Source organism: Kribbella sp. NPDC050124 (genome assembly GCF_044460355.1).
GTDB lineage: Bacteria > Actinomycetota > Actinomycetes > Propionibacteriales > Kribbellaceae > Kribbella.
Genome location: NZ_JBITJU010000027.1, coordinates 1 through 55,902, shown reverse-complemented (window position 1 = coordinate 55,902; position 55,902 = coordinate 1). Strand labels below are relative to the sequence as shown.

Annotated in this window: 57 protein-coding genes and 1 pseudogene; 23 read left to right on the top strand and 35 right to left on the bottom strand. The window is 68.5% G+C overall.

Going from position 1 to position 55,902, the window contains the following annotated elements:
* Window positions 1–302 precede the first annotated feature (302 nt).
* Both ACIBL3_RS39620 and ACIBL3_RS39615 read left to right on the top strand, forming a co-directional pair.
* Window positions 303–428: a hypothetical protein gene (locus ACIBL3_RS39620; RefSeq protein ID WP_396359119.1), complete on the top strand. Its 126-nt coding sequence runs from the start codon at window positions 303–305 to the stop codon at window positions 426–428.
* Window positions 429–587: 159 nt separating this feature from the next.
* On the top strand, window positions 588–1,445 hold the full coding sequence (locus tag ACIBL3_RS39615; RefSeq protein WP_396359117.1) for an alpha/beta hydrolase: 858 nt from the start codon (window positions 588–590) through the stop codon (window positions 1,443–1,445).
* 153 nt (window positions 1,446–1,598) lie between these two features.
* Here ACIBL3_RS39615 and ACIBL3_RS39610 read toward each other — a convergent pair whose 3' ends face one another.
* The gene (locus ACIBL3_RS39610; RefSeq protein ID WP_396359116.1) at window positions 1,599–3,638 is read right to left on the bottom strand and encodes a glycoside hydrolase family 3 protein; all 2,040 of its coding nucleotides are present in this window, start codon (window positions 3,636–3,638) and stop codon (window positions 1,599–1,601) included.
* Window positions 3,639–3,933: 295 nt separating this feature from the next.
* Here ACIBL3_RS39610 and ACIBL3_RS39605 point away from each other — a divergent pair, with 295 nt between their 5' ends.
* A complete protein-coding gene (locus ACIBL3_RS39605; RefSeq protein ID WP_396359115.1) occupies window positions 3,934–4,911 on the top strand; it encodes a hypothetical protein in 978 nt (325 codons plus the stop codon).
* A gap of 51 nt (window positions 4,912–4,962) precedes the next feature.
* Here the strand turns inward: ACIBL3_RS39605 and ACIBL3_RS39600 are convergent, their stop codons facing one another.
* Together ACIBL3_RS39600 and ACIBL3_RS39595 are read right to left on the bottom strand one after the other, a co-directional pair.
* Complete coding sequence (locus ACIBL3_RS39600) at window positions 4,963–5,106, bottom strand: hypothetical protein (RefSeq protein ID WP_396359113.1); 144 nt, start codon at window positions 5,104–5,106, stop codon at window positions 4,963–4,965.
* A gap of 231 nt (window positions 5,107–5,337) precedes the next feature.
* Window positions 5,338–5,478: pseudogene (locus tag ACIBL3_RS39595) on the bottom strand (IS256 family transposase); the annotation flags it as partial.
* A 271-nt stretch (window positions 5,479–5,749) separates the two neighbouring features.
* On the opposite strand from ACIBL3_RS39595, the gene ACIBL3_RS39590 reads away from it, so the two are divergent.
* The 5 genes from ACIBL3_RS39590 to ACIBL3_RS39570 all read left to right on the top strand — a co-directional run bounded on the left by ACIBL3_RS39590 (window position 5,750) and on the right by ACIBL3_RS39570 (window position 9,290).
* Window positions 5,750–6,046: an antibiotic biosynthesis monooxygenase family protein gene (locus ACIBL3_RS39590; RefSeq protein ID WP_396359112.1), complete on the top strand. Its 297-nt coding sequence runs from the start codon at window positions 5,750–5,752 to the stop codon at window positions 6,044–6,046.
* Between the two features lie 85 nt (window positions 6,047–6,131).
* Entirely contained in the window at window positions 6,132–6,485 is a 354-nt protein-coding gene (locus tag ACIBL3_RS39585) for a hypothetical protein (protein WP_396359111.1), read from the top strand.
* 729 nt (window positions 6,486–7,214) lie between these two features.
* Complete coding sequence (locus ACIBL3_RS39580) at window positions 7,215–7,913, top strand: ABC transporter ATP-binding protein (protein WP_396359110.1); 699 nt, start codon at window positions 7,215–7,217, stop codon at window positions 7,911–7,913.
* Between the two features lie 11 nt (window positions 7,914–7,924).
* On the top strand, window positions 7,925–8,656 hold the full coding sequence (locus ACIBL3_RS39575) for an ABC transporter permease (RefSeq protein ID WP_396359109.1): 732 nt from the start codon (window positions 7,925–7,927) through the stop codon (window positions 8,654–8,656).
* Window positions 8,646–9,290 (top strand): TetR/AcrR family transcriptional regulator, encoded by a 645-nt coding sequence (locus ACIBL3_RS39570; RefSeq protein ID WP_396359108.1) that lies wholly within the window; start codon window positions 8,646–8,648, stop codon window positions 9,288–9,290. The genes ACIBL3_RS39575 and ACIBL3_RS39570 overlap by 11 nt, the downstream gene beginning before the upstream one ends.
* Here the strand turns inward: ACIBL3_RS39570 and ACIBL3_RS39565 are convergent.
* From ACIBL3_RS39565 to ACIBL3_RS39555, 3 genes are all read right to left on the bottom strand, one after another.
* Window positions 9,284–9,439 (bottom strand): hypothetical protein, encoded by a 156-nt coding sequence (locus ACIBL3_RS39565; RefSeq protein WP_396359107.1) that lies wholly within the window; start codon window positions 9,437–9,439, stop codon window positions 9,284–9,286. The genes ACIBL3_RS39570 and ACIBL3_RS39565 overlap by 7 nt on opposite strands.
* A 568-nt stretch (window positions 9,440–10,007) precedes the next feature.
* Complete coding sequence (locus ACIBL3_RS39560; protein WP_396359106.1) at window positions 10,008–12,551, bottom strand: ABC transporter permease; 2,544 nt, start codon at window positions 12,549–12,551, stop codon at window positions 10,008–10,010.
* 1 nt (window position 12,552) lies between these two features.
* Window positions 12,553–13,296, bottom strand: a complete 744-nt coding sequence (locus ACIBL3_RS39555) for an ABC transporter ATP-binding protein (RefSeq protein ID WP_396359105.1) — start codon at window positions 13,294–13,296, stop codon at window positions 12,553–12,555.
* A gap of 225 nt (window positions 13,297–13,521) precedes the next feature.
* Here ACIBL3_RS39555 and ACIBL3_RS39550 point away from each other — a divergent pair, with 225 nt between their 5' ends.
* Together ACIBL3_RS39550 and ACIBL3_RS39545 are read left to right on the top strand one after the other, a co-directional pair.
* Window positions 13,522–14,826, top strand: coding sequence for an ATP-binding protein (locus ACIBL3_RS39550; protein ID WP_396359104.1), 1,305 nt, complete (start codon window positions 13,522–13,524; stop codon window positions 14,824–14,826).
* 22 nt (window positions 14,827–14,848) lie between these two features.
* Window positions 14,849–16,876: a hypothetical protein gene (locus ACIBL3_RS39545; RefSeq protein WP_396359102.1), complete on the top strand. Its 2,028-nt coding sequence runs from the start codon at window positions 14,849–14,851 to the stop codon at window positions 16,874–16,876.
* Here the strand turns inward: ACIBL3_RS39545 and ACIBL3_RS39540 are convergent.
* The 6 genes from ACIBL3_RS39540 to ACIBL3_RS39515 form a co-directional block, all read right to left on the bottom strand.
* Window positions 16,866–17,231: a response regulator transcription factor gene (locus tag ACIBL3_RS39540; RefSeq protein ID WP_396359101.1), complete on the bottom strand. Its 366-nt coding sequence runs from the start codon at window positions 17,229–17,231 to the stop codon at window positions 16,866–16,868. The two genes, ACIBL3_RS39545 and ACIBL3_RS39540, sit on opposite strands and share 11 nt — an antisense overlap.
* A 107-nt stretch (window positions 17,232–17,338) precedes the next feature.
* Window positions 17,339–18,013 carry a response regulator gene (locus ACIBL3_RS39535; RefSeq protein WP_396359198.1) on the bottom strand — a complete coding sequence of 225 codons (675 nt, stop codon included), beginning with the start codon at window positions 18,011–18,013 and terminating at the stop codon, window positions 17,339–17,341.
* Window positions 18,014–18,215: 202 nt separating this feature from the next.
* Window positions 18,216–18,401, bottom strand: a complete 186-nt coding sequence (locus ACIBL3_RS39530; protein WP_396359100.1) for a hypothetical protein — start codon at window positions 18,399–18,401, stop codon at window positions 18,216–18,218.
* 84 nt (window positions 18,402–18,485) lie between these two features.
* Window positions 18,486–18,683, bottom strand: coding sequence for a hypothetical protein (locus tag ACIBL3_RS39525; protein ID WP_396359099.1), 198 nt, complete (start codon window positions 18,681–18,683; stop codon window positions 18,486–18,488).
* 286 nt (window positions 18,684–18,969) lie between these two features.
* Complete coding sequence (locus ACIBL3_RS39520) at window positions 18,970–19,647, bottom strand: antibiotic biosynthesis monooxygenase (protein WP_396359197.1); 678 nt, start codon at window positions 19,645–19,647, stop codon at window positions 18,970–18,972.
* A gap of 65 nt (window positions 19,648–19,712) precedes the next feature.
* Window positions 19,713–20,105, bottom strand: a complete 393-nt coding sequence (locus ACIBL3_RS39515) for a VOC family protein (protein WP_396359097.1) — start codon at window positions 20,103–20,105, stop codon at window positions 19,713–19,715.
* Between the two features lie 183 nt (window positions 20,106–20,288).
* Between ACIBL3_RS39515 and ACIBL3_RS39510 the strand changes: the two genes are divergently transcribed.
* The 3 genes from ACIBL3_RS39510 (at window position 20,289) to ACIBL3_RS39500 (ending at window position 22,555) form a co-directional block, all read left to right on the top strand.
* Complete coding sequence (locus ACIBL3_RS39510; protein WP_396359096.1) at window positions 20,289–20,936, top strand: hypothetical protein; 648 nt, start codon at window positions 20,289–20,291, stop codon at window positions 20,934–20,936.
* 132 nt (window positions 20,937–21,068) lie between these two features.
* Window positions 21,069–21,698, top strand: a complete 630-nt coding sequence (locus tag ACIBL3_RS39505; RefSeq protein ID WP_396359095.1) for a TMEM175 family protein — start codon at window positions 21,069–21,071, stop codon at window positions 21,696–21,698.
* 176 nt (window positions 21,699–21,874) lie between these two features.
* The gene (locus ACIBL3_RS39500) at window positions 21,875–22,555 is read left to right on the top strand and encodes an arginase family protein (RefSeq protein ID WP_396359094.1); all 681 of its coding nucleotides are present in this window, start codon (window positions 21,875–21,877) and stop codon (window positions 22,553–22,555) included.
* A gap of 173 nt (window positions 22,556–22,728) precedes the next feature.
* Here ACIBL3_RS39500 and ACIBL3_RS39495 read toward each other — a convergent pair whose 3' ends face one another.
* The 14 genes from ACIBL3_RS39495 to ACIBL3_RS39430 all read right to left on the bottom strand — a co-directional run bounded on the left by ACIBL3_RS39495 (window position 22,729) and on the right by ACIBL3_RS39430 (window position 37,014).
* Window positions 22,729–23,199, bottom strand: a complete 471-nt coding sequence (locus tag ACIBL3_RS39495) for a hypothetical protein (protein ID WP_396359093.1) — start codon at window positions 23,197–23,199, stop codon at window positions 22,729–22,731.
* Window positions 23,200–23,255: 56 nt separating this feature from the next.
* Entirely contained in the window at window positions 23,256–25,628 is a 2,373-nt protein-coding gene (locus ACIBL3_RS39490) for an ATP-binding protein (RefSeq protein WP_396359092.1), read from the bottom strand.
* Window positions 25,629–25,808: 180 nt separating this feature from the next.
* Complete coding sequence (locus ACIBL3_RS39485; protein ID WP_396359090.1) at window positions 25,809–27,101, bottom strand: acetyl-CoA carboxylase biotin carboxylase subunit family protein; 1,293 nt, start codon at window positions 27,099–27,101, stop codon at window positions 25,809–25,811.
* Between the two features lie 25 nt (window positions 27,102–27,126).
* A complete protein-coding gene (locus ACIBL3_RS39480; protein ID WP_396359089.1) occupies window positions 27,127–27,339 on the bottom strand; it encodes a ferredoxin in 213 nt (70 codons plus the stop codon).
* Window positions 27,340–27,385: 46 nt separating this feature from the next.
* Window positions 27,386–29,212 (bottom strand): asparagine synthase (glutamine-hydrolyzing), encoded by a 1,827-nt coding sequence (asnB, locus tag ACIBL3_RS39475; protein ID WP_396359088.1) that lies wholly within the window; start codon window positions 29,210–29,212, stop codon window positions 27,386–27,388.
* A gap of 25 nt (window positions 29,213–29,237) precedes the next feature.
* Window positions 29,238–30,044 (bottom strand): SDR family NAD(P)-dependent oxidoreductase, encoded by an 807-nt coding sequence (locus ACIBL3_RS39470; protein WP_396359087.1) that lies wholly within the window; start codon window positions 30,042–30,044, stop codon window positions 29,238–29,240.
* A complete protein-coding gene (locus ACIBL3_RS39465; RefSeq protein ID WP_396359085.1) occupies window positions 30,041–30,367 on the bottom strand; it encodes a holo-ACP synthase in 327 nt (108 codons plus the stop codon). Before ACIBL3_RS39465 ends, ACIBL3_RS39470 begins: the two co-directional genes overlap by 4 nt.
* Window positions 30,368–30,432: 65 nt before the next feature.
* On the bottom strand, window positions 30,433–32,865 hold the full coding sequence (locus ACIBL3_RS39460; protein ID WP_396359084.1) for a beta-ketoacyl-[acyl-carrier-protein] synthase family protein: 2,433 nt from the start codon (window positions 32,863–32,865) through the stop codon (window positions 30,433–30,435).
* A gap of 27 nt (window positions 32,866–32,892) precedes the next feature.
* Entirely contained in the window at window positions 32,893–33,915 is a 1,023-nt protein-coding gene (locus ACIBL3_RS39455) for a glycine cleavage T C-terminal barrel domain-containing protein (protein WP_396359083.1), read from the bottom strand.
* Window positions 33,916–33,926: 11 nt separating this feature from the next.
* Window positions 33,927–34,457: a 3-hydroxyacyl-ACP dehydratase FabZ gene (gene fabZ / locus ACIBL3_RS39450; protein WP_396359081.1), complete on the bottom strand. Its 531-nt coding sequence runs from the start codon at window positions 34,455–34,457 to the stop codon at window positions 33,927–33,929.
* Window positions 34,454–34,741, bottom strand: a complete 288-nt coding sequence (locus tag ACIBL3_RS39445; RefSeq protein WP_396359080.1) for a phosphopantetheine-binding protein — start codon at window positions 34,739–34,741, stop codon at window positions 34,454–34,456. Before ACIBL3_RS39445 ends, fabZ begins: the two co-directional genes overlap by 4 nt.
* 49 nt (window positions 34,742–34,790) lie before the next feature.
* A complete protein-coding gene (locus ACIBL3_RS39440) occupies window positions 34,791–35,534 on the bottom strand; it encodes a 3-oxoacyl-ACP reductase family protein (protein ID WP_396359079.1) in 744 nt (247 codons plus the stop codon).
* Window positions 35,531–36,478, bottom strand: a complete 948-nt coding sequence (locus tag ACIBL3_RS39435; RefSeq protein ID WP_396359196.1) for an ACP S-malonyltransferase — start codon at window positions 36,476–36,478, stop codon at window positions 35,531–35,533. The genes ACIBL3_RS39440 and ACIBL3_RS39435 overlap by 4 nt, the downstream gene beginning before the upstream one ends.
* Window positions 36,478–37,014, bottom strand: a complete 537-nt coding sequence (locus ACIBL3_RS39430; RefSeq protein WP_396359078.1) for a 4'-phosphopantetheinyl transferase superfamily protein — start codon at window positions 37,012–37,014, stop codon at window positions 36,478–36,480. Before ACIBL3_RS39430 ends, ACIBL3_RS39435 begins: the two co-directional genes overlap by 1 nt.
* Before the next feature lie 410 nt (window positions 37,015–37,424).
* Here ACIBL3_RS39430 and ACIBL3_RS39425 point away from each other — a divergent pair, with 410 nt between their 5' ends.
* The 8 genes from ACIBL3_RS39425 to ACIBL3_RS39390 are packed head-to-tail and all read left to right on the top strand — an operon-like array spanning window position 37,425 to window position 44,331.
* On the top strand, window positions 37,425–37,919 hold the full coding sequence (locus ACIBL3_RS39425) for an acyl-CoA thioesterase (protein WP_396359077.1): 495 nt from the start codon (window positions 37,425–37,427) through the stop codon (window positions 37,917–37,919).
* A 44-nt stretch (window positions 37,920–37,963) separates the two neighbouring features.
* Complete coding sequence (locus tag ACIBL3_RS39420) at window positions 37,964–39,340, top strand: TrpB-like pyridoxal phosphate-dependent enzyme (protein ID WP_396359076.1); 1,377 nt, start codon at window positions 37,964–37,966, stop codon at window positions 39,338–39,340.
* 28 nt (window positions 39,341–39,368) lie between these two features.
* On the top strand, window positions 39,369–40,772 hold the full coding sequence (locus ACIBL3_RS39415; RefSeq protein WP_396359075.1) for an FAD-binding oxidoreductase: 1,404 nt from the start codon (window positions 39,369–39,371) through the stop codon (window positions 40,770–40,772).
* Window positions 40,769–42,091: a cytochrome P450 gene (locus tag ACIBL3_RS39410; RefSeq protein ID WP_396359074.1), complete on the top strand. Its 1,323-nt coding sequence runs from the start codon at window positions 40,769–40,771 to the stop codon at window positions 42,089–42,091. The genes ACIBL3_RS39415 and ACIBL3_RS39410 overlap by 4 nt, the downstream gene beginning before the upstream one ends.
* Before the next feature lie 48 nt (window positions 42,092–42,139).
* Window positions 42,140–42,586, top strand: coding sequence for an SRPBCC family protein (locus ACIBL3_RS39405; protein WP_396359073.1), 447 nt, complete (start codon window positions 42,140–42,142; stop codon window positions 42,584–42,586).
* Entirely contained in the window at window positions 42,583–43,275 is a 693-nt protein-coding gene (locus tag ACIBL3_RS39400; RefSeq protein WP_396359072.1) for a type 1 glutamine amidotransferase domain-containing protein, read from the top strand. The genes ACIBL3_RS39405 and ACIBL3_RS39400 overlap by 4 nt, the downstream gene beginning before the upstream one ends.
* Before the next feature lie 32 nt (window positions 43,276–43,307).
* Window positions 43,308–43,760, top strand: coding sequence for a hypothetical protein (locus ACIBL3_RS39395; protein WP_396359071.1), 453 nt, complete (start codon window positions 43,308–43,310; stop codon window positions 43,758–43,760).
* A gap of 40 nt (window positions 43,761–43,800) precedes the next feature.
* On the top strand, window positions 43,801–44,331 hold the full coding sequence (locus tag ACIBL3_RS39390) for a PadR family transcriptional regulator (protein ID WP_396359070.1): 531 nt from the start codon (window positions 43,801–43,803) through the stop codon (window positions 44,329–44,331).
* Here ACIBL3_RS39390 and ACIBL3_RS39385 read toward each other — a convergent pair.
* The 8 genes from ACIBL3_RS39385 to ACIBL3_RS39350 all read right to left on the bottom strand — a co-directional run bounded on the left by ACIBL3_RS39385 (window position 44,328) and on the right by ACIBL3_RS39350 (window position 52,841).
* Complete coding sequence (locus ACIBL3_RS39385) at window positions 44,328–45,764, bottom strand: MFS transporter (protein ID WP_396359069.1); 1,437 nt, start codon at window positions 45,762–45,764, stop codon at window positions 44,328–44,330. The two genes, ACIBL3_RS39390 and ACIBL3_RS39385, sit on opposite strands and share 4 nt — an antisense overlap.
* The gene (locus tag ACIBL3_RS39380; protein ID WP_396359068.1) at window positions 45,761–46,570 is read right to left on the bottom strand and encodes an SGNH/GDSL hydrolase family protein; all 810 of its coding nucleotides are present in this window, start codon (window positions 46,568–46,570) and stop codon (window positions 45,761–45,763) included. Before ACIBL3_RS39380 ends, ACIBL3_RS39385 begins: the two co-directional genes overlap by 4 nt.
* Window positions 46,516–47,715, bottom strand: coding sequence for a cytochrome P450 (locus ACIBL3_RS39375; protein ID WP_396359066.1), 1,200 nt, complete (start codon window positions 47,713–47,715; stop codon window positions 46,516–46,518). Before ACIBL3_RS39375 ends, ACIBL3_RS39380 begins: the two co-directional genes overlap by 55 nt.
* Entirely contained in the window at window positions 47,712–49,859 is a 2,148-nt protein-coding gene (locus tag ACIBL3_RS39370; RefSeq protein ID WP_396359065.1) for an MMPL family transporter, read from the bottom strand. Before ACIBL3_RS39370 ends, ACIBL3_RS39375 begins: the two co-directional genes overlap by 4 nt.
* A gap of 109 nt (window positions 49,860–49,968) precedes the next feature.
* Window positions 49,969–50,727: an SRPBCC family protein gene (locus ACIBL3_RS39365; RefSeq protein WP_396359063.1), complete on the bottom strand. Its 759-nt coding sequence runs from the start codon at window positions 50,725–50,727 to the stop codon at window positions 49,969–49,971.
* The gene (locus tag ACIBL3_RS39360; RefSeq protein WP_396359062.1) at window positions 50,724–51,410 is read right to left on the bottom strand and encodes a CatB-related O-acetyltransferase; all 687 of its coding nucleotides are present in this window, start codon (window positions 51,408–51,410) and stop codon (window positions 50,724–50,726) included. Before ACIBL3_RS39360 ends, ACIBL3_RS39365 begins: the two co-directional genes overlap by 4 nt.
* Complete coding sequence (locus ACIBL3_RS39355; protein ID WP_396359061.1) at window positions 51,340–51,624, bottom strand: DUF6059 family protein; 285 nt, start codon at window positions 51,622–51,624, stop codon at window positions 51,340–51,342. The genes ACIBL3_RS39360 and ACIBL3_RS39355 overlap by 71 nt, the downstream gene beginning before the upstream one ends.
* 542 nt (window positions 51,625–52,166) lie before the next feature.
* Entirely contained in the window at window positions 52,167–52,841 is a 675-nt protein-coding gene (locus tag ACIBL3_RS39350; RefSeq protein ID WP_396359060.1) for a response regulator, read from the bottom strand.
* 263 nt (window positions 52,842–53,104) lie between these two features.
* Between ACIBL3_RS39350 and ACIBL3_RS39345 the strand changes: the two genes are divergently transcribed.
* Window positions 53,105–54,982, top strand: a complete 1,878-nt coding sequence (locus ACIBL3_RS39345) for a glycoside hydrolase family 15 protein (RefSeq protein ID WP_396359195.1) — start codon at window positions 53,105–53,107, stop codon at window positions 54,980–54,982.
* Window positions 54,983–55,106: 124 nt separating this feature from the next.
* On the opposite strand, the gene ACIBL3_RS39340 is transcribed toward ACIBL3_RS39345, so the two are convergent.
* The gene (locus tag ACIBL3_RS39340) at window positions 55,107–55,427 is read right to left on the bottom strand and encodes a hypothetical protein (protein WP_396359059.1); all 321 of its coding nucleotides are present in this window, start codon (window positions 55,425–55,427) and stop codon (window positions 55,107–55,109) included.
* Here ACIBL3_RS39340 and ACIBL3_RS39335 point away from each other — a divergent pair.
* Complete coding sequence (locus ACIBL3_RS39335) at window positions 55,426–55,605, top strand: hypothetical protein (protein ID WP_396359058.1); 180 nt, start codon at window positions 55,426–55,428, stop codon at window positions 55,603–55,605. The two genes, ACIBL3_RS39340 and ACIBL3_RS39335, sit on opposite strands and share 2 nt — an antisense overlap.
* The last annotated feature ends 297 nt before the right edge of the window (window positions 55,606–55,902 follow it).

Below are 55,902 nucleotides of genomic sequence, written 5' to 3'. Positions count from 1 at the left end.
CCCCCGATTCCGGACGCTCTGCGTCCGGTAGCCCACACTGCCAGGCGCCCATGCGGTCGCCCCGGCTCCTAGCTGTCGCGGATCAATTGGCGGACTTGTGTCGCGCATCCGTTGGCGGATCACAGCCTGCGGGGCCCTGCAGAGAGTTCGTGGTGCCGCTCGTGGTGCGCTGGAAGCCGGGCGACCACTGGGGCATCGGCCATCGCACGCACATGACGAGATGAGTGCGCGTTCGGATCACCTGGCATGCCCGGGCATCACCGCGGGGGCGCGGTGCAGGTCGCCGCGCCGACGGACCCGACGTGGCCGATTCGATCGCAGGGCTGCCGGATCGGTTCGACCCCGACAATGACGCGGATGCAGAGTTGCTGCGTCGTCTTGGCCTGGCCAGAGAGGGCCTCGTTGATGCGCTCGGTGGCGAACTATGAGGTGACCGCCGATGGGCGGCGACATTGGATCGCCTGCCTGAGGCGCGGACGTGCGGCGCGACTGGGGATCGCCGGAGCTGGCACTGCATGCTTAGGATGAGTTCGTCGTCGGCTCGCTGGGTCGGATGATCTTCCACTGCGACGGAGAGGGGGTTCGCCATGGTGTCCATTTCGGCGCGGGAGGACAGGGAGATCGAGGCGGCAAACGCCTCCGGTACCACGCCGGTCGTCTTCGTCCACGGTCTCTGGCTGCTGCCGAGCAGCTGGGCCAACTGGGCAGACTTGTTCCAGCAGGCCGGATACGCGCCGCTGACGCCGGACTGGCCCGACGATCCTGAGACGGTTGAGCAGGCGCGGGCGAACCCGGATGCCCTTGCCAAGAAGACACTGAAGCAGGTTGCCGACCACACCGCCGACGTGATCGGCAAGCTCGAGAAGAAGCCCGTCGTGATGGGCCACTCGACCGGCGGACTGGTCGCCCAGATGCTCGCCGGCCGTGGGCTGTCGGCAGCCACGGTTGCCATCGACCCGGGCGTGTTTCGCGGCGTCCTGCCGCTGCCCCTGTCCACGCTCAAGACGGCCGGACCCTTCCTGGTGAACCCCCGCTATCGGGGCAGAGCCATCACGCTCACCTTCGACCAGTTCAACTACGGCTGGGCGAACGCCCTCAATGACGACGAGGCGCACCGCCTGTACGACACCTACCACGTGGCCGGGTCGGGGATCGCGCTGGCGCAGATGGGCACTGCCAACCTGAACCCCTGGACCGAGTCGAAGGTCGACACGAAGAACCCCGACCGGGGCCCGCTGCTGATCCTCGACGGGGAGAAGGACCACACGGTTCCCTGGGCGATCGCGAACGCCGCCTACAAACGGCAACGGCGCAACCCGAGCGTCACCGAGATCAAGAAGATGCCCGACCGCGGCCACGCGCTGACCATCGACCACGGCTGGGAAGAAGTCGCCCAGACCGCGCTCGACTTCATCAGGCGGTTCGTCCCGGCCAAAGCGAGCTAGCCAGCCTCGATCTCCCGCCGGAGCTCCCGCCCGGCGGGACCTCGGCCAACTACCACCACGTGCTCGTCTACATCAGGTCATCGACATCGGCCGCGGACCGGTCATCCGTGCCCCGACCAGCGCGACTCACCGGACTCGATCCGTCGCGTCGGTCTAGCGGCTGACGGCGGTTCGGAGACCCCAACCGAAGCGATAGAGGGGGTCGTAATCGCGGTCGCCGATGTTGATCGGCTCCTGGTCGGCGCTGCGTGGCCAGGTGTGGGACAGCTTGCCGGTGAATGGGCGCTGGCCGAACAGTACGTCGGCCACGCCCTCGCCCTGCGACCCAGGGAGCCAGGACGCCACCAGTGCATCGATCGTGCTGAGCTGCGCCGGCGGGATCACCTGCGGTCGGCCGGACACGACCAGCACCACGCACTTGGCGATCGCACCGCATACCTTGTCGATGACAGTCTGGTCCACTGCTTGCAGGTCGAGGCTCTTCGCTTCGCGCGGTACTCCACCGTCCTCCGGGTCGAACGCCCACTCAGGACCACCGACGTCGCCGAAGCCCTCCGCATAAGGAGTTTCGCCGACGACCACGACCGCAATATCACTGCCCGCGGTCGGGGCCGAGCCGTCCTTGCTGTACGTCACCTGCGCATCCGGAGCGACCTGCCGGATGCCGTCGAGGATCGTGTTGCCCGGCAGCCGGTGCTGGCCCGAAGCGCCTTGCCAGCTGAGCGTCCAGCCGCCCGCCTGGTTGCCCATGTCGTCGGCGTTGCGGCCGGCGACGTACACCTTGGCGTCCTTCCTCAACGGCAGCAGACCGCCGGTGTTCTTCAGCAGCACCTGCGATTTCGCGACGGCCTCTCGCGCGAGCGCCCGATGCTCCGCAGACCCCACCTTGGCGAGGTGCGTGCGGTCGGTGTACGGCTTCTCGAAGAGGCCCAACTCGAACTTCTTCGCCAGGATCCGCCGTACGGCGTCGTCCAGGCGCGCCTGCGACACCCGGCCGGCCCGGACCTCGTCAAGCAGGGTGGTCTCGAACTGCAGCGCCGAGAACGGCTCCATGAACATGTCGATGCCGGCGTTCACCCCGGTCCGGACCTGCGTCGGCCAGTCGCCAGGGATCTGGTGGATCCCCTCCCAGTCGGAGATGACGAAGCCGTCGAACCCGAGCCTGCCCTTGAGGACGTCGGTCACGAGTTCACGGTTCGCGTGCATCTTGACCGGGTTCCCGATGCCGTCCTCGGTCCAGTCGACGCTGGAGAACGACGGCATCACGGTGCCGGCGTCGTGACGTCGTACGGCGGCCTGGTACGGCGCGAGGTCGATCCGCGCGAAGTCGTGCCGGTTCGTGACTGTCACACCTTGGTCGATGGTGTAGTCGCCGGCCGCGGTGTCGAATTCGGTGTCGCCGTCACCGGCGTAGTGCTTGGCGGTCGCCAGCACCCGGTCGACGTCCGTGAGACGGGTGCCCTGGAAGCCTTCGATGGCCGACGCGAACCGGGTGACCAGCCCCGGATCCTCGGCGAAGCTCTCGTAGGTCCTCCCCCAGCGCGTGTCCCGCGCGACGCACACGCAGGGTGCGAAGGCCCATTGCGGACCGGTCGCGCGGGTCTCCTCGGCGACGACATGCTCGATCCGCTCGACCAGCCGCGGATCCCGGGTCGAACCCAGGCCGATGTTATGCGGGAAGACCGTTGCCCCCAGCAAATTTCCGTGGCCGTGTACCGAGTCGACGCCATACAGGAGAGGAATCTGTAATCGGGTCCGCAACGCGGCGGCCTGGAACCGGTCGACCATGTCGGCCCATGCCTGCGGGGTGTTCGGTGTCGGCACCGAGCCGCCACCGGACAGCACCGAACCGAGCCGCCAGGCGGTGACAAGTGTCGGGTCGTCCGAGACGGCGCCGCGCTCTGCCTGCGTCATCTGGCCGACCTTCTCCTCCAGTGTCATCCTGCCCAGCAGATCCTGGACGCGGGACCGCACCGGCAGTCTCGGGTCGAGATAGGCCTGCCCGGTGTTACTGATCAGCGGACGGCCTAACGCATCGGTCGGGTACGACGTCAGGCCGGGGTCGGAAGGAAAGGCGGTTCTGCCTGCATCGGCGGACGGCGTGGTGGCAAGTGCTAGGACGAGTGCGCCTGCGATCGCTGCGTGGGTGGTCCGGCGTGCCCAGATGCTACGTGGTGATTCGCTCAAACGCATGACGAGCTCCTCGGGGCGAGTAGGCGGTGGAGCGCTTTCATTGCCACGCTCCGGCGACACGCACCCGAGGTCAAGACGTTGCGCCCGCCCATGCGCCGGACGGCGCCGATCGCGGCTGGTGCGGACGCCTGTCGGACCCGGAACGGCTGAGGCAGACTTGGTGATGGGACAGGGCTCGGCGTTGGCCGCAGCCAGGGCCGACTGTGCGGCCTGGATGTCGGGGCGATCTGCTGGGTCAGCGAAATGGACTCATTCGTGCTGGTGGAAGCCACGTGCTGGCAGATCGGGAGCGACCATGCCCGAGCGCAACCCCACTCCGGATCAAGCCTTGCACGCCATCGCCGGGCGCTGGCAGACGTCCGGCGAGGTCGTCGGCGAACCAGGCACCACCGTCGTCGGAACTGATACCTATGAGGTGCTCGTGGGCGGCCATTTCCTCGTCCACCACGTCGATGTGACCGTCGGGGACGGGCCGGTTCGAGCGATCGAGATCATCGGCGAGCCCGATCCGGCCGGCGGCTACCTCGCCCGAAGCTTCGACAGCGACGGCAACGCCGAGCTCATGCACCTCACGATCGACGAGCGCGGCGTCTTCCATTTCGCCGGTGGCGGCGACATCGCAACCGCGGCCCAGCCGGCCGGCACGTCCACTGCCCGCGTCCGCTCGACGCTGACCGTCGCCGAGGATCGTCGGTCGATGCGCGCGCTGTGGGAGCGGTCCGAGGACGGTATCGCCTGGGCGCCGTGGATGGACATCGCGTTCCGAAACGACAGCGCAGAATCATCGACGGACACAGTCCCGGCCCCGCACCCCGAGCTGCGGAGGCTCGAACCGCTCATCGGGACCTGGCGTTGCGACGACCGGACCGAGGACACCACCTTGTTCGGCTCCGGCGTTCCGGTGACGAGCGCCGACCGGTTCTCCTGGCTGGACGGCGGCTACTTCCTGGTTCAGAGCTACGAGACCGCGTTCGGGGACGAGCCGCCCCAGCAGGGAATCAACTACTGGTACTACGACGCCGGCACCGGAACGTTCCGCATCATCTTCTTCAGCAACAACGGCCCGTTCACCGAGAACGGCAATCGCTACCAGGGCAGGGTCGGTGACAGCACGCTCACCTTTGTGGGTCCCGCCCGATTCCAGTACGCCCTCGACGAAGACGGACTGGTCGCCGTCAACCCCGACGGGACGATCTCGGTTGTGTGGTCGATCCGCGCCGACGCGGGCGAGTGGGAGCCCTGGATGGTCAACACTTTCACCAGGGTCGACTGACCGCCGGCGCGGGCCGGGTCACCCCTTGGTGGCTGGATGTACAGGTTGCGGTCAGCTGTGGGGGTACAGCCAGCCGTGGAGCAGCCGGGTGACTCGCGGCATCACGACCCAGGTCATGATCGGGACCGTCACGGCCGTGGTGATGGCCAGCCGGACGACGAGGGGCAACCCTTCGAGCAGCGGACCGAGGATCACGACTACGAGCGTGATCGGCGGAAAAATGGTGATCCAGGTGAGCAAGTTGTGAACTTCATGATCTGCTCCTACTCGGCGTAGGGCTGGTCCTCGCCCTGAGCGCTGTAGCCGATGCTCCAGATGTAGGCGTCCAGGTCAGCGAACGTGCCGCCGTACCCGCCCCACGCCGCCGTAGTCCCTCGTGGCTGGCTCGGACACGAACGCCACTCCCCTGGCCCGGCGGCGCGCCATGGCGGGTACCACCGCGTCAGCATCGGCGGACAGCAACGCGTTGATGATCGACTGCAACAGGCTGCGCATCAGATCGGGCGACGCCCCGGCCACGGCTTCGCCAAGCAGGCCGGCAGGGTCGACAATGTGTGGTGCGGTCATCGTGATGGGTCCTCGAGGATTCTGTGGAAGGTTGACTCGAAGGATCAGGCGGTGGCCGCGTCCTCGTCCACGACGAGCTCGGCGACCGCGCTACACCACTATCAGGGATTCAACTGGGCCCGCTCGGGCCCGGGCACCGTGCACGTTCTGCGTCACCGAGAGATCCTAGGCAGTCAGCTTCGCGGTTCCCCGATCATCGGGCGGGTGCTTATGTCGTACGAGGGGCACACCTTGCCAGCCAGGAATATCCGAGACGCGAGGAGCCAAAGCCATGATGACCGTCGTCACGACCGTGACCCTGAAGGACGAGGCAGGAAGTCAGTGGGACCGGGCGATGCACAAGCGCGTCCGGGCCGCCGCCGAGATGGACGGATGGGTCGCTGTGCAGCTGCTCAGACAGGCCGACGACCCGCAGCGGCGGGCGATCATCGGCACGTGGCAGTCACGGGAGCACTGGGCCCGCTGGCACGACGACGAAGCGTTCAGGGCAACCCGCGCGGAACTGGCCGGGCTGGAGGACGGACCGTCCAATACCGTCTGGTACGACGTCGTGGAGGAGCAGGACTAGGACTTGAGGCGCCCGCATGGAAAGGTGGGTTTGTTGGAGTTCGCGTGCCGCTAGCGCGGCCATTGACGCTCCAGGAGGTCTCCGCATGGACGTGCGACTACTCAGGTTCGGCGCCATCGAGGTCGATGGGCGGGAGTACGAACACGACATCGTCATCGAAGGCGGTCGGGTTCGGAAGCGAAAGAAGAAGCCCTCGAAGCCATACCGAAACGAGTTCGGGCACACGCCAGTGTCGGCCGCCGAGGAGCTCCCGTGGGGCGGAAGCAGGCTGATCATCGGCACCGGCGTCCACGGCTCGCTGCCGATCATGCCCGACGTCACCGACGAAGCTGGCCGCCGAGGCGTGGAGCTCACCGCCATCCCAACAAAGGACGCTTGCCGCCTGATCACGAGCGTCGACAGGCGTGAGGTCCACGCAGTACTCCACGTCACCTGCTGACTGTGATCAGCGCCCACTCACCAGTTGCTTCGCCTTCGCGGGCGCGGTACCGAGGGCGGCGCTGAAGTGCGCCGAAGCTGAGCCGGCCATCGACCAGGATGACGAGTTCACCGTCTATCTTGAGCCGGAAACTTGGGTTGTGCTGTATTGCTTGGCCGTGGCCGTTGTGGACATGTCCACAACGGCGTGGCTGACCTGGTGGCCGCCGCACGCCCGATTCTCATCTGAGCTCGGGAGGGGGTGACACTGTGGCCACGGGCAACTTGTCGCCCGAGCTCACCGAGCCGGTCGAGCTCGCCGGGGCAGTCGAACGGCTGCTGCCTGGTGAGCACGGCAGGCCGGGCGGGTCACCTACCTGCTCGACGGGATCATGGAGCACCGGGACTCCCAGGCCGGGGGCGGTGTCATCTCCACGGCGACACCCAGTGAATGACGGCCGGCAGTGGGTTGCTCCATATCGAGGCCCAGCCGGAGCACCTGGTGCTGAGCAGCCGGCCTGTTCCACGGCATCCAGCTCTGGGTGAACCTGCCGAAGGCACGGAAGTGGGCCCCACCCCGCTACCAGGACATCCGCGGCGGCGATTCCGCGCTGCTGTCCACGCTGGACGGGGTTCGCTGATCCGGGTGACCGCGGCTCGCAAGAAAACTGCCCCTCGCGCTCGGAGCCATAATGAGCGTACGCTCATGAGCAAAGGTTCATGAACAACCGCTCATATCAAGGAGACGACCATGACACAGGTGTCGGTCCGAGGACTGACGAAGCATTTCGGCTCGGTGCGCGCAGTCGAGGACCTGACCTTCGAGGTGCCGTCCGGGCAGGTGACCGGCTTCCTCGGGCCGAACGGTGCGGGAAAGACGACGACGCTGCGGATGGCGCTGGGCCTGGTCCGCCCGACAGCCGGTGAGGCACTGATCGGAGGGCGCCGGTACGCCGAGCTCGCCGAGCCGCGGCGGGTCGTGGGTGCGCTGCTCGAGGCGACCAGCTTCCACCCCGGCCGCCGGGCCCGGGACCACCTCCGTGTACTCGCACAGCCGGTCGGCGTACCGGCCGGGCGGGTGGACGAGATGCTCGAGCTGGTCGGTCTCATCGAGGCGGCGGACCGCCGGGTGAGCGGTTACTCGCTGGGCATGCGGCAGCGGCTCGGCCTGGCTTCGGCACTGCTCGGGGATCCGGACGTGCTCATCCTCGACGAGCCGGCCAACGGGCTCGACCCCGCCGGTATCGCCTGGCTGCGCGACCTGCTCCGGAAGGAGGCGAAGAACGGGCGCGCCATCCTCGTGTCCAGTCACGTACTCAGCGAGGTGGCCCAGACCGTCGATCAGGTCGTGATCGTGCACGAGGGACGGCTCCGGTTCGCGGGCCCGCTCGACAGCCTCGGCGAGGACTCGCTCGAGACCGCCTTTCTGAACCTGACCGGCGCGCAGTGAAGGAGCAGATGATGACTGGGATCAAGAACGAATTCCTCAAGCTGCGCACCGTCCGCAGCCCGCTCCTTCTCCTGACTGCCGCCCAGCTGGTGGTGCTGGCAGGTGTCAGCGGACTCTTCGTCAGCGGTGCGGATCTCCGCGACCCGGCGACACCGCTGCGTGCGGTCGGGCACGCCGGCCTCGTCTCCATCTTCTCCCTGGTGCTGGGCATCGTCGGCGTCGCGGGCGAGTACCGTCACAAGACCATCACCGACACCTACCTAGGTACGCCGCGGCGCGAGCGGGTGATCACCGCGAAGCTCCTGGTGTACGCCGCCGCGGGTGCCGTGCTCGGTCTGGTCAGCGCACTGGTGGCCTTCGGCGCGACCGCCCTCTGGCTGTCCGGCAAGGGCAGTTCCCTCGACCTATCCGATCCCGCGCTCTGGCGGACGCTGGCAGGCTGCGTGATCTGGAACGCGTGCTTCGGCGCGATAGGGGTGGGACTTGGCGCCCTGATCCGCAACCTGGTCGGCGCCGTCGCTGCGGCATTGGCCTGGATCGCCCTGGTCGAGGGCATCGTCGGCCAGCTCGTCGGAGGCTTCGACCGCTGGCTGCCGTTCAACAGCGGACTGGCCCTGGAAGATGTGCCGACGCCCGGAATCGAGCTGCTGCCACAGTGGGGCGGCGGGCTGGTGCTCGCGGCCTACGCGCTGTTGTTCGCGCTGGTCGCGGTGTCGACTACGGTTAGGCGCGATGTCTCCTAGACGCGCCAAAGCCGTGCGGGGCCGGGTCGGCGACGACCCGGCCACTGCGCTACGCGAGCACCTGATCGACACCGCCGAGAAGCTGCTCGGCGAACGGCAGGTCTCGACCATCACAACCCGCGACATCGCCCGCTCGGCCGGGGTTTCCGACGGCGTGCTCTACAACTACTTTGCGGCCAAGCACGAGCTTCTCGTCGCCGCCCTGGTCCGCCGGTACGCCGGGTCGGTGACCCGGTTCGACACCGACCTGCCGGTTGCCGGCAGTGGCACCGTCGAGGACAACCTCATCGCCTACGCGCAGGCCGCGGTGGACCTGGTCACCGAGACCCTGCCGACCGCGGCCGGCCTGATGTCGGAGCCGGCTCTGCTGCACCGCTTCATCGAAGAGATCCACCGGCAGCCGTTCGGTCCGCACCGGCTGCGCCAGCCCATCAGCGACTATCTCGCCGCCGAGCAGCAGCTCGGCCGCCTGGGCACGTTCGACATCGAAGCCGCGATCAGCTTGATCATGGGGCCCGCCATCATGCTGGGATTCGCCGCACTCATCTCCGGCGCCTCCCAAGACGAACTCACCGAGCAGATCCCCGGGATCGTCCGGACGTTGCTCACCGGCATCCAGGCCGGGGGTCAGTAGGCGCCGGAGTTGTCGAGGTCACTACGTTCTCCCACAGCCGCTGCATGCTTGAGCACCTCGTCGGGGTCGGCCCGCCGACGCCGATTCCACAGGTGCAGGAACAACGAAGAACGGCGTTCGCCCAGCATCATGCCCTTCGTGCACAGCACAACGTTGACGAGGCGCAGGTGACGTTCGTGCGTCGCGCCACGCCCAGAGGCGCCGCGAGGCGTACAGATTTCCCTCCCCCGCGAGCAGTGTCGAAGACCCCGCGAACCTAGAGCGTCCACAACAGGAAACAGGGGTCTTCATCGGCAAGTCGCGGACGTGTTGCACGCCGTTCTGAAGACCTCAGACAACGCCGTCCAGCACCACCCTATCCGGAAGCTGCCTGGCGGCCGCGGCCCCGACGTCGGGGAACTGCGTGGTCAGGTCCTTGCCGTTTGGGCGACCGGCCCGAGTTGTTCGGCTCCATGCCGATCACCTGGCGGGTCTCGAGCTGCTCGCTGCGGGCCCGCCGAGCGCCGAGATCGCGTCCTGGCCGTTCCTGAGCGTCAAGACCATGGAACACCACGTGAGCCGCATCCTGGCCAACTTGGTCTGCGCAGCCGATCGGAGGCCGCCGCATACCTGCTGCGGCATGGCTAGCCCGGCATGCGCTCGCGCGGCTCGGCGACGGCAGCCCGGCGGTGTCCGTCGGGACACTGCCGGGCCGCCGTCGCGCCAGGCTGATGGTGGTCAGTCGGCTACCACCGCCTTGAGTACGTCGACCTTGGCCGCGGACCGGGCCGGGCCGACGGCGGCCAGTACACCGGCCACCGCCGCGAGCGCCACGTAGAGCGCCACCTGCAGGCCGGGAACGGAGGTCGACTTGATTCCTTCATCCGCCAGTGCCCGCGCCAGCGCCGCACCCAGGCCGATGCCGAGGCCGGTGCCGGCGAGCGCACCCATGAGGGAGATCACCACCGACTCCCAGCGCACCATCGCCCGGACCTGACCACGGGTCATGCCGATCGCCCGGAGCAGGCCCAGCTCACGGGTCCGCTCGTACACCGACAGCACCAGGGTGTTGACGATGCCCAGCAGCGCGATCAGGACCGCCAGCAGCAGCATCACCGTCACGAAGGTGACCAGCTTGTCGATGAAGCCGCTCGCCTCCTTCTCGAAACCCTTACGGTCCAAGACCTTGGCGTCCGGGTGGTCGGCCAACGCCTCGACGACGGCCTTCCGCACAGTCGCCGTCTCGGCACCGTCGACGAGCGTGATCAGCCCGGACGCTGTGAGCTGCGGGCCCGCGTAGGCGGTCTGGGCGGCGAAGCTGATGACGAAGTCGTTGTCGATCCAGCCCTTGGTGTCGTAGACGCCGACCACCCGCAGGTCGTGCCTGCCGGTCTCGGCGAACTCCGACCGGATCACGTCGCCGACCTTCCATCCGTGCGACGTCGCGGCCGACTTCGAGAGCACGACCCCGTTGGTGCCGAGATCCGACAGCGAGCCGGACGACAGCCCCAGGTTCAGCACCGCACCGGCCGTCGCCGGGTCCACCGCGGCGTAGCTCGACCCCTCGCCGGCGAAGCGGGCCTGGCCCCAGCCGGTGGCCGAGACCTTGTCCACACCGGGGACACCCTTGACCGCCTTGATCGCCTCGGGGCTGAAGCCTGCGGACTGGATGCTCGAGGGAGTCACGAACAGAGTGGCGTTCGTCGAATCACCAATAGCGTTGCCGAACGAGGCCTTCAGTGAGGCGGCGAACACGCCCATGCTGACGACCAGGGTCAGGCCGACCATCAGCGCGGCCGCGGTCGACGAGGTACGTCGCGGGTTGCGCATCGCGTTCTGCCTCGCCAGCTCACCGGGCATGCCACGCAGCCGCAGCGGTACGGCGATCAGCGACGCCAGCGGCCGGGCGACCACCGGCATCAGGATGATGACACCGGACACGACACCCAGTAGCCCGACGCCGAAGGCCGCCATGCTCGCGTCGCCGTACAACGCCGAGAGCACGCCCGCCACGCCGAGACCCATGACGACGACGCCAACCACGGCGCGCTTCCACGTCGGCTTGCCGGAGCCGGGCACCGCGTCGCGCAGCGCCTCCACCGGCAGCACCTTCGTGGCCCGGTGTGCCGGGACCAGCGCCGCCACGGCCGTCACCAGGGTGCCGACCAGCAGCGACACCCAGATGGTGCGAGGCTGCAGCTGCAGCGTCGTAGTCGGCAGGCTGAAGCCGACCGCGCCCATCAGCAGGTTCAGCCCCTTGGCGACGAGTACGCCGAGACCGATGCCGGCGGCCGACGCCGAGGCGCCGAGCAGCAGTGCCTCGAGGATGAGGCTGCGGCGAACCTGACGGCGGGTGGCGCCGATGGCCCGCAGCAACGCGATCTCCCGCGACCGCTGGGTGACGGTCATCGTGAACGTGTTCCAGATGATGAACGAGCCCACGAACAAGGCGATACCGGCGAAGGTCGAGAACACGTACGACACGATCTTCAGGTCCTCCTTGACCGCGTCCGAGGCCTCCTTCGCCACGGTCGCGCCGGTGACAGCCTCGGTGCCCTTCGGCACAACTGCGCTGAGCCGCTTCACCAGCTCGGCCTGGCTGATCCCGGGCTCCGCGCTGACGTTGATCGCGTCGACGTGCCCCGGCGTGCCGAGCAGCTTCTGGGCGGTGGCGGGGTCGAAGTACGCCGACGTCGAGCCGCCGAGGTCCTTCTGGCCGCCGAAGCCGACGGTGCCGACGACGGTGAACTCCTGCGTCGGGCCGCGGAACAGCACCTTGATCGCGGATCCCAGCGCGATGTGGTGCTTCTTCGCGCTGGTGGCGTCGATCGCCACCTGGTGCGGCCCCGACGGCGCGGCCCCGGTGAGGATCTCCACGTCGCCGCGCAGGGTGGTGTCGGCCGGCAGGCTGTAGCCCATCGTGGGGGCTCCCCCGCTGGTCAGCACGGCCCGGCCGGCGTTGTCGGTCAGCAGCGCGTAGCCGCTGACCTCGCCCTCGGCGGCGCGTACGCCATCGACCGAGCGAACCTGCTGCAGCGCCGACGCCGCTATCGGTCCTCGGCTGATGCCGGCGCCCTCCGCCTGGCTGTAGGCGGCCGTGGTGCGGACCACTGCGTCGGTACCGGAGGTGACCTTGCCGAACAGCTGGTCGAACGCCAGATGCATGGTGTCGGTCAGGACGAGAGTCCCGGCCAGGAACGCGACCCCGAGCGCGATCGAGGCCATGGTCAGCGCAAGTCTCACCTTGTGGGCGAGCATGCCTCTGACAGTCGAGATGAACATGTCAGGCTCCTAGGTGTTTCATGTAGTCGAGTACGGCGTCGGCAGTCGGCTCGTGCATCTCGTCGACGACGTGGCCGTCGGCCAGGAAGAGGACCCGGTCGGCGTAACCGGCCGCGGTCGGGTCGTGGGTGACCATGACGACGGTCTGACCGAACTCGTGGACCGCCGTGCGGAGGAACTCGAGCAGCTCGGTGCCGGACGCCGAGTCGAGCGCGCCGGTGGGCTCGTCGGCGAAGACGATCTGCGGACGCGAGGCCAGGGCGCGAGCCGCGGCCACCCGTTGCTGCTGGCCGCCGGACAACTCGGTGGGACGGTGTCTGAGTCGCTCGGACAGCCCGAGCCGCTCGATGATCGTCTGGACCCAGAACTCGTCGGGCTTGCGGCCGGCGATGCGCATCGGGAGGACGATGTTCTCCGCGGCGGACATCGTCGGCAGCAGGTTGAAGGACTGGAAGATGAAGCCGATCCGGTCCCGGCGCAGCAGCGTCAGCGCCTTGTCGTTGAGCTTGGTGATCTGGGTGTCGCCGAGGTAGACCTCCCCCGACGTGGGCCGGTCGAGACCCGCGAGCATGTGCAGCAGCGTCGACTTACCCGAACCTGACGGACCCATGATCGCCGTGAATCGGCCGGAGTCGAGTTCGACGTCGACGTCCTTGAGCGCCGCAACCGCTGCGTCGCCGGTGCCGTAGAACTTGCTGACGCCGACGGCTCGAGCCGCGGCCGTGGTCCGAGTGGTGGTGGTCATGGTGGTGGTGATGGACATGTGATTCCCCTGTGCCTGGTTTCAGCCCCCCGGTCGAGCGGCGTGTAACCAGGAAAGGCGTTCCGGCTGCTTGCTCCCATCGGGCTGGGCGCACGACGTACGGGCGCTGGCCGCGTGCCATCTGCGGGCGATCGTGCGGCCAACCCCACCCTTAGGGGTTCGGGTAGAGCCCTCCCGCCGCGCCGCGGATGGGCGCAGACTGCAGTGGTGAGGAGGCGGTGGAGAAGAGGGCGGTCCCGGCGCGAGCGATTCGCTGCTGTGCTCGTGCTGTGCGGACTGGCCGGCTTCGTGCTGCTGGTGTACGTCGTTGTGGTGCTGGGAGGCGGCGTGCTGATCGGCCACACGTCGTCGCCGCATGTGGGGCTCTCCGTGCTCGCCACGGCCGTTGTCGCACTGGGCTTCGGGCCGGTGCAGTCGTGGCTCGAGAAGATCGTGTCCCAGCTGGTGCGGGGCGGCCGGCCGTCGCCGTACGACGTTCTGAGCCGGTTCTCGGCTGCGTTGACCAGCACCTATGCGAACGAGGAGCTGCCGGCGCGGATGGCCAAGGTGCTCGCGGACGGGACCGGTGCCGCCGGCGCGCAGGTGTGGCTCGTCGTGGACGACCAGCTCACGCTCGCCGCTTCCTGGCCCCCTGGTGCGGGCTCGGCGGCCGGACCGCCCGGAGCCGGCGACGTACCGGGCCGGCGCGAGCTGCCGGTACGCCAGGCCGGGGACCTGCTTGGCGTCCTCGCCATCCAGGAACGCGACGACGTACCACTCTCACCGGTCGAGGAACGGCTGTTCGCGGGGCTCGCCGACCAGGCCGGACTGGCGCTGCGCGGGGCCCGGCTGCGAGCCGAGCTCGGGCGCCGGTTCGAGGAGTTGTCCACCCGGGCGGAGGAGCTGAGGGTTTCGCGGCAGCGACTCGTCGACGCGCAGGACGCCGAGCGACGACGGCTCGAACGGGACATTCACGACGGCGCCCAGCAGCACCTCGTGGCTCTTGCCGTGAACCTGCGGCTCGCCCACACGCTGGCGGGGCGGTCGCCCGAGCGGGCCGATCAGCTGATCGCGGCGCAGGGTACGGCGGCAACGGCGACCATCGACACGCTGATCAGCCTGTCGCGAGGCATCTATCCCAGCCTGCTTGCCGACGAGGGACTGGTCGCGGCGCTGGGGACCGCGATCTCCACGAGCCCGATCCCGGCCGAGCTGCACGCTACATACGCCGGCCGGTACTCCGCCGAGGTGGAGGCCGCGGCGTACTTCTGCCTGCTGGAGGCTATGCAGAACGCCGCGAAACACTCGACCGCGCGCTCGATCCGGGTGGAGCTGCGAGCAGACCCCGACCTGCTCACGGCGATCGTTCGGGACGACGGCGCGGGCTTCGACCCCGGTACGACGGGTTCCGGCACGGGTCTGGCCAACATGCGCGACCGCATCGAGGCGGTGGGCGGCACCCTGACGATCGAGACCGCGCCCGGCCGCGGCACCATCGTCGACGCGCGCCTTCCGGACCGACGGAAGGACTGACATGCACGCCCGGGTGGCTTGGATGCTGACGGCACTCACCGTCCTGGTCGCGGTTGGAGACGTCTCGATCACCGCGGGGAACTGGCCGCTGCTGTCCGAGGAAGCCGTCGCCGTCCACGGTTTCCCGTTCGTCACCGGCGCAGCTGTGGGGTCGGCCGCGATGGGCGCGCTGATCGTGTCCCGGTACGCACGGCACCCGATCGGCTGGCTACTCTGCCTGACCGGATTCGCCGGCTCGATCTCGCTGCTGACCGAGGCATACAGCTTCTGGGTGCTCAAGTACGACGGCCCCGGCCCGCGCAGCCTCGGCAGCATCGCCGGATGGACCGCCGTGCTGCTCGGCGGCCAGCTCATCCTCGGCGCGCTGGCGATCATGTACCTGGTTGCGCCGGACGGGCACTTCCTGTCCCGCCGCTGGCGCATCGCGGGCATCGCGACGCTGGTCGGGCTCGGCAGCTGGACCGCCGGACAGTTCACCGTGTCGCCGACCGAGTTCGAGATCGACATGCAGCGCGTCGGCCCCGTCGGCGCTGTGCTCTTCACCGCCGGCATGCTCCTCACCGTCGGTGGTCTGATCGCCGCCACTGTGTCCATGTTTCGCCGGCTGCGGCTCAGCCGAGGCGTGCAACGGCAGCAACTGCGGTTGATCGCCGTCTCCGTTCTGCTGGCGGTCATGGGTCTCGTCTGGCTGCTCGGCGTCCAGCTGTTCAACGGCGGACAGCAGACCTGGGCCGCGAGCCTCCCGCTGTTCGTCTCCTATTTCTGTCTGCCGGTCCTGTTCGCCATCGCCGTACTGCGCTACCGGCTCTACGACATCGAGGTGATCATCAACCGCGCCGTCATTCTTGCCGTCGGCACCGTATTCGCGGCGATCGGGTACACAGGCCTGGTCGTGGCGGTCGCCGCAGTCGTCAATACACAGACGAGCGGGTTCTGGCTGTCGTTGTTCGCCACCTCGCTGGTCGCCCTCGCCTTCCAGCCGCTGCGACGGCGAGTCGTCCGGTTCGCGAACCGGCTCGCCTACGGCGCGCGGGCGCTTCCCTACGAGGCACTGGCGGACTTCAGCCGGCGCCTGACCGAGACACCGTCACCTAGGACACTGCTTCCGGTCGTCGCGGAAGCGGCCGGCCGTGCGGTGTCCGCGGCAAGCTCGAGCGCCGTTCTGCGCGTGCCTCGCGCGGGAGATGTGCAGGAGCACTGGCCGGCCGGCGCGCCGGACCAGGAGCCGGAGTACGACGTGCCCGTACGACATGGTGGCGACACCCTCGGCAGCATCGGAGTCACCATGCCGAAGGGCCGTCGGCTCCGTGCGGTCGACGAGCGACTGCTGCATGACCTGGCCGACCAGACCGCGCAGGCGTTCCGCAACACCGCGATCGAGGCCGAGCTGGCTGAGCACGTGGCGGCCCTCGACCGGACCGCGCAGGCGCTGACCGAGTCGCGGCGCAGGATCATCGCGGCCGATGACGCCGCCCGCCGCCAACTGGAGTCGGCGATCTCACGGGAGGTGCTGCCACACCTCGACACGATGCCGGCCCAGCTCGGCAGCCTGAGCATCGCGGCGTCGGGGTCTGCCGCCCTGGACGAGCTCGAACAGCTCGTGACCCGGACGAACACGGCGCTGGAATCCTTGCGCGAACTGACCCGGGGCGTGTTCCCGACCCAGCTCGCCCGGTCGGGTCTGGTGCCCGCACTGCGGTCACACGTGGCGCGGACCAGTCCGGGCGCCACCCTGCACGTCGGGCCGTCGGCCGACCGGCGGTTCTCTGCCAGGGTGGAGGCGGCGGTCTACTTCTGCTGCGTCGAGGCCCTGCGCGCCGGCTCCGGATCCGCCGAGGTCGACCTGCTGACGACGGGACAGGATCTGGTCGTGCGGATTCGCGGATTCGCCCGCGACGAGGTCGACGTACCGGCGATCGTCGACCGGGTCGAGGCGGTAGGCGGGTCGCCGTCCCTCGACGACGGGGACGTGCTGTCGATCATCGTTCCGCTCGGCGAGGGTGAGTCCGCGACGCCGGGCCTGCGCGCCGGGTCGGTGGTCACCGCGTAGCCGCGGCCCATATGGCTGCCAGCCGGTCTGGTCCGAACGCGGCTTTCGACACGTACGACGCGGCGCCGCAACCGGAGGTGCCGATCTCGTCCTCGTCGTACGTCGAGAGAAGGACAACGACCGGTGCGTCAGGCTCGAGCGTCATACGCCGAGTCGCCTCGATGCCGTCGATGCCGGGCAGATTGACGTCCATGAGGACCAGGTCGGGGTGCAGCCGGTCGACGGCGGTGAGGGAATCCTCACCCGACGCGGCGGAATCCACGACGACGAAGCCGTCCGTCTCGGAGACGACGGCGGCGATCGCCCGGCGGAACGTCTGCTGGTCGTCGACGACCAGGACGCGCACATCTGGCACCTGCGCACCTCCTCGGCGCCATCATGGCGCGGCGGCAACCGGCGCCGACATGGTGCTGGCCGCCCGGCGAGGGTGCGGTTGTTCCCACCCTCGCGCCGGCGCTCTGCTCAGCGCCCGGCGGGACCGCCGGTGGCTTCGAGGAAGGCGAGCACCGCCATCACGCGACGATTCACGTCGGTCTCATCGGTGAGACCCAGCTTCTGGAACACCGAACCGACGTGCTTCTCGACGGCGCGCTCACTCATGAACAGAGCCTTCGCCGTCGCCGAGTTGCTGCGCCCGGCCGCCATCGCCTCCAGCACCTCACGCTCGCGGCCGGTGAGTCCGAGCAACGGTGACCGTGACTCCTGCGCCTTGCGCGCGAGCAGTCCCTCCACCACTCGCGGATCGAGGACCGAGCCGCCCCGCGCGACGTCGTGAAGCGCCCGGACCAGTTCGTCGCCCTGCGAGACGCGCTCCTTCAGCAGGTACCCGAGCCCAGCGACGCCTTCGGACAGCAGGTCGAACGCATAGTCCTCTTCGACGTACTGGGACAGCACGACGACCCCTGTGGACGGGTGAGCCGCCCGGATCCGCTTGGCGGCGTCGATGCCTTCGGTCGTGAACGTCGGAGGCATCCGGATGTCAGTGAGTACGGCGTCCGGCCGGTGCTCGGCAACGGCCTCGAGCAGCGAGCCCGGATCGGTGACCGTCGCGACCAGCTCGATCTCGTCGGTCTCGGACAGCAGAGCTGCGACACCCTCGCGGACCAGGAGGTTGTCCTCGGCGAAGACGACGCGCAGTACCACGGCACCACTGTAGGCCCGGCGTCCATCACCAGCGTCAGGCCGGGCGGATCGCCTGCGGTTCGGGTAGCCGTCCGGCTCTGCACCGGGCGGCTACCCAACATCCTTGGTGCGTGGTCCGGGTCATGCTGCTTCTCGTTGCTCGAGCCGCCCGGACGGTTAGGTCCGGGCGGCTCGAGTTCGGTTCTGCCGGGCTCGATCACATCGCGCGCGCGACCGCGAGCCGCGCCTTCGCGGCTGCCCGGTCCGCCCGACGCTCGGCACGCTCCGCACGCCGCTGCGCCTTCTCGACCTGCAGCGCCAGGCGGCGACGCCGGCTCTGTTCAGCCTGCGTCAACTGCTCGCGTAGCTGTGCTCGGGCAAGGTCTTCCTGCATCACATACATCTCGGTTCTCCTACTCACAGTTGTGTAATCGTCCTGAGTCTTATCGAGTTCGTGCGCACGGCTATGGCGTTCACCAGGCCCGCCTCATGCGGAAGCCGGCAACAAGGCGCCGGTCAGTTGCTGGAGAGACCGCTTCAGCGCCTCGCGGTCCGGGTAGCCGTACCGGGCGCCCACCGCGTAGGCGTGGTGCCGGTCGCTCTTCGTAACCGCAGCGACGTACCAGACAGGGCTGCCCTCGGCCAGCATCGCCACGATCGTTCGGTGTTCGGGTGTGGTAAACATGCTGATCCTCTCCTTGCCTCGATGCGTCCAGCCGGACGCCGACTCGGTGTTCTCGCACAACCGCCAATGGCGTGTAACCAGCAAAGCCGTTGTGGATGCTCGCGCCCATTGGGCCGGCCGCACGACGTCAGGGCGCTGGCCGCGCGCAAAGCAGCGAATGATCGTGCGGCCGACCCACCCTCGGGGGTTCGGGCAGCGCCCTCCCTCGCCGATGCCGATGAAGGCGACTGCAGGTCGAGTGGTCGCTACACCACGCCACCACGCCCAAGATTCACCTCGGGTGGTGTCAGGTTCGGGGGCACGGGTCGGTGGCCGGCGACGGCGGTGTCGTAGGCCGGAGCACGCGTCGTACGGCGCGGAGTGGGTGGCGGCGTGGACGCTGCGGTGCATGCGGTAAGACCGGTGCATTCGGAAGGGCAGAGTGAGTCTGCTCGTGGATCGCCTTGATCGTGAAATAGGAGACGTACATCAGGGTGGTTCCTTTCGACCCTTCGACGGTGTGGATTGCTGATGTCCACCAGGCTCGGCCCGGGGCTGGGTTCCGCACATCGTCGGAAGGCTGTGTTCGAGGTCGGCCCCACCGACGATTCCGGCTCCTACTTAGGTAGGAGCCGGAGGTGCAGTGCTGAGCCCGAATCTTGTACGGCGGCGGTGGCGGAGTACCCGGGCGGGACGGAACGGTGAACCAGGTCTCGAGTCCAGTCAGAAACTGCCGGTGTATCGGGCCGATGACGTGCGGCTCGGCGCGCTCGAGCCAGGCGGCGTGTTCATCGGAATCGAGCCAGGCGCGCAAGTGCTCGGCGGTGTCGAACCGGTAGACGACGCGGTACTCACCCGTGGAGGTGTTCTCGGGCCGGAAGACCTCGGCACCGAGGTGACCTGGGTATCGGCTCGCCGCCGCGATGATGCCGGTGAGGAACTGCTCGTAGAACGACTCGTGCCCGGGCTTGACCCGGCGGGTCACCGTGGTCGTGACTGGACCGTCGGGGCCGCCGGGCAGCGAGCCCCGATCCGGTGGATCGCTCCCGCTCAACCCAACCCCTGATCCTTGAACTGCAACAGCCAGATCGTGTTACCGCCTGGATCGACGAACCACGCGACCAGGGCGAATCCGACGTCGGCAACGTCGTCCACCGTCGTCAGGCCCGGCTCGTCGTACTCCGCGATCTCGACGCCGCGGGCCCGTAGCTCGGCGATCTCCGTTGCGATGTCGGTGACGCGCCAGCTCGCCTTCGTCTGCTGCTCGCCGGTCCGGGCGCTGCTCGCGGTGACGACCAGCCTGCTGTCGCCGCCACACCGGAACGTCACGAACTCATCATTCTCGATCAGCACGCCCAGGCCGATCCGGCCGCCGTAGAACTGCTTCACGGCCTCGAGGTCCGTCGCAGTCAGCATCACGCCAATCGGGTGCTCTCGGAGCATCTCGTCTCCCTCCCGCAGCACCGCCACCTCGAGTCGGTCTCGAATCCTCGACCGGCCCAAACACGTTTGCTTCTGCCTCGCGGACACCGTCGGCGACGAGCGAGAGCAGATGCGCAGATACGACACTCGGCCGGGCAGAAGCCGAACGCGCCCAGGGCCGAAGGCATCAGAGACGATGAAGCCATGGAGCATCCGTACGAGTCACTGCCGGACAACCCGCAGGCAGCTATCACGATCCTGACCACCGAGCACTTCAACCTCCAGACCGCCCGGGCGGCGACGATCTCGGAGTCGAACGGCCGGACCAGCATCTTCCTCGGCGCGGTCTCCGCAGGCCTGGTCGCGCTGGCGTTCGCCGGGCAGACCTCGCGTACCACCCTGCTCACCTTCGGGCTGGTGCTGTTCCCGGTCTTGTCGTTCCTCGGACTGGTCACGTTCGAGCGGGTCCTGCAGGCGTCGATCGAGGACACGCTGTACCTACAGCGCATCAATCGGATCCGCCGCTTCTACCACCGAGCTGCTCCAGGCCTCAGCGGCTACCTCGGCGTCGCCGCGCCCACCGATGACATCGTCACCATCCTGGCGCTCGACGGCTACTCGCGATCGCGCCGGCAGATCCTGCTGAGCGCGGTCGGGATGATCGGCGTGATCAACAGTGTGCTGCTCGGCACCGTCGCCGGCTTCGGCGCGGCCGCCATCACCGAGTCGTTGTGGCCGGCGATCCTCGTCGCCGTCGTCGTCTTCGGCGTAGCCACGATCGTCCACCAGCGCTACCAACTCCGCGCCCGCCACCGCAAACCGAACCCGTTCGCCGACGCCCCTCCCCCGTAGCGCGCAGGCCGCATCCTTGGCGTGAGTCGTGACCCAGTCACCGCTCGTCGTTGCAGCTCGCTCTGCGCGACCACCCTCGCACCCGCACCGCCTCGGGTGTGTCGGGCAGTTGGTGGGTGCCAGAATCGTGGAGTGGACACTCAGCCGGACCTGGCTGACACCTCGCGGGTCGAGGCCTTCAGTGACGGCGTCTTCGCGATCGCGATCACCTTGCTGGTGATCGAGCTGCACCCGCCCGAACTCGAACCCGGTGAACACCTGTGGCCGGCCCTGCTGGACACGTGGCCGCAGTTCGCCGCGTACGTGACGAGCTTCGCGGTCATCGGCATCATGTGGGTCAACCACCACTCGATGTTCCGCCGGATCCAGCGGGTCGACCGTGGGCTGATGTTTCTGAATCTGCTGCTCCTGCTGTGGACGGCGCTGCTGCCGTTCCCGACGAACCTGTTCGCGGAGTACCTGCAGGACCCATCCAGCAACGCCAATGTCGCGGCCGCCATTTACAGCACCAACCTCACGCTTGCGGCAATCGCGTTCAGCCTGATCTGGTGGTACGCGCTGCGCACGCACCTCGTCGAGCACGACCTGAGTCCGACCGAGCAACGCAAGTCGGTACTCCGCTTCTCGATCGGCACCCTGGTGTATGCACTCACCATCGGCCTGTCGTTCATCTCGGCCCCCATCACCCTGCTCGTGCAGTTCCTGCTCGCCCTGTACTACGGATTCGAACAGGTCCGCTCGCAACGCACCAATCGCCCCTGACTGCCGGCCGGGTACCGAGTGGGCGCGTACGCGATGGTGACCTGCCAACGGCAGTAGGGTGATCCGTGACCACAGTGCTCTGTGTGCCTCAGTGGCAAGGCTCGGGACTGGGCGACTCGCCTCGGCTTGCAATCGGTGCTCGGCGGACGGCTGAACTGATTCCGGCCGATCACCACGTGACAGTGCCGGTGCTCGACACGGGCGGCAAGCCCGAGGCCGGCGTGCGAGGGCTGGACGTACTGGTCGAGAACCTCCGGTTGACGTACGACGCCTTGGCCGACATCGACGACCTGATCATCACCGCCGGCGGAGACTGCGCAGTCGACCTCGCGCCCATCGCGACAGCCCGGGAGCGATACGGCGACCGGCTGACCGTGCTGTGGATCGATGCACATCCCGACCTGTACACGCCGCAGACGCTGCGATCCGGCTCCTTCCACGGCATGGTGCTGCGAACCCTGCTCGGAGAAGGGCCCGCTCCACTCGTTCCAGCGCATCCGCTGGTGCCCGAGCAGGTGATCATCGCCGGTGAGCGGGCCGGGAGCGCATCCGAGCACGACTACCTCCAACATGCCGGCATCCGCAGGTACGGCGTCAAGGACCTCGACCGGACGTTGGACGGCCTCACAGGCCCCGTCTACGTCCACGTCGACCTGGACGTGCTCGAACCCACCCAGTTCAGCTCACTCGGCTACCCCGAACCCGACGGCGTGCAGGTACAGCAGCTGATCGATCTGGTCTCCGGAGTGGACAACCTGGTCGGCGCTGCCATCACCGAACACATGCCGACCGGAGGCCCCTCCGACTCCGCCGACGCCGAGGTCATCGCCCGCCTGGCCGCGGCGCTCACCCGCTGAGTCCTCACAACACCGATCGCCTCCCCTTGCCTGCGAGTCCACCTGCGGCGCGAGAGCCGAATGTGGGCGAGCCAACCGTGCCGCTCGGAGCCGGTATGGAGAACACGCTGCACGGAGTCTCTCCTCCATCGTGCTCGACCCGAACAACGACCTCGCCAGGCTTGGCGACGCGGTCAGGGTGCAGTCGTTGCTTGGGGCACCTTGCTCGTCTTCAGGTACCGGATCGTGAGGTGGCCCGCGATCACCCCGGCTACGGCGAGTGCGACCACAAGCCAGACCGGTGCGCCGAGGTCGATCGCAGCCACGATGACGAACCCCTCGAACAACGCGATGAGTGTGAAACCAAGATGATCCAGGTATGCCGCGGACGGCGCCTCGTCGCCGGCCGGCTGGGTCCGCGACGCCTGGACGGCACGCAGCATCATGTAGCCGCCGAGCACGATCAGCCCCGAGAACACCCAGCGCGACGGTGTCCCCATATCGCGCCAGCCTACGGCGACCGAGAGCACCATGAAGACGTCCAGCAGCGCTAGCGACCAGAAGTAGTACCGAAACCAGGCGCGGCGCGAGATGGCGATGCAGCCGCTCGTGAACGCGACCACACCAGAGACGGCGTGCGCCACGATGAACACGGTATGCCACATGGTATTGCTCCTTCCGGCTCGGATTGCGACAACGACGGATACCGGGCGCTGCGCCGTCACAGCTGCTGACGAAGGGCCCACTGGGCGATGTGGACGCGGGACGGCACACCGAGTTTGCGCATCGCGTGCCGGACGTGGTTGATGGCGGTCCACTCCGCGATCTTCAGCCTCGTGGCGATCTGGCGGTTGGTCATCCCTTCGGCAACCAGCAGCACAACCTCGCGCTCCCTGGCCGTCAGTGGTGTCTCGAGGAGTGCCTCGGCCAGCTTCGGTTCCGAATCGATCGGCGCGCCGACAACCTGCACGACCGGAATCGGGAGGTCGACGAGGCCGAGGTCGTCGTCGAGCAGTGCCGCCGGTGGTGCTGATCTGCCCGCCAGACAGGCGTTGTCGAAGGCGACGTCGCCGAGCCTGCGGCGCAGATTCTGCAACGCACGGTCCACGAACGGCAGGATCTCCGCACAGGCATAGCTGTGCGTCTCGGCCCGGATCGTACTCGCTGAAGCGATCAAGCGTGCGGCGATCAGATCCGTTTCCGGCCGGCGCCGCCCGGCCAGCACGAGAGCCAGCGCCTCCAACGCGAACGGCGTATCCGGATGGATGCCCATCCCGGCCGCCTTCGCCGCGGCAGACCGGCAGATGCGTTCGGCATCATCGAGGAGCCCGCGCCGGAACGTGATCAGGCCGGCGAGTGCGCGGACGCTGTTGGCACTGGTTCCGTCGTGCGCCTCGAGCAGCGGTAACGCGAAGCCCACTGCCTCATCCGCCGCGGCCACGTCGCCCCGGCTCAGCGAGATCAGCGCCAAGTCGATGAGCACCACGGCCGCGGCATTCGGATCCTTGATCGTTCGCCACAGTGACAGGCTCTTCTCACACAACGTGCGGGCCTCGGCAAAGTTGCCCCGGACCCGGGCAAGATTGCCGAGGTGGTTCAGGGCCGCTGCTACTCCGGGCAACTCGTCGAGGTTGCGATAGGCCGCCACAGCGCGCCGCTGGTAGTCCTCCGCCGCGACATAGTCCCCGACCGCCAACGCGAGCGTTCCAGCGGCGTGCAGGGCATCGGCGTACTGCTTGTCGTCGGTGCGGTTCTTGCGATCTGCCAGAGCCTCCCGCAGCATCCGGAGGCCTTCGCGCAGCTGTCCCTGGCCGAACATGAACCGCCAGAGTCCGGTCGCCAGCGCGAGCGCCCCGTCGGCGTCACCGCTGGCACGCAGGTGCTGATACGCCGCGCGCAGGTTGGCCTGCTCGGAGATCAGCCTGGCCCGGCACGCCGCGTGCCGCCCACGGGCCAATTCCTGCTGCGCGTCGGCGACGAGGCGCAGATAGTGGCCGGCGTGGCGGTCGCGGATCTGCTGTTCATGGCTGGTATCCCGCAGCTGTTCCACGCAGAATGCCTGGATCGTGTGCAGCGGCTGGAATCGCGGCTCACCGTCGACACCGACCGATACGGCCAGCATGCCCTTGTCCAGCAGGGCTTCCAGCAGGTTCTCGACGCACGCCTGGTCCAGCTGCGCGACGGCCATGGCGGCAGGTACGCCGAATCCGTCGACGAACACGCCGAGACTGGTGAGCAGCCTGCGCTCGGGCGCGGTCAGTAGCTGATAGCTCCAGAGGATCGCCGCCCGCATCGTCTGCTGCCGCGGCGGCACGTGGGCCGCTCCGAGACGCAGGATGTCGATGCCGTCCCGCAACCTGGCCAGCAGCGCCCGGGTGCCGAAGAGCCGTAGCCTGGTCGCGGCCAGTTCGATCGCCAACGGTAGCCCGTCGAGCAGCCCGCAGATCTCCGCCACGTCGGCAACGTTGTCCTCGGTCAGGGCGAAGTCCGGCACCACGGCGCGAGCCCGTTGGATGAACAGCGCGATGGCCGGGATGTCCGTGATCTCGCGCAGCGGCACCTGCAGAGAGGTCGCCAGTTGCAGTGGCCGGACCGGGTACAACCGCTCCCCGTAGATCCGCAGCGGCTGCCGGCTGGTCGCCAAGACTCGCAGGCCGGGGCACTGCGGCAGCAGGGTCCGCAACAGCTCGGCTACACCGTCCGCGACGTGCTCGCAGTTGTCGAGCACCAGCAGCAGTTCGGTGTCCCGCAGGCGGTCGCGTAGGTCGATCGCCGGCTGGGTGTCGCTCTCGGAACCGGCGCGGCAGGCAGCAGCGACCGCAGCAGCCACCTGGCCGGGCTCGGACAGTGGTGCCAGCTCAACTGGCCAGACGCCGGCGCCGAAGCAGTCACGTACCTCATCGACCACGGACAATGCCAGGCTGGTCTTCCCCGTGCCACCCGGTCCGGTGAGCGTGACCAGTCGCGCCGAGCCCTCGATGATCCGCCGCAGCGCTATGCGCTCACTGTCCCGGCCGACCAGTGGCGTCGGGTGGCGGCAATCCGCCGCCCACCGTTGCGAGGCCGGCACATCGGTTGGCTGCAAAAACTCCACGATGGGGCCATCGTGATCGTCGGCCACCCTGAGCCCCCTACCTCGCCCGATACCCGGGACTGCTGAAGCAACATCGACCCTAGCCTCGTCCGCTGGCCGTGCGTCCATCTCTCCTGTGAACGCTCGGGAAACGGCGTGTGTGGACTGGACCAGACACGCTGTCGTCTGGTCGTCTAAAAGTCAAGGAGAACTCGTCATGCCAGGCGTCCTGGCCAAGCCGCGGGACGTGTACTGCGGTCGCACCAGCGCCATCACCTCGCGCCACACTCCGACTGCTTCACCGGGTGTGGCGACGGTGCCGAGGACTGCCGCGATCAGGGTGTCCCGGTGGGCGTCGGTCCGGCCTGGGCCGACCGAGATCGGGATCACCGCGCGGATCGCCGGCAGGGCGCCGATCTCGTCGAGACCGTCGACCTTCTCGATCTCCACTCCGACCGGGTGGTGCGGGCTCACGAACACCGCGTGCCCGGTGAACGTGGGCAGCTCGCCGCTCTCGGTGCCCAGTGCCGCGAGTCCGGCCCGGGCGATCAGGTTGACGGTCGACACCATCGGGAACAGGTACGGCAACGCTCCCCCGGCCCGCCCGTTCACCTCGATGACCCGCGGGCCGTCGGCGGTCAGCATCAACTCGGTGTGCGCGAGTCCGGTGCGGAACCCCAGCGCGTGCAGCGCCTGGCCGGCCATCCCAAGCACGTCGGCACGGGCCTGAGCCCCGAGTGCCGACGGCAGCATCATCCCGGTCTCCAGCACTGGCGGAGCGGTCGGGAACCGGTCCGTGACCGCGAGGTGGCACACAGCTCCGCCGACCGCAATCGATTCGACGCTGACGTACGGAGCGAATCCCGGTGTCGCGGCTGCCGGGTCGCCCACCAGCAGTTCCTCGAGGATGAAGGCGGTATCCGGATCCACCGCACCACCGGCCCGCGCGGCGTCGTCGAACGCTCGCGCGACGTGGCTGCTCAGCTCATCCGGTGTGGTCACGATCGATGCCAGGGCGCCACCGCTGCCCCGCGTGGGCTTGAGAATCGCGGGCAACGGCACCTCGGCCAAAGCCGCGGGGACATCCGCGGGACTCATCAGCCGGGCGAACCGCGGCGTCGGTACGCCGACCGCGGCGAGCGCTCCGCGCTGCAGGTACTTGTCCCGGAACAGTGCGATCGTCTCCGGAGGCTGCCCGGGCAGACCGAGCCGGTCCGCGACGACGGCGGCAGCCTCGAGCAGGTCGTCAGAGAACGTCAGTACGCCGTCGACAGTTCGTCGGGCCGCGTACGCGACGGCATGGTCAACCAGCGCCTCCCGGTCCGGGGCGATCACGACATCGGCCGGCAGGTCGTCGTCGAGCCGGTCCGCGCGGCGGTTCATGATGTCGGCACTCGTGAGCACGACGACGTCGCCGACCGAGCGCAACTGCTGCACCGTGTCGGTGATCCGGATCCCGCGGGTACCTATCAGGAGCATCACAACGGGTCGCACGGAAACCTCCAGATCAGCTGGGCATTCATGGTGCTGCGACCACGGTGATCGCGGCACCCGGGCAACATTCCGCCGCGCTGGCGAGGTCCAGGGCCGCCGGCTCGTCCGCGTCGACCGTCGCCGACACCGGGCGGGATCGACGGTCCGGTCCGAGCTCGAAGTGATCGGCAGCGATGCCCAGGCACATCCCGCTGCCGATACATGCGTCGCGGTCGACCGTCACCTTCCACAGCGTCATCTCGTCTCCTCATCGCAGCGCATCGAGCGATTCATCGGCCGCCGCCTCACACCGAGACCGTGAGCTTGACTTCGTACCGCCGCAGCCACAGTTCGATCTGGGTGAGGTAGGCCAAGGCCATCCGCTGCATCCATGCCGGGCGCCGGCTGTCGCCGTCGACCAGAGCGGTGACCCGCTCGACATCCAGCAGCGGGCGGATCGCCGAGTCGCCGGCCAACAGCGAGCGGGCGGCCGCACGCACCGCTGCGTCGTACCTCGGATCGGGTGCCGTCGGGTACATCGTCTTCGGCCGGTCGACCAGCTCGCGCGGCAGCAGGTCGGCGGCGACCCGCCGGAGCAGGCCCTTCGGTGTGCCGTCGATCGCCTTCATCGCCCACGGCACGTTCCAGACGTACTCCACCAGCCGGGTGTCGCAGAACGGCACCCGCACCTCGAGCCCGACCGCCATGCTCATCCGGTCCTTGCGGTCCAGGAGCACCGGAAGGAACCGGGTCAACGCGAGGTAGGACACCTCCCGCATCCGCCGGTCGACGCCGTCCTCGCCGGCCAGCCGCGGTACCTCGGCGAGCGCGTCGGCGTAGCGGTCCGCGGCGTACCGCTGCGGCTGCAGCCGTTGTTTCAGAGCCGGGGTCAGCACGTTCGCGAAACCGGTGTCGTCGAGATTCCAGGGGAACCCGTCGCGGGCGATCGCCCTCCGGTCGTGGAACCACGCGTAGCCACCGAACACCTCGTCGGCCGACTCGCCGGACAACGCGACCGTCGAACGGCCGGCGATCGCCTCGAACAGCAGATACAGCGAGCCGTCCAGGTCGCCGAGGCACGGCAGGTCACGGGCCCGCGTGGCGCGCTCGAACGTGCTCAGCAGATCCGGTACGTCGAGCACCACGTCGGTGTGCCGCGATTCGATGTGCTCGACCAGCGTGCGAACGTACGGCGCATCCAAGGTCGGCCGATTCGCATCGGCCCGGAAGTCTGCAGCGCTGCCGGCGAAGTCGACCGCGAACGTGGACAACGCCCCAGCACCAACAGCGCCGCTCGCCAGTACGCCGATCAGGCTGGAGTCCAGCCCACCGGATACCAGCGCGCACAGCGGTACGTCGGACACCAACTGCTGGTTCACAGAGTCGTCGAGCAACCCGCGGACGGTCCGCACCGTGGTGTCGAGATCGTCGGTGTGCGGTGCGCTGCGAAGTCTCCAGTAGGTCCGGGTCCGCGCCCCGCGCCGGTCGAACTCCAGCAGTGAGCCCGGACGCAACTCGTGCAGATCGCGCAGCACCGCGTTGCCCGGCGTACGCGTGCCGAACATGGCGAACAGCTCGAGCACGCCCTCGTCGTCGAGCGCGGCGTCGAACACCGGGCTGGCGAGCAGCGCCTTGGGCTCGGAACCGAAGACGATGCCCTCGGCGTAGTGGTGGTAGTAGAGCGGCTTGATGCCGAGCCGGTCACGGGCCAGCAGCAGACGCTCCCGCTCGGCGTCGAAGACTGCGAACGCGAACATGCCCTCCAGCCGCCGTACACACTCGGCCCCCCACTCGAGGTAGGCGCGCAGTACGACCTCGGTGTCGGATCGAGTGGTGAACCGGTGTCCGCGGGCCCGCAGCTCGGTGCGAAGTTCGGCGAAGTTGTACACCTCGCCGCTGAACGTCAGCACCACCGGCTTCGAACCCGGCCGCGCGTGTGCCAGCATCGGCTGCGCCCCGCCCTTGGGGTCGATCACGGCGAGCCGTCGGTGCCCGATCGCGGCGTGTCCGTCAAGCCAGGTACCGCGCCCGTCCGGGCCACGGCAGGCCAGTGTGTCGGTCATCGCCTCCAGCACGCCCGGCTCGTCGGCCGGCCGTCGCTCCCAGTCGACCCATCCCGTGATGCCGCACATCAGCTCACCCTCGCTCTCGTCGGTCTCATCGCGCCGCAAATCCGCCGTCGACCAGCAGGTCGGTGCCGGTGATGAAGGACGCGTCCTCGGACAACAGGAACAGGACGGCGGCGGCGATCTCTCGCGGTGCCGCCTTCCGGCCCATCGGTGTTGCCGCGACGAAGTCGGTGACGAACTGCTCGGGCAGGCCCGAGGTCATCGGAGTCTCGACCATGCCGGGCGACACGGCGTTGACCCGGATCCGCGCGGGCGCCAGTTCGACCGCCGCGGCGCGGGTCATCGCGGCGACCGCACCCTTGGCGCCGTGGTAAGCGAACGCGGCCCCCGAACCGACGTGCGCGAACACCGAGGACACGTTGACGATCGCGCCGCCGCCGGCCAGGTGCATGCACGGAACCGCGGCCCGCAGGCCGAGCCAGGTGCCGCGCTGACAAACCTGGATCACCCGCTGCCACTCGTCGTCGCTGACGCCCTCCAGCCCGTGGATGCCGACGACGCCGGCGTTGTTGACCAACAGGTCCGGATAGCCGAAGTGCCGGCGAGCGGTCCTGATGAACCGTTCCCACGCCGATGCGTCGGTGACGTCCAACGACACGGGGACGACGCGGCCCGGGAGGCCGGCCGTGTCGAGTTCGGCGGCCGCCTTCTCGCATCCTTCTTGATCGATGTCGCCCAAGACGACACCGGCACCCGCCGCGACCAGGCCGGCTGCCACGGCCCGCCCAATGCCGCTGGCGGCGCCGGACACCAGGGCGATCCGGCCTGCCAGACTCGCGCTCGAGGTCGGGCCATCGGCCGCTTTCGACACTGTTGCGGGTGTCAGTGAGCTCATCGACCCGCCTCGACGGAATCGCGCGGCAGCCAAGCGAGCGCAGCGCCGTACCCGGCGGCGTGGCTCAGCGAGACGCAGGGCACCGGGAGCCGCAGTTCGCGCCGCCACTGCTCCGCCGCGCCGGTGAGGAGCACGACCGGTGGCCGCGGCACAGTGCGGAGGATCTCGATGCTCCGCCACGGCACCGGGCCCGACCAGCCGAGCGCGGCGGTGACTGCACGTTTGGCCGCAATCCGAGCAGCCAAGTGTTCGCCGACCCGGACGAAGTCCTGGCAGTACGCCAGCTCGCTGGAGCTCACCCGCTGCCACCAGGTTTCAGGCACCCGCGCACCTGAATACACCCGTACCGCACACACGTTCTGGCCGGCCGTGCCGGCGTCCGAAACCGTCACCGTGACGGCCACGGCGTCAAGACCACCGACGCGTACGTTCCGCCCCAGTTGGCGGCTGTGACCAACGCCGCCCGGCCAGCCGGGTCGTGCTCCGAACTGAGGTACGGCTCCAGCCCGGGCAGAGGATCGCGCAACCCGTCGACGGCCGGCACCCAGCCGGTCGACATGCTCTCCACAGCACTCACCGCGGACATCAGCGCCGTGGTGGCGTGCAGGTGACCAAGCTGCCCGCTGAGGTTCGCCAGCCGCGTCGACCCGGAAGCGAATACCGCGGCCACCGCGCGGGCCTCGGCCTGATCGATCGCGGCGGTGCCGCGCGCATCGCCGTACACCACACCGACATCCCCCGCGGTCAGACCCGACTGCTCGAGCGCACTGCGATGGCACTGCGCCCAGGACTCACCGGACGGGTCGTTGCCCGCCACCCGGTAGGCGTCACCGGTAGTGGCGTGCCCGCGAACCTCCGCGAGGATCGTTGCCCCACGTTCTTCGGCATGCTCCAAGGACTCCAGGACAAGGGCCGCCGCGCCCGCTCCGAGAGCGCACCCGGTGGGTTCACGGTCGTACGGGCGCACCTGGTCCGACGCGAGCAGGCCGAGATGGTCATAGCCCAGATGGAGCAGCGGAGTGAGCTCGTCGGCGCTGACGGCGGCCATCACCTCGGCCTCACCACGGCGTACCAGGTCGGCTGCGTAGCCGAGACCCGCCACTCCCGAGGCACAGCCGATCGCGAGGGTCGACAACGGTCCCCTGATCTGCAGTGACAAGCACGCGTGACCGGGAGCCGCGTTCATCACGGAGTTCGGGAACAGCCGCGGATTCACCCGGTGCGGGCCCTCGGTGCCGATCGTCTCCGTCAACTGCGCGACAGTCTCCAGCGGGCCGGTGTACGTGCCGAAGACCATGCCGACCTGCGTTGCGTTCTGGCCGGTGATCCGGAATCCCGCGTCGGTGAAGGCGTCCCGGGTCGCGGCCAGGACGAGCAGGCCCAGCTGGTCGAGCCGACGAGCGTACGCTGGGTTGATCCAGCGCCGGTACCCCTGGTCGGTGATCTCCGCAGTGAGCCGGCTGGCCGCAGAACCCGTGTCGATACCGCTGGCCGGCCGGATCCCGACCGTACCCGCTCGCAGTGCAGCGACCAGGCCGTCGCGGCCGAGGCCGATCGGCGAGACCACGCCGGCCCCAGTGATGACCACCCGGCGGTCCGGGCGGACCGGTGCGGGTCCGGGCGCCCGCCCCATCACCAGCGAGCAGTTGTTGCCACCGAACGCGAAGGAGTTGGACACGACCACGTCGACCTGAGCCGGCCGCGAGGTATTCGGCACGATGTCGTACGCCGGGTTGACGTCCGCGGACGTCTCGACGTTCACCGTCGGCGGCAACACCTGGTCTCGCAACGCCAGCGCGCAGACCGCGGCCTCCAGCGCCCCGGCCGCACCCAGCATGTGGCCGACCTGCGACTTGGTACTGCTCATCGGCGGCCCGCTGTCGCCGAACAAGGCGGTGACTGCCTTGCGTTCGGCGCTGTCGTTGGCCGGCGTACCGGTGCCGTGGCCGTTGACGTAGTCGACGTCGGCGGACGTGAAGCCGGCCTGCTCCAGAGCGCGGCGCATCGCCCGCACCGCTCCGCCACCGACCGGGTCCGGGGCTGTCGCGTGGTGGGCGTCGCTGCTCAGCGCATATCCGGACACGTAGCCGAGCACCTGCGCGCCACGCTCGCTGGCGACCTGCTCGCCCTCGAGCACCAGGATGGCTGCACCCTCGCCGATGTTCAGGCCACTACTGCGCGAGTACGGCGCACACGGCTGTTGGTCGAGCGCCTTGAGGCTGTCGAACCCTGCCAGCGAGAGGATGTCGAGCACATCGACGCCTCCCGCCAGCATGACATCGGCTCGACCTTCACGGATCGCGTCGAGCGCCCACCCGATCGAGTTGGCGCCCGCCGCGCAGGCGTTCGAGATGACGACCTTCGGACCCTTCAGCCCGAACGCCGCGCTGACCGCGTCGGTCGAGGTGTAGAGCGGGTAGACAAGCAGGTGGTGCTTGGATGCGCCGGCGACACCGTCACGCAGCAGCTCCCAGTGGTACTGCTCACCCGCGTCCAGGCCGCCGACCGACGTACCCATAGCGATGCCCACCCGGTAGGGGTCCAACGCGGCGATATCCAGCTTGGCGTCCTCGACGGCCTCGTGAGCTGCCCCCAGTGCCATGCCGATCGCACGGTCGGCGCGACCCCGGCCCCGCTGCGGCGGGACCGGTACGTCGCCGACCTCGCCCGAGTACTGGCAGCTCAGTGTGGACGTGTCCAACCGGCGGGTCAGGCCGATCCCCGTGGCGCCGTCGCGGACGCCTGTCCACACCGATTCCGCGCCTGTGCCGAGCGCGCAGGTCAGCCCGACGCCGGTGATGGCAACAGCCCTCGCAGTCATGGATTCCTCCTCAGAGACCGGTGGCCGCTACTCGAGCGGTAGGCCGAAGCTGGTCGCTACCAGGAATGGCGCGGCGGTGGTCCGGACAGGGTGGTCGAGCTCGTCCAGGGTGAACTCCAGGCCCGCGGCAGCCACCTCGGATTCGACTCGCGCGGTACCGATCACCCTGCCCAGCCGCGGCGAGTAGACGGCGTGCGTGACCGTCCCCACCCGCTCGCCGGCGATACCCAGTGCGATGCCGCCTTCCGGCGCCGCGTCGAGCCCGTCGTCGGCGATCCAGCAGACCGGGCGCTGCCCCGGCGCTGCGCTCCAGTGCTCGGCCAATGCAGCCTTGCCGGCGAACTCGTGGCCGAAGTCGACCATCCACTGCAGGCCGATCTCGAACGGTGTGGCGTCATCGGCTTCACGCTCGAGATTGGCGAACCGCATCTCCATCCGGCAGATGTCCAGCGCGTCGAGCCCGACCGGTTGCGCGCCGAGACTCAGCAGATGCTCACGCAACTCGGCGCCTGCAGCGGCCGGGACATGCAGCTTGTAGCCGTACTCGCCGCTCACCCCGGTCCGGCTCACGAGCAGCTCGACGTCCTCGCGCCAGCCCGCGCTGACGAAGCCGGAGTACGACATCGACGAGATCGGGAACGACAGGAACTTCTGCGCGATTGCCGGTGCCTGCGGTCCTTCGATGCCGTAGACCCGGAACGCGTCGCTCAACTCCTCGACCGTCACGTCGTGACTTCCGGCGGCACCGGCTGTGACCACGTACTCGACGGCGGCTGCGGCCTGCGCCGGCCAGATCTCGACGAGGTAGTCGGTGCCGCGGCAATGGATGAGTGCCTCGGCCAGTACGGTGCCGTCCTGGTTCAGCAGCAGCGCAGCGGAGATCTGCCCCTCGAGCAGGAAGTCGACGCTGCGGGTCGAGAGCCGGCCGAGGAACGCGGCCGCCTCGGCCCCGGCGACACGAACCAGGCCGACGCCGGTGTAGTCGACCAGGCCGCACCCGCTGCGTAGTACCTCGTACTCGGCGACCGGGTCGGAATACACGTTCTGCATGATGTTTCCCTTCATTCGCTGTCGTTCCGTTCGGTCACCACGAGCCGGGTGGTCATCACCACGTCGCGGCCGACCGAGGCCTGCCCGGTCACCGACATCAGGCTGCCCATCCGTGGTCCGGTGTGGGCCCGGACGACGACCTGGTCACCCGGCAACACCGTGCGCAGGAACTTCGCCTGCTTGATCTCGGCGAGATAGCCGACGCGGTCCGCGACGTCTGCGACAAGTTCGCCGGTGGTCCGCGCGGCCGCCGCGCTGCCGTAGATCACCGCCGCCAACTGGGCGACGCACTCGACCAGCAGCACGCCGGGGTAGAGCATGCGTCCAGGGAAGTGCCCGGCCAGGACGGGATCGGAGGACGTGACGTTCTTGATCGCCTCCGCCCGCACGCCTGGTTCAACGGACACGACCTTGTCCAGCAGGAAGAACGGGTACCGGTGCGGGAGCAGCCGGGCGATGTCGTCGGCGGTCAGCCCGGTCGCCGCGCCGCTCGGCGTCGGCTCGACCAGCGCGAGCACCTCGTCGGTGGCCCGTGTGCTCATGGCCGGTTGGCCGCGACGTGGTCGACGAGCCGGTTCAGGGACAGCAGGCTCTCGGTGTCGTCGTCGGTGATCATCACGCCGAACCTCTCCTCCACTGCCATCGCCAGCTCCAGGGTGTCGATGGAGTCGAGCTCCAGGCCGCGGCCGAACAACGGCTGGTCGTCGCCGATCATGTCCGGCTCGACCGAGAGCGCCAGCCGCTCCACGAGGAGGTGCTTGACCTCGCCACACAGTTCCTGGCGGGCCTTGGCCGCCACCTTCGTCTCTTCCAGCGTTGCCGCCATCAGGCCTCTCCTGTCCATACCTGTCGTTTCGGATGTCGTGGAGCTGGGGTCAGCAGGTCAGGCCGCCGTCGATCACGACGGAGGCTCCGGTCACGTACGCCGCCTCGGCACTGAGCAGAAATCGCACCACCGGCGCGACGTCGTCCGGCGTCCCGATCCGGCCCAGCGGCACGCGTCGCACGAACCCGTCCAACTGGTCCTGCGGCATCGACCGGGTCATCGCGGTGTCGACGAAGCCGGGGACGACCGAGTTGACCCGCACGCCGTAGCTGCCCAGTTCCTTCGCCAGCACTCGCATCAACGCGAGCAGCCCAGCCTTCGAGGCGGCGTAGTTGGCCTGCCCGGGTGGGGCGTTCACGCCGCTCGTCGAGGCGATCGCGACGATGGCGCCGGATCGCTGCGAGGCCATCTGACGCGCCGCGGCCCGGCACACCAGGAACGAGCCGGTGAGGTTCGTGTCGACGACCGCGCGCCACTTCTGCTCCCCCATCATCAGGGCGTAGCCGTCGTTGGCGATCCCGGCGTTGCTCACCAGGCCGTCCAGCCGGCCGTGGTCGGCGCGGATCTCGCGGAACATCCGATCCACGTCAGCCGGCACGGCGATGTCGGCCTGTACCAGGTCGGCGTCCGGCTGGTACTTACGGACCTCGCGCAGCGCCTGCTTGGCCTGGTCGGCATCGCGGCGGTAGTTCATCAGCACCCGGGCATCAGCCTTGGCCAGGTCGATCGCGATGCCCAGCCCAATGCCCTTGGTGGCGCCGGTCACCAACACGACGCGTCCGGCGAGGCTCATGACCCCTGCCCGACCGCGACCGACCGGACCGGAGCGCCGAGCGCCTCCACTCCAGCCACGTGCTCGACGGTCCGCAGCATGTTGCGGCCAAGTCCGCTGAGCACCCGGCCCGGGCCGACCTCGACGAAGGTGCCGGCACCACTGCGCCCCAGCGCCTCGACCGTGTCCGACCAGCGCACCGGCCGGGTGATCTGCGTCGCGAGCAGCCGCCGGTACGACTCGACGTCCTCGAACGCCGTCCCGGTCATGCTCGACACGAACGGCACCCGCGGCGGACGCAGGTCGGCCGCCGCGATCATCGGTGCCAGCGCGCGCTCTGCCGATGCCATCAGCGGCGAGTGGTAGGCACCGCCGACCGGCAATCGCTTCACCCGCAGTGCCCCGGCAGCTCGAGCGGCTTCGACGACCTCGTCCACGCAGGCGCTCGTGCCGGACACCACCGCCTGCCGCGGTGCGTTCAGGTTCGCCAGCACAACGATGCCGTCGGCAACCGAATGCTGCCGGCACAGCTCGGTGACCTGCTCGACGGACAACCCGACCACGGCCGCCATCGCGCCCGGCTCGCGACGCGCGGCGTCGGCCATCGCGCGGCCGCGCCTGGCAACGATCGCAAGCGCCGACTCCCAGCTCAAGCAGCCGGCTTCGACCAGTGCCGGGTACTCGCCGAGGCTGTGGCCGGCCACAGCGACCGGCAGGACGCCGGTGGCCGACAGCTCGGCCGCCAGGACACTCGACCACACGAAGATGGTGAGCTGCGCGGCCTCGGGATCGGCGAGCGTCGTCGCGTCCGCGTGCGTCATCAACTCTCCGACCGGTACGCCGGACAACCGCTCCGCGCGATCGATCAGCTGCCGGGCGTCGCTGCTACAGCGAGCCAGCTCGCGGCCCATACCAGGACGCTGGCTGCCTTGCCCGGGAAACACCAACACCGCGTCGCGGGCCATCACGACCGACTCCCTGGCATGGCAGCCGCGGGCGACGGCACGCGGATCGCGGCAGCCCAGCACAGATCGAGCGCAGGCAACGGCACCTCACCGGCGAGCACGCCGCCGACCAGTTCGACCTGACGGCTGACAGCCCAGTCCGCCATGCAGCCGCGCAGCTCGATGGTCCGGATATCGTGCGAGTCGAGGCCGGAAACCACGATGTCTCGGTAGCGGCCATCCTTGGGAAGGCCACCGACAACCTTGACGACGCTTTCCTTGATCCCGAACAGCCGGCCCAGTTCGGCCAGCCGCGGCCCGTCGGGTACGCCGCTCGACGCCGGCGCTCCGGCGAACTCGGTGTCATCGAAGACGTGATGCAGAAACTTCGGACCTGTGCGGCGGACCGCGAGCGCGAAGCGATGCTGGTCGACGAGGTCGACACCGGCACTCGACACAGCTCCGGGCAGAACCGGTAGGGTCCGTACGTCAGCCATGGCGACGACCTCGTCATCGTCGTGCACGACCGGGTGGCGGGCGCCGATCGAACGATTCATCAATGCTCCCAACACGCGCCTGACCGGCACGCGCCTCATCGGTGGGCGAGCAGTTGTTTGGCGGGGTGAGTAATCCCGGGTGAATTATTCGAATCACAATTCACGCCGGACGGGGAAGACGCTACGGGCGCCTGACCTGACGCGTCAAGGACTTCACCGGTGGCTGATTCCAGCCACGAAACCGCCGGCCCCGGCACTGTCGAAACCTGGTTGAAATCTCTACATCAACGCCGGGACCCGAGATAGCAGCAATCAGCCACGAGCCGGCGTTCGCCTTGACACCACGGCGGACCTACCAGCAGCCTGTGACAAAAGCGCGCCGTGATTTCCCGGAAAGCCGACGGAAAATACACCTGACGCTGACCTGCGCGTGAACATCGATGAACGTCTAGTGGAAGGAATCTCCACCTATGCCTCGCTGGGTCGAGACGGCACCGCGGGTGATGCGCTGGGGGTACGTCGAGACCACCGCACGAGTGCGGTGGTCGGAGTGCGACGGGCAGCGCCACGCCTACTACGGCAACTACATGGCGTGGTGCGACCTGGGCCGCGAGGCGTTCGCGTTGGCGGCCGGCGTCGACTACTGGAACTACCAGATCACCACCACCGAGTTCCACATCCGCTTCCACACGCCCGCGCACTACCTCGACGACCTGCTGATCCGAACCTGGGCGACCACGCCGACGGCACGGCTCGACTGCTACTACGAGATCTACCGCAAGAAGGGCGGGCAGCTCATCGTCGAGGCAAAGTCCGGGCATGCCCTGGTCGACCTGAAGAAGGGCCTGCTCATGCGGGCGCCGGATTCGTTCCACGAAAAGTTCGAGGCATTTCTCGACAGCCAGAAAGTACGCCAGGGCAACCCCGCCCGACCCCTCGCAGTCGCCAACGAGACGGCTGGATGAAGCCATTTAGATCCGCAGTACACGACCGGTACGACAGGATGACGATGAGCGGCCAGATCAAATACTTGCTTGACGAGCGCGATATTCCCACGCACTGGTACAACATTGTCGCCGACCTGCCCGAGCGTCCGCCCCGGCCGTTGAACCCGCGGACGCACCAGCCCATGTCCGCCGCCGAGATGACCTCGTTGTCGGCGACCGAACTGCTGCGCCAGGACGGCTCCACCGAGCGGTTCATCGCGATCCCCGATCAGGTGCGCGACGTGTACCGGAGGTTCCGGCCGAGCCCGCTGTACCGGGCCCGTAACCTCGAACGCGAACTCGGCACACCAGCTCGCATCTACTACAAGTACGAGGGTTTCAGCCCGACGGGCTCGCACAAGGTCAACACCGCCGTACCGCAGGTCTTCTACAACGCCGGGCAGGGCATCCGGAAGCTGACCACGGAGACCGGAGCCGGCCAGTGGGGCACCGCGCTCGCCTTCGCCTGCGCTCAGTTCGACGTCGACTGCGAGGTCTTCTGGGTCGGCGCGTCGTACGACCAGAAGCCGTACCGCAAGACGATGATGGAGGCCTTCGGCGCGACCGTGCACCGCAGTCCCACGACCCGCACCGACGTCGGCCGCAAGGCCCGCGCGACCGAGCCACCGGGCAGCGAACCGCTCGGCAGCATCGGCCTCGCCGTCAGCGAGGCCGTCGAGGTCGCGCTCGCCGATCCCGGCACCGGCTATGCACTCGGCAGCACCGCAGGACACACGCTGCTGCACCAGACCGTGATCGGCGAGGAAGCACTCAAGCAGTTCGCTCTGGCCGAGGACTATCCCGACGTGCTGATCAGCTGCGTCGGCGGCGGCTCGTCGATGGGCGGGCTGGCCTTTCCGTTCCTGCGCGAGAAGCTGACCGGCAACCGGGACGTGCGGGCGATCGCCGTCGAGCCCACGGCCTGCCCGGCGATGACCCGGGGCAAGTACGCCTGGGACTACGGCGACATGGAAGGTCTGACGCCGCTGATGAAGATGTACACCGTCGGCCACAGGTTCGTCCCCGCGGCGATCCATGCCGGTGGCCTGCGGTACCACGGCGTCTCGCCACTGGTGTCGTACGCCGTCCACCAGGGCCTGATCGAGCCGGTGGCCAAGTCACAGACCGACTGCTTCGCGGCGGGTCTGCTGTTCGCCCGCACCGAAGGCATCATGCCGGCCCCCGAAGCCACCCACGGCCTGGCCGCCTGTATCGATGAGGCCATTCGGTGCCGGGAGACCGGGAGCGACGAGGCGCTGCTGGTGCTCGTCACCGGCCATGCACACTTCGACCTCGCCGCGTACGCCTCCTTCCAGGCCGGACAGATCACCGACGAGGAACTGTCCGAGGAACAGCTCGAGGTCTTCCTCAGCCAACTGCCCGTCGTCTCGCCGCACTGATCCCGTCGACCGCCACAGGAGACTTTGCATGAGTCAGTTACCGACCGACCAGCTGAGTTCGGCGTTGCGCGGCGAGCTCGTCGTACCGAATCATCCCGACTACGACCGTGTGCGCCGGGTCTACAACGGCATGATCGATCGGCGACCAGCGCTGATCGCCCGCTGCCGCGGCGTCGCCGACGTCGTGCAGACCGTCCGATTCGCCCGCGAGCACGGGCTGCCGGTCGCGATCCGCGGCGGTGGCCACAGTGTCGCCGGCCACGGCACCTGCGACGGCGGAGTGCTCGTGGACCTCTCCCTGATGCGCGACGTCCGAGTCGACCCGGCCAACCACAGCGTCCGGGTCGCGGGGGGCGCAACCCTCGCCGATCTCGACGGCGACACCCAGCTGTTCGGCCTGGCCACTCCGAGCGGGCAGGTCTCGATGACCGGCATCGCCGGCTTGGCCCTGAACGGCGGCATGGGCATGTTGCAGCGCAAGTACGGGCTGACGTGCGACAACCTGCTGTCCGCCGACGTCGTGACCGCGGACGGGCAGGTCGTCACCGCCGGCCCGGACAGCCACCCGGAGCTGTTCTGGGCGCTGCGCGGTGGCGGCGGCAATTTCGGCGTGGTCACATCCTTCGAGTTCCGCTGCCACCCGGTCGGCCCGATCATCCTTGCCGGCCTGGTCGCCTATCCGGTGGCCGACGCCGCCGAGGTGCTGGCGTTCCTGCGCGACTTCATCGCCGATGCGCCTGAGGAGCTGAGCGCGGACGCGATCTTCCAGTTCGCCCCACCGCTGGACGTGATTCCGGAGGAGCATCGCGGCAGCCGCCTGATCGGCATCTTCCTTCGGTACGCCGGCCCGCCGGACCGCGGCCTGGAAGTCGTCCGGCCGGTTCAGGAGTTCGGCTCGCCGGTACTCAACTTCGTCTACCCGATGCCGTACGTCGCCGTACAGCAGATGCTCGACCCGCTGAACCCGGACGGCAACCTGCACTACTGGACCGGCGAATACCTCCCGGAGCTCGGCAGCAAACAGATCGACACTCTGGCCTCGTACGGCGCCGACCTGCCCGACCGGCACTCCATCATCGAGGTCATCCCCTTCAACGGCGCCGTCACCCGAGTGGCGGCGGACGCGACCGCGTTCAGCCACCGGGAGGACAGTTGGCTGGTCCACGTCCTCGGCCAGTGGACGGACCCGGCCGAGACCGAGCGCTGCCGGTCCTGGGTCAAGCAGGCCGGCGCGGACCTACGTGCCGTCGGCTCTGGCGACACCTACCTCAACCTGGTCACCGACGACGAGGAGGTTGACCGCGTCTCCGCATTCTGGAACGACGCACGGCTGCGCAGGCTGGCCCGGGTGAAGACGCAGTACGACCCGGACAACACGTTCCGCTTCAACCACAACATCCAGCCTGCGGGCGACGCCGGAGAAGGATCGTGAGCGCCGTGACCGGCACCGAGACACTGATGCACCCGGACACCTACGTCACCGGCGTACCCCACGACCTGATGGCACGGCTGCGCCGCGAGCACGGCGTGGTCTGGGTCCCCGAGCCGGCCGTCGACGAATGGCCGGCCGGACCAGGGTTCTGGGCCGTGCTCCGCCACGCCGACGTCGAGACCGTGCTGCGGTCACCGCAGGTCTACTCGTCCAGCCGCGGGCTCACCCAGATCTACGACGCGCCGCCGCCGCTGCTGCCGCCGCTGCGGCAGATGATGATCAACATGGACCCACCGGACCACTCGCGGTTGCGTGGGCTGCTCACCAAGGCGTTCGCCCCCCGCGCGATCGCCAAGCTGGAGGAGCGGATCGGTGACTACGCCCGCGACCTGGTCGGCGCCGTCGCCGACCGCGGCCGCGCCGACTTCGCCCGCGACATCGCCACCGACCTGCCGCTGCTGACCCTCGCCGACATCCTCGGCGTTCCGGAGGGCGACCGCTGGCTGATGTTCGACTGGAGCAACCGGGTCATCGGCGTCCAGGACGCCGAGTACCAGGCCAGCAACGAGTTCGACACCAGCGGCGCCACCGAACTGGCCAAGCGGGCGCTGCTGGTGCGACCCGACCCGGACGAGAACGGACGGATGCCCGACTCCCGGCTCCCGTCCGGGATGGCCGACCTCTACGCGTACGCCCGCGAATTGGCGCAGTACCGCCGCGAGCACCCGGGCGACGACATCATGTCGCTGCTCATGCAGCAGGTCGACAGCGACGGCGGCCGGGTCACCATCGAGGAGTTCGAGAAGCTGTTCTGGCTGTTCTCAGTGGCAGGCAACGAGACCGTTCGCAACGCCCTGCCGGGCGGGATGTACGCACTGATCAACCACCCAGACCAATATGCAAGACTGCGCGCCGACCACACACTGGTGAACTCGGCCGTCGAGGAGATGCTGCGCTGGTGGAGCCCGGTCACCCAGTTCCGCCGTACCGCGAACCAGGACACCACGCTGGCCGGTGTGGACATCAAGGACGGCGACAAGGTCGTGGTGTACTTCGCCTCGGCCAACCGGGACGAGACCGTGTTCACCGATCCGGACTCCTTCGACGTCACCCGCGATCCCAATCCACACCTGGCTTTCGGCCACGGCCCGCACTTCTGCATCGCGGCCCAGCTGGCCCGAGTGCAGATGCGGGCGCTGTACGGCGCGGTGCTGGAGATTCTCGGCGACGTGAAGGCAGACGGCGAGCCGGTGCGACTGCGGTCCAACTTCCAGAACGGCATCAAGCACCTGCCGATCCGCTGGGACGTGCCGCAATGACGTCCGGCACCGCCGACTGACCTGACCACTGCGAACGGAGGCCTGAGAATGTGGACCTATGAGCACAGCGCGGAGGCCACCGCGACCTCGGAGGCGATCTGGAGCTGTTATCAGGACGTCGCGAGTTGGCCCGAGTGGAACGCCGCGGTCGGCGACATCGAACTCGACGGGCCATTCGCCGCCGGCACGACCGGCCGGCTGAGCCCGCCGGACCAAGGCCCGCTGCCGTTCACGATCGTCGAGGCGACCGAGAACACCGGGTACGTCTCCGAGACTGAGATCGCGGAGACCGTCACGCTGCGGTCGACCAACAGGCTGTCCCCGCTGCCGGACGGCCGAACACGGATCCATCTGCGGGTCGAGCTGGTAGGTCCCGCGGCCGAGCATTTCGGTAAGAGCTTCGGCCCACAGCTCACGGCGGGTGTACCGAAGACGGTCGAGACGCTCGCCCGGCGGGCCGAGGTGATCGCCGGTCGACAGGACGGCCGGCAGTGACCGGCGCCAACGGAACCGCCCTGCTGGTGCTGACCAGCAACGATGTCCTGGGCGACACCGGCCGGTCGACCGGCGCGTACGCGTCCGAGGTGGCCGAGTCGTGGCAGGTGTTCGCGTCGGCCGGATTCCGGGTCGAGTTGGCCTCGATCCAGGGCGGGCAACCACCGCTCGAGGCGGTCGACACCGCGGATCCGGCCCAGCAGGCGTTCTTCGCCGATGAAGCGATGACCGCGGCCCTGGCCGCGACCCGGCCGGTGCGTGAGGTGGACCCCGCGGCGTACGGGATCGTCTTCACCGCGGGCGGGCACGGAGCGGTCTGGGATCTGCCGTACGACGAGGACCTGGCCGCCTTGCTGCGCGACGCGTACGAACACGACGCGGTGATCGCGGCGGTGTGTCATGGCCCCGCCGCACTGCTCGGCGTCCGGCTGTCGAACGGCAACCACCTCGTCGCCGGACGGAAGGTCGCCTGCTTCACCAACGACGAGGAGCAGGCCGTCGGGATGACCTCGGTCGTGCCGTTCCTGCTTGCCGACGAACTCGTCGAGCGGGGCGCCGAGCACGACGCGGTCGGACCGTTCCTGCCTCATGTGGTGGTCGACGGCCGGCTGGTGACCGGCCAGAATCCGGCATCGACCGAGCTCGTGGCCCGCGAGGCGGTCGCTGTTGCGACGGCGGTCCGCCGATAGTTGTCGGTGACATCGCGCGAAGGAGAGTTCAGATGCTGACGAGACGTTCGCAGGTGATCGCCGGGATCCTGCTGCTGAGCATTGTCACGATCGAGGCCGGCGGGGTCTTCGAGACGCAGATCTCCAACGGAAACGTGGAAACGACGGACTTCCAGGCGTCGTTCTGGCGCGCCGGCCACGGCCACGCCGGAGTGATGGTCAGCCTGAGCCTGATCGCGTTGTTGCTCGCCGACGGCGCCAGAGTCGCCTGGGGTGCCGTGGGCTGGCTGGCACGACTGGCCATACCGATCGGCGGCCTGCTGATGTCGGCAGGCTTCTTCCTGTCCGCGTTGGGCGACGGCGCGACCGGGCCCAACGGCTTCGTGGTCGTTCTGGGCCTCGGCGGCGTCTGCCTCGCCGTCGGCGTTGTGACGCTCGCGGTGACCCTACTGGTCCCCAGCCTGCAGGAGCGCAGCCCGGATGCGGCGTTTCCCGATCTGACCTGACACAATGGAATGTCCAGGCTCCGATCCCCCGGGAGAACGCATGACCCGCAAGCTCAACGCCACCGCGGCGTCGCTGCTCGGTTTCCTGCACGAAGGTCCGCTGACCGGATGGGACCTGGTCGCCACCGCCCAGCAGCGCATCGGCGACTTCTGGTCGCTGACTCAAAGCCAGGTCTACCGAGAGCTGACCGCAATGGCCGGGGCGGGGCTGATCGAGGCCGGCGAGCCGGGGCCGCGCGACCGTCGTCCGTACGCGCTGACGGACGCCGGACGGGCCGCGTTCGCCGAGTGGCTCGAGGGCGACGTGGCCGAGGAGCAGACCCGGTTCCCGCTCCTGCTGGTGGTGATGTTCGGCCGGCATGTACCGTCCGGGCGGCTCGCCGAGGTGATCGCCACCCACCGGCACATCCACGCTCAACGGCTTGCCCTGTACGAAAAGCAACTCACCGAGGAGCCCGTCGGCGAGCCCGACCCCTACGCGCGGGCAACGCTCGACTTCGGCATCCGTTACGAGCGCGCGGTGCTGGGCTGGTTCGATGAACTGCCCGCGGCCATCCAGGGCAGGAACTAGCCGACCGGCTCGGGGTCCTCGGCGGCTACGGCGACCGAAGCCGGCACTCGCCGCATCACGGCGGCGACCGCGACGGCGCCCAGCACCAGAACGCCTGCGGACACTGCGAAAGCCAGCCGGAATCCCGCGGTCATCGCTGCCGGAGCAGGTCCGCCGTCGGCAAGCACCGCACCGCTGCGATGAAGTGCGACGGTCAGCAGTACGGCGATCCCGAGCGCGTTGGCCAACTGCTGCACCGAGCTCTGCACGCCGGAGGCGAGCCCCGCATCCCGTTCGGACACGCCGTACAGGGCGGCCGCCTGTAGCGCCGGCAGGCCGAGACCGAAGCCGATCGCCAGAACGGCCATGTCCGGCAGCAGGTCCCGCGTCCATGAGCCGGCCACCGGAAGTCGGCTCGCCAGCACCATGCCGACCGCGGCGACGAGGAACGACGCGGTCAGAACGAGCCGAGGACCCAAGCGCCCCAACAGCAGGGCACCCAGCGCTGCACCCGCCACGAAGAAGACACAGAACGGCAAGTAGGCCAAGCCGGTACGCAGCGGCGAGTACCTCAGCACGTCCTGCATGTACAGCGTCAAGATCAAGAACAGTGCCGACAGCACGCCGAGCATGAACACCGACACGACGTTCGCGGTGAGCCGTGTGCGGTTGGCGAAGAACCGCGGTGGCACCAGCGGCTCGCTGACGCGCGCCTCGACCACCACGAATGCGACCCAGGACAGCAGACTGACGATCAACGGGATCACCACGGCAGCGCCGGTCCAGCCGGACCGTATCGAGGCGAGTATGCCGTAGACCAGGCTGATCGAACCCGTGGTGGCCAAGGCTGCACCCAGCCAGTCCACTTGCCCTGGTCGGCGCCGGTCGAAGGCCGGCACCAGCCGCGGCACCAAGATCACAGCCGCCAGCGTGCACGGCAGGTTGAGAACGAAGATCCAGCGCCAGTCGAGCAGCTCCGTGATCACCCCGGACAGCAGCACGCCGACGGTGGCCCCCACGCCCGACAGCCCGCCCCAGATGGCGAGCGCATTGCCACGAGGGCCGGGCTCCGGAAACAGTACGGCGATCAGCGACAGCGCGGCCGGGGACGCAAGGGCCTCGCCAACGCCCTGCCCGAACCGGCCCGCGACCAGCATGGCCGGACTGGTCGAGAAGCCACAGACGACAGACGCGACCGCGAAGACCACCGCGCCGCACAGGAACATGCGGCGGCGGCCCAACAGGTCGGACAGTCGTCCGCCGAGCAGCAACAGACCACCGGCGGTCAAGAGGTAGCCGTTCACGACCCAGGACAGCCCTTCGACGCTGAACCCCAACTCCCGCTGGATGGATGGGAGCGCCACGTTGACCACGGTGTTGTCCACCACGATGACGAACTGCACGAGCGCGAGCGCGGCCAGCGCCCACCAGCGACGCGGGTACGGCGTGGTCACAGCCGGGCGGCGATCGTGTCGAGGTGCGGCCGGAACGCCTGGAACCAGATCCGGTAGCCGACGCTGTTGACATGCGTGAAGTCCGGGGCCCACACGTCGAGGCGACGGGCGGAGCGAAAGGCGCCGGCGAAGTCGGCGTGGGCGACGCCGCGGGCGTCGGACAGCTCGGCCAGGATCCGCTGGTAGTTGTCCCGGCCACGCTGCAGGGGCACGTCGGACAGCACGGTCCGGTCGGCGGGCAGCGCCTCTAGCAGCTTGGTGACGTTTGCCCGGTACGTGTCCAGCGGCACCTTTGCACCAGTGTCGTTCGAGCCGGCGATGACCACCACCACGTCGGCGCGCGCCACGTCGGCCCGCTGCAGCTGCCCGGTGAGAATGCTGTCGAAAGTACCGCCGCCCACGGAGTAGTTGGCGACATGGACCGGCCGACCGGTGCGCTCTTGCAGATGGCCAGCGATGCGACCGACCACACTGTCCTCCGGCTTCCACGCGCCGATGCCCACACCGGCAGAGTCGCCGAACACCACCAACCGCACCGCTTGCGGAGCAACGGGCTCGGCCGCCTGGTCGGCCCAGTACTTCGGATAGGTCTTGGCCTGCCTCAACTCGAGCAGTAGTCCGGTGATCTCGGCCAGGACGAGCAGCCCGACCCCGATCGCCATCACGCGCAGGGCGATCCGGCGTCGTCGCCTGCGGCGGGCGCGACCCGGGTCCGTGACCGCCGACTCAGCAGCGGCGGGAGCCGACTCGCTCACCAGGTCACCGGCAGGGTTCGCGGACCCGCCACCGTCAGCCGGTAGTCCCATGGGATCTCCTCTACGGCCTGGGTGAGGGCGAGGCCGGGGAAGCGCCGCAGCAGCGTTCCGATCCCGAGCTGAAGCTCCAGCCGGGCGAGTGCGGCACCAAGGCAATGATGTGGCCCGTGACCGAACGCGTTGTGCGCCCGGGCTTCCTGCCGGCGGATGTCGAAGCGCTCCGGATCGGGGAACAGTGCCTCGTCTCGGTCGGCCGATTGGCGGATGACCAGAACGGTGGCACCCTTCGGGATCGTGACGTCGCCGACCTGCACGTCCTCGGTGGCGTAGCGGGGCGAGCCGAAGCCGCTGTCCAGCGCGGCGAACCGCAGCATCTCCTCAACCGCGGTCGGTACGGCGTCGAGGTCGGCGCGCAGCGCGGCCAGCTGGTCGGGGAAGCGGAACAGGGCCAGGATGCCCTTGCCGAATTGGTTGACGGTGCTCTCGTACCCGCCGATGAAGATGGCCAGGATGGTGGCGACCAGTTCGTCCTCGGACAGTTGGCCGTCCTCCTCGTCGTACGCCGCGATGAGCTGGCTGAGCACGTCGTCGCCGGGATGGTGGCGCTTCGCTGCGATGAGGTCCCGGGAGAACGTGCCCATCGCCTGGTGCGCAGCCATCTGCTCCTCCGGCGACGAGTCGTTGATTGTCAGCGCGGTGTTGGCGAGGACGCGGAACGGCTCGTGCTGCTCGGCCGTGATGCCCAGCAGCTCGCAGATCACTGCGTTGGACAGCGGGTACGACAACGCCCGGACGACGTCGGCCGGCGGACCGGCTTGCTCCATGTCGTCCAGCAGCAGGTCGACGATCTCCTGGATCCGCGGTCGCATGCCCTCCACATGCCGAGGGGTGAACGCGCGGGACACCAGCTTGCGCCAGCGAGTGTGCGCAGGCGGGTCGACGAACGGAACGCTGACTTGCCGCACTGGTACGCCGGGCAGCAGCCGAGCAGCGTCCTGGCGGAAGATGTTGCGGGAGAAGCGCCGGTCGGACAGCACTGCACGGACGCCGGCGTAGTCGCTGACCAGCCACACCTCGTCGCCGGTGGCCGCCCGCACCTTGCTGACCGGGCGGTGCGCCCGGAGCCAGTCGAACTCCTTGGGTAGCCGGAACGGATCGGTGATCTCGAACGGGTACGTGGCGGTTTCGGTGATCACGAGTCAGCTCCGGTGTGTTCGGTACCCACGCCCGCCAGTTCGGGCGACGGTGTTGGCGGGGTGGCCGGCGGATGTGGTGTGCGGCCGAGCCGGCCTGGCCACCACATCAGCCGGCCGACGTCGAGCGCCAGTGCGGGCACCAGCAGGGAACGCACCACGAACGTGTCCAGCAGTACGCCGAACGCGACCGTGAACGCCAACTGGACCAGTAGCACCAGCGGGATGACCGCAAGGGCGGCGAACGTCGCGGCCAGCACCACTCCGGCCGAGGTGATCACGCCACCCGTGACGGTCAGGCCGATGATCATGCCTCTTCGGGCTCCGGCCCGCACAGATTCCTCACGGACCCGGGTCATCAGGAAGATGTTGTAGTCGATGCCCAGGGCAACGAGGAACACGAAGGCGTGCAACGGGAACGTCGCGTCGACAGCGGAGAAGCCGAACACGTCGCGGAACATCAGTGCGGACAGGCCGATCGCGGCGAGGTAGGACAGCACGACCGTGGCGAGCAGCAGCAGCGGGGCCACGATCGAGCGCAGCAGCACTGCAACGACGACACCGACCACGAGCAGCAGCAGTGGCATGACGCCCCGGTCGCGGGTCGCGGCGTCGTTGAAATCCACGAGAACAGCCGTGTAGCCACCGGCCTTGGCGTGCGCCTCCGGCACCCCGCCAAGTTCGTGACGCAGTCGCTTGAGTGTGTCCAGGGCCGCTTTGCTGTCCGGTGCGTCGGCCAGCGTGACGTCGACCCGGGCCAGCCCGTCCACGACGACGGCCGAGGCGCCCGGGGCCGGCGCTCCGGCCTGCGCACCGACGTACGGGTCGACGGACGCCACCCCATCGACCTTGCGTGCCGCGTCGGACACGTCGGCGATCCGGCCTGCGTCGGCGATGACGATCACCGGGCTGCCGCTGCCGGCCGGGAAGTGCCGGGCCAGTTCCTCCTGACCGGCCACCGACTCGACATCGCCCGAGATGATCATCTCGTTCTGCGGGATACCGGTGGCGTCCAGGCGAACTACGCCCAACGCCATCACGACGAGACCCAGCGCCGTACCGATCCACAGGATCCGCGGCCGGCGTTGGACGAACCGGGATACCCGCGACCAGATGCCGGTCAGCTCGACAGCCTCGGTGCCGTAGCCCGGACGGCGGGGCCAGAACGCGGCCCGTCCGAGCAGCATCAGCACCGGCGGCATCAGGGTCAACATCGCCAGCAGCGCGCATCCGATGCCGATCGCCCCTGCGGGGCCGAGGTCGCGGTTGAGGCTCAGGTCGCTGATCAGCAGACAGAGCAGACCGAGGGCGACCGTACCGCCGCTGGCCGCGATGGGGCCGAGCGAGTTGCGCCAGGCGACGCGCATCGCGTCGAAGCGGCTTTCGTGACGGCGCAGCTCCTCCCGGTACCGAGCAACGAGCAGGAGGGCGTAGTCGGTACCGGCGCCGAGCACGAGGACGTTCAGGATGCCCTGGACCTCGGCGCCCAAGGACAACACGTGCTGCTTGGCGAGCAGGTAGATGACGCCCTGGGCGGCGCCTAGGGCCAGACCCGCGACGAGAAGGACCAGGAACGGCAGCAGCAGGCTGCGGTAGACCACGATCAGAATGACGAGGATGACCGCCATGGTCACCAGGACCAGCATCAGGTCGATGGCGCCCAGCGCGTCCTTCAGGTCGGCCTGGACGCCGGCTGGTCCGGTGATGTGCACAGTGAGTCCGTCGCCGCCGCTGACCAGCCCGCGCAACGTCGTTACATGCCCAGAGACCTTGTTCTCGTCGGCACCCGCAAACGGCACGATGACCGTGGCGGCGCGCCCGTCCGCGGCGACCCGAGGTCCGGTGGCCGGCTCAGCGAGCATGCTGCCCAGCTCGCGGTTGATCGCAACAATCTGTTCGCCGATCACCCGGCGGTCGGCGTCGGTCAAAGCGGCGTCGCGGCTGTACACCACGATTGCCGGCAACGTCTCCGCCTCGCCGAAACGCTTGTTGAGGTCGGCGACCTCGGTCGCCTCGGCGTTGCGCGGCAAATAGGTGGCGGCGCCACTGGAGACGACGTCGCCGAGGTTGCCGCCGACCACGCCCAGCCAACCACCGGCACCGAGCCAGACGAGGATCACCACGGCGGGGATCAGCCAACGCACCACGCGGTGACGGTTCGAGCCGGCAGCGGACATGGTCACCCACTCCTCACGATGCGCAGACCTTCCACATTGACATTCCAATGTGGAAGGTTAGTTATTCCACAGTGGAATGTCAACGGGACTCGACCCGATCCGCCAAGGAGCGCAGGGTCTGTCGAATCCCGTCGTTCAACGCCGGGCTGAACTCGTGCCCGAACAGGTCCAGCGCGGCCCGGGGCACGTTCACCCGGTGAGTGATCCGAGTGCCGCCATCAGGCAGCGCCGCCAGGACGTGCTCGATGCGCAGAAGTACCCCTTCGCCGAGCTCGGACTCGGAGACATACGCCTGGCCCGGGTCGGCCGACACGATCCGGTACTGCATCGCAGGACGTCCCGTCACGACAAGCTGTCCAGTGGTCCCCGCGGCGAACGGCCCGCCCAGCTCAACCCGCTCGACCCCGTGCTTCCACTCCGGCCAGCTCGCCACGTCTTCGTACTCGCGCCACACCCTGTCCGGCGCGGCTGTGGTCTGCACGCTCGGCGCGTAATCCCATTCCTGGATGACTGCTCGCACCTCGATGCGGCCCAGCCCCACCGGCATCGGATAGCCGCCGGCCAGCTCGACCGCCTCGGCCTGGTCGGCGCAGTCGATCAGATAGAAGCCGGTCAACGGTGGATCGGTGACGACGGCAGGCCCGGAGGTCACCCCGTGCGGCTCGACGGTCGTCGCGGTCCCGGACGGCTGCAGCGCACGGTTTGCCAGCATCGTGCAGCGCTTGCGCAGGAAGTCGTGGTCGTACGCGACGTGCGCCTCGATCAGCCGGTTGCGCTCGGTCGCCGACATCGCGGCCATCGCCTTTTCGTCGCTGTAGAACAGCAGCATGAAGATCATTCCGGGTCCTCTCCCAGGCCGTGGTTGCGCGCGACCGCCTCGAGTTGCTCCACACCGCCGCTCATGATCGTGGCGATGTTCTCCGTCACCACATCGATCGACCAGTTCCACCACGCCAGGCGAACAAGCCGGGCAATCTCGTCCGTCCCGAACCGGTGCCGGATCAGCCGAGCCGGATTACCCCCGACCACCGCGTAGGCCGGCACGTCGGAGGTGACCACCGACTTGGCAGCGACGATCGCCCCGTCACCGATCCGGACGCCCGGCATGACCGTCGCGTCGTAGCCCAGCCAGACGTCGTTGCCGACCACGGTGTCGCCCGGAAAATCCCGCTGAGCGAACAGCGACATGTGCTCCAGCCAATCCGCGCCGAACATCGGGAACGGAAATGTCGAGATGCCGGCCCGCTGGTGGTTTGCCGCGCCCATGATGAACCGCACACCCCGGGCCAGGGCGCAGAATCGGCCAATGACCAGCCGATCCGGCCCGTAATGGAAAAGCACGTTGTGCCGCTCGAATCCGGTCGGGTCGACCGGATCGGCATAGTAGGTATAGTCGCCGACCGACGTCAGCGGCGATTGCACCAGCGCCTTGAGGAACACGACCTGTGGGTCACCCTTGATCAACCCGGCGTTCGGTCCGTAGGCGTCCGGATACAGGCGTGTCGGGTCCGGTGCGGGCAAGCCAACCTCCTCGGCGACTCAGAATCTGCGACCACAGCGCGACCTCTTCCGCGGCGAGCGGGACATGACCGGCCGGCCGTTCGGGGTGCCCCGGCGACGGACTCGCACCGGTCGGCCACTGCGTGGGTACGACGACCACGGCCACCGCGAAGCACGACTCGCCGTACCGGCCGGCGAACTCCAGCAATCGCCGCCACACCGCTACGACGGGCATAAGATTTCCTTCCGCCGAGCGCGGCATTGTGCTGAATCATCCATCGGGGCTATAAGGACTTTCCCCGGCATCCATGACGCTAGTCAGCAGAACGCCGCCGCGGCAAGGGCGCAAAGTCATGACGGCAAATTCTTGCTATCCGACCCTGCAACCGAAACAGCAGATTTAGTCATGGCGAACATTCCCTGAATTACTCCCGCCAGGCTGCACCTGCCCGGCACGACGCTCCCCGTCATCCGCGCCACGCGAGCAAGCGCGGCGCGCTGCGCGCAGCGGTGCGGCCCCCGTCGATCACAGCCTGGCGACAGCCACCCCTGCATCTTTGCGACACCGAATCGCCGAGATCTGTACCGAACTCACCGCGATCGAGCAACCAAACAGCTCACGGCGCATTCTGCAGCGCTGCTGCCGGCGGTCTTCGCCGCCGAACTCGACGCGTTCGGCAGCCAGAGCCCACAACTGGCCTGCGGGCGGCCAAGTCCTGACTGTCCGGTGCATTGCGGGCCGCGGCGCGACTCCTGAGTCACGCCGCATCGGCGGGTTCAGTTCGTGACGACCAAGCGGTTCTTGTAGGCGATGACGACGAGCTGTGCGCGATCGCGGGCGCCGAGTTTGGTCATGGCGCGTTGGGCGTGGGTGCGGACGGTCAGCACGCTGAGGTGCAGGTCGCGGGCGATGTCTTCGTTGGACTTGCCGTCGGCCGCCAGTTTCGTCACTTCGAGCTCGCGGTTGGTCAGGTCAGCGATCCCGGGTGCCGGAGGCTCCGGTGACGAGGCATTCACCATTGGTGCAGCGAGGAACTGGGCGATGAGTGACTTGGTGGCGCCGGGTGAGAGCAGGCTGTCGCCCTGGGCAACCGTTCGGATGGCGTCAAGGAGAGCGTCGGTGGTGGCGTGCTTTCCGAGGAATCCGCTGGCTCCTGCCCGGAGCGCGCGGGCGACGTACTCGTCGTTCTCGAACGTGGTGAGGATGAGTACCCGGGTGGAGACGAGAGACGAGTCGGCGCAGATGATTTCTGTCGCGCTCAGTCCGTCGGTACCAGGCATCCGGATATCCATCACCACGACGTCCGGCTTGTGGATCTTCGCCAATCGGACTGCTTCGGCGCCGTCGGCCGCCTCGGCGACGACGGTGAGGTCGTCGCAGGAATCGATGAGCAGCCGGAAGGTGCCGCGCAGCAGGGCCTGGTCGTCGGCGAGCAGGACGCGGGTCGTCATGTCGTCACCGGGGCCTGGATGTGCAGCGGCAAGGTGGTGACGACCTCGAAGGGGCCGCCGTCGGTGTCGGTGACCTGGAGGTGGCCGCCGACCGCGTTGGCCCGTTCCCGCATCCCGATGATGCCGAAGCCGCCGGTGCTGCGCCGGGTGTATCAGTTCGCTCTCATCTGGCTCTCAGAACGCTGTTGGCATCTCCGAGCACACGCAGCGATGGCCGGGCGTCTACATCGCAGTCGCACTGTCTGGCGATCGCCTGGACGGGCATGAAGTGTCAGGCTGCTGTCGTGAGTACGACGCCCATCGCCGATTACGCTCTGCTGTCCGACCGGCACTCGGCGGCCCTGGTGAGTCGCGACGGCTCGATCGACTGGCTGTGCTTCCCGAGGTTCGACAGCCCGGCCGTCTTGGCCCGGCTGCTCGACGACGAGGCCGGTCATTGGTCGATCCGGCCGTCATCTCCATTCAGTGTGACGCGCCGTTATGTGGATCGAACGATGGTCCTCGAGACGCGGTTCCACTCCGACTCGGGAACGGTGGTGGTCACCGATGGCCTGCTTGTCGGCCCGGACAACGAGGAGCATCGGCTGGGGGCTGAGGCTCCACACGTGCTCGTCCGACGCGTCGCCTGCGAAACCGGGAGCGTCGAGCTGGAAATCGCCTACCGGCCGCGTCCTCAGTACGGCCTCGTCTCCCCCATCCTGACCCCGGTCAACGGAGGCGTGACATCGCGCAGCGGAGTGGAGTGGCTGGTGCTCACGACACCCGCCGTACTGAGGCCCGGTGCAGGGGGCATGCATGGCCTGCTGCAGATGGACGCGGGCGAGACAATGCACTTCGGCATGCACAGCTCAACGTCGGAGGAGACGCCCGCACGTGTGTGGAGCCAACAGGAGCTGTCCGACCGGCTCGACGAGACCGTCAGGGCCTGGCAGGCATGGTCGGCCCACCACCAGGCGTACGAGGGTCCCTGGAGAGATCTCGTTCACCACAGTGGCCGCGTCCTTGGCGCCCTGTCGTACCAGCCGAGCGGAGCCATCATCGCGGCGCCCACGACGTCGCTTCCCGAGACAGTCGGCGGTGAGCGGAACTGGGACTACCGCTACGCCTGGGTCCGGGACGCGAGCCTGACCCTGGAGGCGCTCTGGGTGGCGGCGTGTCCTTATGAGGCGGCCGACTTCTTTGCGTTCCTGGCCGCGGCCGCCACGCTCAGCAGCCACGAGCCGCTGCAGATCATGTTCGGTATCGGCGGTGAGCGTGATCTGACCGAGCGCACACTGCCCCACCTGCGGGGATGGCGGGGCAGTCGACCCGTGCGGGTGGGGAACGGGGCGTGGAATCAACAGCAGATCGATGTTTACGGAGAGCTGTGGAGCGCCGCCTTCCGGCTCGTCGAAATGCTGGGCCACATCGACGACAACACCCGACGTTTCCTCGCGGGTTGCGCCGACCTCGCGGCTCGACGTTGGGTCGAGAAGGACCAGGGGATCTGGGAAGTGCGCGGCGACCCGCAGCATTTTCTGTACTCGAAGGTGATGTGCTGGGCAGCGCTCGACCGCGCGGTCCGCACGTCCGATCGTCTCGGGGTTGTCGGCCGGGTCGACTGGTGGGCGCGGACGCGCGACGAGATCCATGCGACGGTGCTGCGCGACGGATGGAGCGACGAGGCCGGCGCCTTCACCCAACATTTCGGCTCGCAGGATCTGGACGCGTCGAACCTGATGATGCCCATTGTTGGTTTCCTTCCCGCCGACGACCCCCGCATCCTCGCCACGATCGACGCGACCGAGCGGCACCTCACCGACGAGCGCGGCCTGGTCTACCGATACCGCACCCAGACCGGTGTCGACGGGCTCGCCGGCGAGGAGGGCAGCTTCCTCCTTTGCACGTTCTGGCTCGCTCAGGCACAGGCGATGGCCGGACAGGTCGATCGCGCGCGGGCCACCTTCGAACGTGCAGCCGCGTTCGTCAACGACGTGGGTCTGCTCGCTGAGGAGGTCGATCCGGCGACCGGCGAACTGCTCGGCAACTTCCCGCAGGCGTTCAGCCACATCGGCCTGGTCAACGCAGCCTGGGAGATCAGCGAAGCAGAACGGCGGCGCGCCGGCAAGCCGGCCCTACAGCTCTGGAAGGGGCTGTCATAGTCAGCCCTGGCTCCTCGACTGTCCGGGTTCGGATCGTGAATTCGCTTTCTCGGGCAGAGATGAAGGTGCCCAAGTCCGCTGCGGCTGCGGTGCGCGCTGGCGAAGGGCTACACGGTCGCTCTGCTCAGCGCGTTCGACGAGGCCCACCCCCCTCTGCCAGTACGACGAACAACAACAGCTCACCGTTGCCACCCTCAGGATCCTCCAGGTGCACGACGAGCGAGTCTTCGACGTCCGGCAACTCTTCGAGCACGCGATAGAACTCCGCCGTGCCGAGACGAACCCCACCGCGATTGAGCGTGGCATCGGATCGGCCGGCGATGACGCAAGAGCCCGACTCGGAGAATCGGATCCGGTCGCCATGCCGCCACACCCCTGGCCATCTGTCGAAGTACGTCGACCGGTAGCGCTCACCGCTCCGATCGTCCCAAAAGCCGACCGGCATGGACGGAACCGGACAAGTGATCACCAACTCCCCCAAGCTCGCCGACGACCGGGCGTCGGTCGTCGCAGGCTTGGGCGTCGAGGCCGAGGCACGGTCCGGAGATCTCGCCGGCGACCACCGGCTGGATCGGGCTGCCCTGCACGATGCCGCTGCAGACGTCGGTCCCACCGGAGTCTGATGCGGGAAAGGTCGAACTCCTTCGCCGGCCGGAGATCGGCCTTGCGGGTGGCCATCAGGAAGCCGGGGCTGGCACCCATGAGGGTGGCTCCGGTCTCTTCGGCCAGTCGCCATTGGAAGTCGAGTCCGGGGTACATGGGGTTGCCGTCGATCATGACGATGCTCGCGTCCAGCAGAGCGCTGACACCGTCGTCGTGCGCGGATGTCGCTTGCCAGCGTGATGGGACCACCTCGTTGCCACGAGCATGGGACCACCTGGAGGTGTCAGTGAGCATCGCGGGCCTCGGTGGTGGTGTCA

Bases quoted from the DNA above. Each gene is read 5' to 3' on its own strand.
- ACIBL3_RS39570 (WP_396359108.1), top strand. From the start codon at position 8,646: ATGTCTCCTAGACGCGCCAAAGCCGTGCGGGGCCGGGTCGGCGACGAC.
- ACIBL3_RS39345 (WP_396359195.1), top strand. From the start codon at position 53,105: ATGAAGTGTCAGGCTGCTGTCGTGAGTACGACGCCCATCGCCGATTAC.
- ACIBL3_RS39575 (WP_396359109.1), top strand. From the start codon at position 7,925: ATGACTGGGATCAAGAACGAATTCCTCAAGCTGCGCACCGTCCGCAGC.
- ACIBL3_RS39615 (WP_396359117.1), top strand. From the start codon at position 588: ATGGTGTCCATTTCGGCGCGGGAGGACAGGGAGATCGAGGCGGCAAAC.
- ACIBL3_RS39515 (WP_396359097.1), bottom strand. From the start codon at position 20,105: ATGCTCCGAGAGCACCCGATTGGCGTGATGCTGACTGCGACGGACCTC.
- ACIBL3_RS39590 (WP_396359112.1), top strand. From the start codon at position 5,750: ATGATGACCGTCGTCACGACCGTGACCCTGAAGGACGAGGCAGGAAGT.
- ACIBL3_RS39340 (WP_396359059.1), bottom strand. From the start codon at position 55,427: ATGCCGGTCGGCTTTTGGGACGATCGGAGCGGTGAGCGCTACCGGTCG.
- ACIBL3_RS39395 (WP_396359071.1), top strand. From the start codon at position 43,308: ATGCTGACGAGACGTTCGCAGGTGATCGCCGGGATCCTGCTGCTGAGC.
- ACIBL3_RS39390 (WP_396359070.1), top strand. From the start codon at position 43,801: ATGACCCGCAAGCTCAACGCCACCGCGGCGTCGCTGCTCGGTTTCCTG.
- ACIBL3_RS39455 (WP_396359083.1), bottom strand. From the start codon at position 33,915: ATGCAGAACGTGTATTCCGACCCGGTCGCCGAGTACGAGGTACTACGC.
- asnB (WP_396359088.1), bottom strand. From the start codon at position 29,212: ATGTGCGGCATCACGGGATGGGTCGACTGGGAGCGACGGCCGGCCGAC.
- ACIBL3_RS39495 (WP_396359093.1), bottom strand. From the start codon at position 23,199: ATGTGGCATACCGTGTTCATCGTGGCGCACGCCGTCTCTGGTGTGGTC.
- ACIBL3_RS39380 (WP_396359068.1), bottom strand. From the start codon at position 46,570: ATGGGACTACCGGCTGACGGTGGCGGGTCCGCGAACCCTGCCGGTGAC.
- ACIBL3_RS39605 (WP_396359115.1), top strand. From the start codon at position 3,934: ATGCCCGAGCGCAACCCCACTCCGGATCAAGCCTTGCACGCCATCGCC.
- ACIBL3_RS39470 (WP_396359087.1), bottom strand. From the start codon at position 30,044: ATGAGCTCACTGACACCCGCAACAGTGTCGAAAGCGGCCGATGGCCCG.
- ACIBL3_RS39415 (WP_396359075.1), top strand. From the start codon at position 39,369: ATGAGTCAGTTACCGACCGACCAGCTGAGTTCGGCGTTGCGCGGCGAG.
- ACIBL3_RS39480 (WP_396359089.1), bottom strand. From the start codon at position 27,339: ATGACGCTGTGGAAGGTGACGGTCGACCGCGACGCATGTATCGGCAGC.
- ACIBL3_RS39525 (WP_396359099.1), bottom strand. From the start codon at position 18,683: ATGTTTACCACACCCGAACACCGAACGATCGTGGCGATGCTGGCCGAG.
- ACIBL3_RS39435 (WP_396359196.1), bottom strand. From the start codon at position 36,478: ATGGCCCGCGACGCGGTGTTGGTGTTTCCCGGGCAAGGCAGCCAGCGT.
- ACIBL3_RS39355 (WP_396359061.1), bottom strand. From the start codon at position 51,624: ATGCCCGTCGTAGCGGTGTGGCGGCGATTGCTGGAGTTCGCCGGCCGG.
- ACIBL3_RS39420 (WP_396359076.1), top strand. From the start codon at position 37,964: ATGAGCGGCCAGATCAAATACTTGCTTGACGAGCGCGATATTCCCACG.
- ACIBL3_RS39440 (WP_396359079.1), bottom strand. From the start codon at position 35,534: ATGAGCCTCGCCGGACGCGTCGTGTTGGTGACCGGCGCCACCAAGGGC.
- fabZ (WP_396359081.1), bottom strand. From the start codon at position 34,457: ATGAGCACACGGGCCACCGACGAGGTGCTCGCGCTGGTCGAGCCGACG.
- ACIBL3_RS39445 (WP_396359080.1), bottom strand. From the start codon at position 34,741: ATGGCGGCAACGCTGGAAGAGACGAAGGTGGCGGCCAAGGCCCGCCAG.
- ACIBL3_RS39350 (WP_396359060.1), bottom strand. From the start codon at position 52,841: ATGACGACCCGCGTCCTGCTCGCCGACGACCAGGCCCTGCTGCGCGGC.
- ACIBL3_RS39580 (WP_396359110.1), top strand. From the start codon at position 7,215: ATGACACAGGTGTCGGTCCGAGGACTGACGAAGCATTTCGGCTCGGTG.
- ACIBL3_RS39510 (WP_396359096.1), top strand. From the start codon at position 20,289: ATGGAGCATCCGTACGAGTCACTGCCGGACAACCCGCAGGCAGCTATC.
- ACIBL3_RS39560 (WP_396359106.1), bottom strand. From the start codon at position 12,551: ATGTTCATCTCGACTGTCAGAGGCATGCTCGCCCACAAGGTGAGACTT.
- ACIBL3_RS39335 (WP_396359058.1), top strand. From the start codon at position 55,426: ATGGACGGAACCGGACAAGTGATCACCAACTCCCCCAAGCTCGCCGAC.
- ACIBL3_RS39405 (WP_396359073.1), top strand. From the start codon at position 42,140: ATGTGGACCTATGAGCACAGCGCGGAGGCCACCGCGACCTCGGAGGCG.
- ACIBL3_RS39460 (WP_396359084.1), bottom strand. From the start codon at position 32,865: ATGACTGCGAGGGCTGTTGCCATCACCGGCGTCGGGCTGACCTGCGCG.
- ACIBL3_RS39555 (WP_396359105.1), bottom strand. From the start codon at position 13,296: ATGACCACCACCACTCGGACCACGGCCGCGGCTCGAGCCGTCGGCGTC.
- ACIBL3_RS39610 (WP_396359116.1), bottom strand. From the start codon at position 3,638: ATGCGTTTGAGCGAATCACCACGTAGCATCTGGGCACGCCGGACCACC.
- ACIBL3_RS39425 (WP_396359077.1), top strand. From the start codon at position 37,425: ATGCCTCGCTGGGTCGAGACGGCACCGCGGGTGATGCGCTGGGGGTAC.
- ACIBL3_RS39545 (WP_396359102.1), top strand. From the start codon at position 14,849: ATGCTGACGGCACTCACCGTCCTGGTCGCGGTTGGAGACGTCTCGATC.
- ACIBL3_RS39365 (WP_396359063.1), bottom strand. From the start codon at position 50,727: ATGATCTTCATGCTGCTGTTCTACAGCGACGAAAAGGCGATGGCCGCG.
- ACIBL3_RS39530 (WP_396359100.1), bottom strand. From the start codon at position 18,401: ATGTATGTGATGCAGGAAGACCTTGCCCGAGCACAGCTACGCGAGCAG.
- ACIBL3_RS39430 (WP_396359078.1), bottom strand. From the start codon at position 37,014: ATGAATCGTTCGATCGGCGCCCGCCACCCGGTCGTGCACGACGATGAC.
- ACIBL3_RS39585 (WP_396359111.1), top strand. From the start codon at position 6,132: ATGGACGTGCGACTACTCAGGTTCGGCGCCATCGAGGTCGATGGGCGG.